This is a genomic window from Agrobacterium sp. AGB01, assembly GCF_014851585.1.
GTDB lineage: Bacteria > Pseudomonadota > Alphaproteobacteria > Rhizobiales > Rhizobiaceae > Agrobacterium.
The window spans coordinates 1-56,316 of record NZ_JACVAB010000011.1 but is presented as its reverse complement, the minus strand read 5'-3'; the positions used below and the strand labels follow the sequence as shown (position 1 = coordinate 56,316).

At 52.7% G+C, this 56,316-nt stretch carries 60 protein-coding genes and 7 pseudogenes (1 of these 67 only partly in view); 41 read left to right on the top strand and 26 right to left on the bottom strand.

Annotated features, from left to right (window positions below):
- The 3 genes from IB237_RS25865 to IB237_RS25855 form a co-directional block, all read right to left on the bottom strand.
- Positions 1-1,452, bottom strand: partial view of a TonB-dependent siderophore receptor gene (locus tag IB237_RS25865; RefSeq protein WP_192491625.1) — the 5' portion only. The gene continues 996 nt to the left of window position 1, outside the view; the window shows 1,452 of its 2,448 coding nt (coding positions 1-1,452); the start codon lies at positions 1,450-1,452; its stop codon lies beyond the left edge, outside the window.
- 165 nt (positions 1,453-1,617) lie between these two features.
- The gene (locus IB237_RS25860; RefSeq protein ID WP_192491624.1) at positions 1,618-2,616 is read right to left on the bottom strand and encodes a FecR family protein; all 999 of its coding nucleotides are present in this window, start codon (positions 2,614-2,616) and stop codon (positions 1,618-1,620) included.
- A gap of 90 nt (positions 2,617-2,706) precedes the next feature.
- Positions 2,707-3,198 carry an RNA polymerase sigma factor gene (locus IB237_RS25855; RefSeq protein WP_192491623.1) on the bottom strand — a complete coding sequence of 164 codons (492 nt, stop codon included), beginning with the start codon at positions 3,196-3,198 and terminating at the stop codon, positions 2,707-2,709.
- 576 nt (positions 3,199-3,774) lie between these two features.
- Here IB237_RS25855 and IB237_RS25850 point away from each other — a divergent pair.
- Genes IB237_RS25850 through IB237_RS25840 form a run of 3 tightly spaced genes read left to right on the top strand, consistent with a single transcriptional unit; the run spans position 3,775 to position 5,435 of the window.
- Positions 3,775-4,683, top strand: coding sequence for a nucleotidyltransferase and HEPN domain-containing protein (locus IB237_RS25850; RefSeq protein WP_192491622.1), 909 nt, complete (start codon positions 3,775-3,777; stop codon positions 4,681-4,683).
- Positions 4,684-4,700: 17 nt separating this feature from the next.
- A complete protein-coding gene (locus tag IB237_RS26480; RefSeq protein ID WP_192491621.1) occupies positions 4,701-4,946 on the top strand; it encodes a DUF3833 family protein in 246 nt (81 codons plus the stop codon).
- A 33-nt stretch (positions 4,947-4,979) separates the two neighbouring features.
- On the top strand, positions 4,980-5,435 hold the full coding sequence (locus tag IB237_RS25840; RefSeq protein WP_192491620.1) for a nuclear transport factor 2 family protein: 456 nt from the start codon (positions 4,980-4,982) through the stop codon (positions 5,433-5,435).
- A 66-nt stretch (positions 5,436-5,501) separates the two neighbouring features.
- Here the strand turns inward: IB237_RS25840 and IB237_RS26475 are convergent, their stop codons facing one another.
- The gene (locus IB237_RS26475; RefSeq protein ID WP_256435735.1) at positions 5,502-5,636 is read right to left on the bottom strand and encodes a hypothetical protein; all 135 of its coding nucleotides are present in this window, start codon (positions 5,634-5,636) and stop codon (positions 5,502-5,504) included.
- Positions 5,629-6,225: pseudogene (locus IB237_RS25835) on the bottom strand (flagellin); the annotation flags it as partial. The gene IB237_RS26475 and the pseudogene IB237_RS25835, both read right to left, overlap by 8 nt.
- Positions 6,226-6,690: 465 nt before the next feature.
- Between IB237_RS25835 and IB237_RS25830 the strand changes: the two are divergent.
- Positions 6,691-6,969 carry a hypothetical protein gene (locus IB237_RS25830; RefSeq protein WP_192491619.1) on the top strand — a complete coding sequence of 93 codons (279 nt, stop codon included), beginning with the start codon at positions 6,691-6,693 and terminating at the stop codon, positions 6,967-6,969.
- Between the two features lie 209 nt (positions 6,970-7,178).
- Positions 7,179-7,637 carry an NUDIX hydrolase gene (locus IB237_RS26625; RefSeq protein ID WP_192491618.1) on the top strand — a complete coding sequence of 153 codons (459 nt, stop codon included), beginning with the start codon at positions 7,179-7,181 and terminating at the stop codon, positions 7,635-7,637.
- A gap of 309 nt (positions 7,638-7,946) precedes the next feature.
- Here IB237_RS26625 and IB237_RS25820 read toward each other — a convergent pair whose 3' ends face one another.
- From IB237_RS25820 to IB237_RS25800, 5 genes and pseudogenes are all read right to left on the bottom strand, one after another.
- Positions 7,947-8,651: a Crp/Fnr family transcriptional regulator gene (locus IB237_RS25820; protein ID WP_192491617.1), complete on the bottom strand. Its 705-nt coding sequence runs from the start codon at positions 8,649-8,651 to the stop codon at positions 7,947-7,949.
- A gap of 230 nt (positions 8,652-8,881) precedes the next feature.
- Positions 8,882-9,670 carry a hypothetical protein gene (locus IB237_RS25815; protein ID WP_192491616.1) on the bottom strand — a complete coding sequence of 263 codons (789 nt, stop codon included), beginning with the start codon at positions 9,668-9,670 and terminating at the stop codon, positions 8,882-8,884.
- Positions 9,667-10,986: a hypothetical protein gene (locus IB237_RS25810; RefSeq protein WP_192491615.1), complete on the bottom strand. Its 1,320-nt coding sequence runs from the start codon at positions 10,984-10,986 to the stop codon at positions 9,667-9,669. The genes IB237_RS25815 and IB237_RS25810 overlap by 4 nt, the downstream gene beginning before the upstream one ends.
- Before the next feature lie 332 nt (positions 10,987-11,318).
- A complete protein-coding gene (locus IB237_RS25805; protein WP_192491614.1) occupies positions 11,319-11,801 on the bottom strand; it encodes an RES family NAD+ phosphorylase in 483 nt (160 codons plus the stop codon).
- A gap of 8 nt (positions 11,802-11,809) precedes the next feature.
- Positions 11,810-12,159 (bottom strand): annotated as a pseudogene (locus IB237_RS25800) (MbcA/ParS/Xre antitoxin family protein).
- Positions 12,160-12,549: 390 nt separating this feature from the next.
- On the opposite strand from IB237_RS25800, the gene IB237_RS25795 reads away from it, so the two are divergent.
- From IB237_RS25795 to IB237_RS25760, 10 genes and pseudogenes are all read left to right on the top strand, one after another.
- Positions 12,550-12,849 (top strand): type II toxin-antitoxin system VapB family antitoxin, encoded by a 300-nt coding sequence (locus IB237_RS25795; protein ID WP_246788324.1) that lies wholly within the window; start codon positions 12,550-12,552, stop codon positions 12,847-12,849.
- Complete coding sequence (locus IB237_RS25790) at positions 12,849-13,286, top strand: type II toxin-antitoxin system VapC family toxin (protein WP_192491613.1); 438 nt, start codon at positions 12,849-12,851, stop codon at positions 13,284-13,286. Before IB237_RS25795 ends, IB237_RS25790 begins: the two co-directional genes overlap by 1 nt.
- A 117-nt stretch (positions 13,287-13,403) precedes the next feature.
- A complete protein-coding gene (locus IB237_RS25785) occupies positions 13,404-13,700 on the top strand; it encodes a DUF982 domain-containing protein (RefSeq protein ID WP_192491580.1) in 297 nt (98 codons plus the stop codon).
- Positions 13,701-13,868: 168 nt separating this feature from the next.
- On the top strand, positions 13,869-14,492 hold the full coding sequence (locus IB237_RS25780; protein ID WP_371815414.1) for an SOS response-associated peptidase: 624 nt from the start codon (positions 13,869-13,871) through the stop codon (positions 14,490-14,492).
- An 8-nt stretch (positions 14,493-14,500) separates the two neighbouring features.
- Positions 14,501-14,887 (top strand): DUF6884 domain-containing protein, encoded by a 387-nt coding sequence (locus IB237_RS26620; RefSeq protein WP_371815413.1) that lies wholly within the window; start codon positions 14,501-14,503, stop codon positions 14,885-14,887.
- 254 nt (positions 14,888-15,141) lie between these two features.
- Positions 15,142-16,005, top strand: coding sequence for an SDR family oxidoreductase (locus IB237_RS25775; RefSeq protein ID WP_192491612.1), 864 nt, complete (start codon positions 15,142-15,144; stop codon positions 16,003-16,005).
- Between the two features lie 346 nt (positions 16,006-16,351).
- Positions 16,352-16,546 (top strand): annotated as a pseudogene (locus IB237_RS26375) (hypothetical protein); the annotation flags it as partial.
- Between the two features lie 28 nt (positions 16,547-16,574).
- Positions 16,575-16,973, top strand: a complete 399-nt coding sequence (locus IB237_RS25770; RefSeq protein WP_192491611.1) for a hypothetical protein — start codon at positions 16,575-16,577, stop codon at positions 16,971-16,973.
- A gap of 293 nt (positions 16,974-17,266) precedes the next feature.
- Entirely contained in the window at positions 17,267-17,767 is a 501-nt protein-coding gene (locus IB237_RS25765; protein WP_192491610.1) for a ferritin-like domain-containing protein, read from the top strand.
- Between the two features lie 52 nt (positions 17,768-17,819).
- Positions 17,820-17,996 (top strand): hypothetical protein, encoded by a 177-nt coding sequence (locus IB237_RS25760; protein ID WP_192489480.1) that lies wholly within the window; start codon positions 17,820-17,822, stop codon positions 17,994-17,996.
- 143 nt (positions 17,997-18,139) lie between these two features.
- On the opposite strand, the gene IB237_RS25755 is transcribed toward IB237_RS25760, so the two are convergent.
- Together IB237_RS25755 and IB237_RS25750 are read right to left on the bottom strand one after the other, a co-directional pair.
- Positions 18,140-18,436, bottom strand: coding sequence for a DUF982 domain-containing protein (locus IB237_RS25755; RefSeq protein ID WP_192491609.1), 297 nt, complete (start codon positions 18,434-18,436; stop codon positions 18,140-18,142).
- Positions 18,437-18,503: 67 nt separating this feature from the next.
- The gene (locus tag IB237_RS25750; RefSeq protein WP_192491608.1) at positions 18,504-18,977 is read right to left on the bottom strand and encodes an Hsp20 family protein; all 474 of its coding nucleotides are present in this window, start codon (positions 18,975-18,977) and stop codon (positions 18,504-18,506) included.
- A gap of 397 nt (positions 18,978-19,374) precedes the next feature.
- Here IB237_RS25750 and IB237_RS25745 point away from each other — a divergent pair.
- Positions 19,375-19,608 (top strand): annotated as a pseudogene (locus IB237_RS25745) (SOS response-associated peptidase); the annotation flags it as partial.
- Between the two features lie 91 nt (positions 19,609-19,699).
- Here the strand turns inward: IB237_RS25745 and IB237_RS25740 are convergent.
- From IB237_RS25740 to IB237_RS25730, 3 genes are read right to left on the bottom strand one after another with little or no spacing between them, the layout of a single operon-like run.
- Complete coding sequence (locus IB237_RS25740; protein WP_246788321.1) at positions 19,700-19,846, bottom strand: hypothetical protein; 147 nt, start codon at positions 19,844-19,846, stop codon at positions 19,700-19,702.
- On the bottom strand, positions 19,833-20,714 hold the full coding sequence (gene xth / locus IB237_RS25735) for an exodeoxyribonuclease III (protein ID WP_192491606.1): 882 nt from the start codon (positions 20,712-20,714) through the stop codon (positions 19,833-19,835). The genes IB237_RS25740 and xth overlap by 14 nt, the downstream gene beginning before the upstream one ends.
- Before the next feature lie 7 nt (positions 20,715-20,721).
- On the bottom strand, positions 20,722-20,898 hold the full coding sequence (locus IB237_RS25730) for a hypothetical protein (RefSeq protein ID WP_192491605.1): 177 nt from the start codon (positions 20,896-20,898) through the stop codon (positions 20,722-20,724).
- 224 nt (positions 20,899-21,122) lie between these two features.
- Between IB237_RS25730 and IB237_RS25725 the strand changes: the two genes are divergently transcribed.
- The gene (locus IB237_RS25725; protein ID WP_371815412.1) at positions 21,123-21,443 is read left to right on the top strand and encodes a hypothetical protein; all 321 of its coding nucleotides are present in this window, start codon (positions 21,123-21,125) and stop codon (positions 21,441-21,443) included.
- Between the two features lie 48 nt (positions 21,444-21,491).
- On the opposite strand, the gene IB237_RS25720 is transcribed toward IB237_RS25725, so the two are convergent.
- On the bottom strand, positions 21,492-22,364 hold the full coding sequence (locus tag IB237_RS25720) for a hypothetical protein (RefSeq protein WP_192491604.1): 873 nt from the start codon (positions 22,362-22,364) through the stop codon (positions 21,492-21,494).
- Between the two features lie 156 nt (positions 22,365-22,520).
- On the opposite strand from IB237_RS25720, the gene IB237_RS25715 reads away from it, so the two are divergent.
- From IB237_RS25715 to IB237_RS25700, 4 genes are all read left to right on the top strand, one after another.
- Positions 22,521-22,838, top strand: a complete 318-nt coding sequence (locus IB237_RS25715; RefSeq protein WP_371815416.1) for a DUF3140 domain-containing protein — start codon at positions 22,521-22,523, stop codon at positions 22,836-22,838.
- A 266-nt stretch (positions 22,839-23,104) separates the two neighbouring features.
- Positions 23,105-23,512 (top strand): hypothetical protein, encoded by a 408-nt coding sequence (locus IB237_RS25710; protein WP_192491602.1) that lies wholly within the window; start codon positions 23,105-23,107, stop codon positions 23,510-23,512.
- 551 nt (positions 23,513-24,063) lie between these two features.
- Positions 24,064-24,891, top strand: coding sequence for an ammonia-dependent NAD(+) synthetase (nadE, locus tag IB237_RS25705; RefSeq protein ID WP_192491601.1), 828 nt, complete (start codon positions 24,064-24,066; stop codon positions 24,889-24,891).
- A 31-nt stretch (positions 24,892-24,922) separates the two neighbouring features.
- Positions 24,923-25,501, top strand: a complete 579-nt coding sequence (locus IB237_RS25700) for a cysteine hydrolase family protein (RefSeq protein WP_192491600.1) — start codon at positions 24,923-24,925, stop codon at positions 25,499-25,501.
- Between the two features lie 458 nt (positions 25,502-25,959).
- On the opposite strand, the gene IB237_RS25695 is transcribed toward IB237_RS25700, so the two are convergent.
- From IB237_RS25695 to IB237_RS25685, 3 genes are all read right to left on the bottom strand, one after another.
- Positions 25,960-27,123, bottom strand: a complete 1,164-nt coding sequence (locus IB237_RS25695; RefSeq protein ID WP_192491599.1) for a zinc-dependent alcohol dehydrogenase — start codon at positions 27,121-27,123, stop codon at positions 25,960-25,962.
- A gap of 136 nt (positions 27,124-27,259) precedes the next feature.
- Complete coding sequence (gene catE / locus IB237_RS25690) at positions 27,260-29,413, bottom strand: catalase C (protein WP_192491598.1); 2,154 nt, start codon at positions 29,411-29,413, stop codon at positions 27,260-27,262.
- A gap of 265 nt (positions 29,414-29,678) precedes the next feature.
- A complete protein-coding gene (locus IB237_RS25685) occupies positions 29,679-30,128 on the bottom strand; it encodes a DUF2383 domain-containing protein (RefSeq protein ID WP_192491597.1) in 450 nt (149 codons plus the stop codon).
- Between the two features lie 177 nt (positions 30,129-30,305).
- On the opposite strand from IB237_RS25685, the gene IB237_RS26615 reads away from it, so the two are divergent.
- The 8 genes from IB237_RS26615 (at position 30,306) to IB237_RS25650 (ending at position 38,830) form a co-directional block, all read left to right on the top strand.
- Positions 30,306-30,632, top strand: coding sequence for an MOSC domain-containing protein (locus tag IB237_RS26615; RefSeq protein ID WP_371815415.1), 327 nt, complete (start codon positions 30,306-30,308; stop codon positions 30,630-30,632).
- Positions 30,633-31,114: 482 nt separating this feature from the next.
- A complete protein-coding gene (locus IB237_RS25680; protein ID WP_192491596.1) occupies positions 31,115-31,858 on the top strand; it encodes a helix-turn-helix transcriptional regulator in 744 nt (247 codons plus the stop codon).
- A 101-nt stretch (positions 31,859-31,959) separates the two neighbouring features.
- A complete protein-coding gene (locus tag IB237_RS25675) occupies positions 31,960-34,095 on the top strand; it encodes a TonB-dependent siderophore receptor (RefSeq protein ID WP_192491595.1) in 2,136 nt (711 codons plus the stop codon).
- A 52-nt stretch (positions 34,096-34,147) separates the two neighbouring features.
- A complete protein-coding gene (locus IB237_RS25670; RefSeq protein WP_192491594.1) occupies positions 34,148-35,242 on the top strand; it encodes an ABC transporter substrate-binding protein in 1,095 nt (364 codons plus the stop codon).
- The gene (locus IB237_RS25665) at positions 35,239-36,318 is read left to right on the top strand and encodes an iron ABC transporter permease (RefSeq protein WP_192491593.1); all 1,080 of its coding nucleotides are present in this window, start codon (positions 35,239-35,241) and stop codon (positions 36,316-36,318) included. Before IB237_RS25670 ends, IB237_RS25665 begins: the two co-directional genes overlap by 4 nt.
- Positions 36,315-37,124: an ABC transporter ATP-binding protein gene (locus IB237_RS25660; RefSeq protein ID WP_192491592.1), complete on the top strand. Its 810-nt coding sequence runs from the start codon at positions 36,315-36,317 to the stop codon at positions 37,122-37,124. Before IB237_RS25665 ends, IB237_RS25660 begins: the two co-directional genes overlap by 4 nt.
- Positions 37,121-38,176, top strand: a complete 1,056-nt coding sequence (locus IB237_RS25655; protein ID WP_192491591.1) for a siderophore-interacting protein — start codon at positions 37,121-37,123, stop codon at positions 38,174-38,176. The genes IB237_RS25660 and IB237_RS25655 overlap by 4 nt, the downstream gene beginning before the upstream one ends.
- A 237-nt stretch (positions 38,177-38,413) precedes the next feature.
- Positions 38,414-38,830 carry a PQQ-binding-like beta-propeller repeat protein gene (locus IB237_RS25650; RefSeq protein WP_192491590.1) on the top strand — a complete coding sequence of 139 codons (417 nt, stop codon included), beginning with the start codon at positions 38,414-38,416 and terminating at the stop codon, positions 38,828-38,830.
- Positions 38,831-39,001: 171 nt separating this feature from the next.
- On the opposite strand, the gene IB237_RS25645 is transcribed toward IB237_RS25650, so the two are convergent.
- The gene (locus tag IB237_RS25645) at positions 39,002-42,523 is read right to left on the bottom strand and encodes a PAS domain-containing protein (RefSeq protein WP_192491589.1); all 3,522 of its coding nucleotides are present in this window, start codon (positions 42,521-42,523) and stop codon (positions 39,002-39,004) included.
- A 78-nt stretch (positions 42,524-42,601) separates the two neighbouring features.
- Positions 42,602-42,802 (bottom strand): hypothetical protein, encoded by a 201-nt coding sequence (locus IB237_RS25640; RefSeq protein ID WP_192491588.1) that lies wholly within the window; start codon positions 42,800-42,802, stop codon positions 42,602-42,604.
- A gap of 122 nt (positions 42,803-42,924) precedes the next feature.
- Here IB237_RS25640 and IB237_RS25635 point away from each other — a divergent pair, with 122 nt between their 5' ends.
- The 3 genes from IB237_RS25635 (at position 42,925) to IB237_RS25625 (ending at position 47,129) form a co-directional block, all read left to right on the top strand.
- Entirely contained in the window at positions 42,925-43,584 is a 660-nt protein-coding gene (locus IB237_RS25635; RefSeq protein WP_192491587.1) for a class I SAM-dependent methyltransferase, read from the top strand.
- Between the two features lie 1,699 nt (positions 43,585-45,283).
- On the top strand, positions 45,284-45,769 hold the full coding sequence (locus IB237_RS25630; RefSeq protein ID WP_192491586.1) for a histidine phosphatase family protein: 486 nt from the start codon (positions 45,284-45,286) through the stop codon (positions 45,767-45,769).
- Positions 45,770-46,316: 547 nt separating this feature from the next.
- Positions 46,317-47,129 (top strand): S9 family peptidase, encoded by an 813-nt coding sequence (locus IB237_RS25625; RefSeq protein ID WP_192491585.1) that lies wholly within the window; start codon positions 46,317-46,319, stop codon positions 47,127-47,129.
- Positions 47,130-47,258: 129 nt separating this feature from the next.
- Here the strand turns inward: IB237_RS25625 and IB237_RS25620 are convergent.
- Positions 47,259-47,625 (bottom strand): annotated as a pseudogene (locus IB237_RS25620) (VOC family protein).
- Positions 47,626-48,230: 605 nt separating this feature from the next.
- Between IB237_RS25620 and IB237_RS25615 the strand changes: the two are divergent.
- From IB237_RS25615 to IB237_RS25585, 7 genes are all read left to right on the top strand, one after another.
- A complete protein-coding gene (locus IB237_RS25615; RefSeq protein WP_192491584.1) occupies positions 48,231-48,428 on the top strand; it encodes a hypothetical protein in 198 nt (65 codons plus the stop codon).
- Complete coding sequence (locus IB237_RS25610; RefSeq protein WP_210324103.1) at positions 48,418-48,759, top strand: theronine dehydrogenase; 342 nt, start codon at positions 48,418-48,420, stop codon at positions 48,757-48,759. Before IB237_RS25615 ends, IB237_RS25610 begins: the two co-directional genes overlap by 11 nt.
- An 87-nt stretch (positions 48,760-48,846) precedes the next feature.
- Positions 48,847-49,617, top strand: a complete 771-nt coding sequence (locus IB237_RS26370; RefSeq protein ID WP_192491583.1) for an N-6 DNA methylase — start codon at positions 48,847-48,849, stop codon at positions 49,615-49,617.
- A 98-nt stretch (positions 49,618-49,715) separates the two neighbouring features.
- A complete protein-coding gene (locus IB237_RS25600) occupies positions 49,716-49,970 on the top strand; it encodes a type II toxin-antitoxin system VapB family antitoxin (protein WP_192491582.1) in 255 nt (84 codons plus the stop codon).
- A complete protein-coding gene (locus IB237_RS25595; RefSeq protein WP_192491581.1) occupies positions 49,970-50,407 on the top strand; it encodes a type II toxin-antitoxin system VapC family toxin in 438 nt (145 codons plus the stop codon). Before IB237_RS25600 ends, IB237_RS25595 begins: the two co-directional genes overlap by 1 nt.
- Positions 50,408-50,506: 99 nt before the next feature.
- Positions 50,507-50,803: a DUF982 domain-containing protein gene (locus IB237_RS25590; RefSeq protein WP_192491580.1), complete on the top strand. Its 297-nt coding sequence runs from the start codon at positions 50,507-50,509 to the stop codon at positions 50,801-50,803.
- 106 nt (positions 50,804-50,909) lie between these two features.
- Entirely contained in the window at positions 50,910-51,593 is a 684-nt protein-coding gene (locus IB237_RS25585; RefSeq protein ID WP_192491579.1) for an SOS response-associated peptidase, read from the top strand.
- A 253-nt stretch (positions 51,594-51,846) separates the two neighbouring features.
- On the opposite strand, the gene IB237_RS25580 is transcribed toward IB237_RS25585, so the two are convergent.
- On the bottom strand, positions 51,847-52,299 hold the full coding sequence (locus IB237_RS25580) for a BA14K family protein (protein WP_192491578.1): 453 nt from the start codon (positions 52,297-52,299) through the stop codon (positions 51,847-51,849).
- Between the two features lie 346 nt (positions 52,300-52,645).
- Here IB237_RS25580 and IB237_RS25575 point away from each other — a divergent pair.
- Positions 52,646-53,438 (top strand): annotated as a pseudogene (locus IB237_RS25575) (lysophospholipid acyltransferase family protein).
- Here IB237_RS25575 and IB237_RS25570 read toward each other — a convergent pair.
- On the bottom strand, positions 53,419-54,036 hold the full coding sequence (locus IB237_RS25570; RefSeq protein WP_192491577.1) for a hypothetical protein: 618 nt from the start codon (positions 54,034-54,036) through the stop codon (positions 53,419-53,421). The pseudogene IB237_RS25575 and the gene IB237_RS25570 overlap by 20 nt on opposite strands.
- Before the next feature lie 254 nt (positions 54,037-54,290).
- A complete protein-coding gene (locus IB237_RS25565; RefSeq protein ID WP_192491576.1) occupies positions 54,291-54,860 on the bottom strand; it encodes a recombinase family protein in 570 nt (189 codons plus the stop codon).
- A 295-nt stretch (positions 54,861-55,155) separates the two neighbouring features.
- On the opposite strand from IB237_RS25565, the gene IB237_RS25560 reads away from it, so the two are divergent.
- Complete coding sequence (locus IB237_RS25560; protein ID WP_192491575.1) at positions 55,156-55,770, top strand: hypothetical protein; 615 nt, start codon at positions 55,156-55,158, stop codon at positions 55,768-55,770.
- A 223-nt stretch (positions 55,771-55,993) separates the two neighbouring features.
- On the opposite strand, the pseudogene IB237_RS25555 reads toward IB237_RS25560, so the two are convergent.
- Positions 55,994-56,316: pseudogene (locus tag IB237_RS25555) on the bottom strand (autotransporter domain-containing protein); the annotation flags it as partial.

Sequence of the window (56,316 nt, the reverse complement as noted above, 5' to 3'; positions counted from 1 at the left end):
GCCAACAATCGCCTTGTGCTCGACAGGTCCTGTTTCAAAACGCGCCTGAAGGTTAGTATCGGTGGCAAAGACGGAGTTTTTGGAGGCATAATCGTACGCACTGCGGTTGAGCTGCGTATAATCGGTTACGCCGCCGCTTGTGACATAGCCGTTGCTGAAGAACGTCCTGTAGGAATCGTCAACGTAAATATACCTTGCGTTATGATGGACGGAGAAAACATCGTCAAATTCATGGTCGAATTGATAACCGATAACCGCCTGGCTGCGTTCATAGCGGTTATAATCCGGCTCACCCGTGAAAAAGTCCCTGTCAATCTTGCCAAGCGGGCTAGAAACAACCGTTCCCTCGTAAGGAAGTGGACGATAGTCGGGCCGACCTTTGTCTTTTTGAAAATGTGTGATGATCGCTAGTTCGGTACCGTCTTGCGGCTTCCAGCTGAACGATGGCGCGATCATCAGCCGCTTTTCGTTTGTGTAGTCTATGTTTGTATCCGTGCGGGTAGCGACACCTGTCAAGCGATAGAAATACTGATCGCTGTCTGCGACAGGGCCGGAAACATCGAATGCGCTGTGGGCTCTCCCGTCGGTCCCTGTTCCTACGACGACTTCTCTGAGAGGTGTGCTCGTTGGCCGTTTGCTGACCATATTAACAATTCCACCTGGATAGTTCTGGCCATAGAGCACTGACGAGGGGCCCCTCATCACCTCCACACGCTCGAGCAGATAGGGATCGATTTGCGGAGAGCCGCCACTGTCGCCCGTATATGGAAGATAGGTACCGTCAAGATAGAGCGGTGCCGGCGCAAAGCCGCGGACCGACATGTTGTCGAATGACCGGATGGAGCTATCAGAGCCACCGACGCCAACGCCGGGACTATATCTGACTGCGTCCTTTACAGATTCTGTCCCACGGTCGCGTATCTCCGTCGCGGAGATGACGCTGATGGACTGCGGAACTTCGATGAGGGGTGTATCTGTCTTGGTACCTGTGGCAGACCGTGTGGCAACAAGGCCATCAACGGGACCGAACGCACTTTCTCCCTCGACGCTGATAGTTTGCAGGGCTGTAGAGCCATCAACTGAAACTGCCGTTGCGTCTTCGCTCACCGCTGCAGGATCATACACCTGAACTGTCGCCGCATTGCTGAAGCGGTAGCCAAGCCCTGTTCCGGACAGCAGCGTCTTGAGCGCCTGTTCGGCAGTCAGCGAGCCCCGCACAGGATTGGCAGACGCGGTGATCGGCCGCTCCTCACGAAATACGACGGAAAGCCCCGTGATGCGACCGATCTCGTTGACCGCCTGGGTGACCGGTTTTTGTGAAATATTGAAACTGAACTGGCGTTGTGTTGCTTGCTGTTGTGCCTGTGCGACGCTGATCGAGCCCGCGCCTGCAGCCGTCATCAACGCAGCCGCCACTACAAAGCGGACCGCGTGTTTTCCCTGCCCCGTCATGATCTTATGCCCTTCTCACTACGAATACTGTCGGGCACGGTTGAAACACAAACATGGTTTTCCGTGCTCCCTACTACGTTCACGTATGAGGAGGCCGATCACTGAACCTTAAAAAAACACTTTTTTTGCAAAAATATTATAAGCATCTGAGAATGCTCATGAAAATTATGGTCCAATCACCGTCATGCGGCCGAACAGCGTATTCATGCGGAAACCGACGCTGGCTTGCAGCGACGAAAGAGCAGCATCCGTGTTCGCCAATGAAAAGCTTCCCGTCACCCGTTCGTCGCCAAGCGTGGACGAGGCGATCACGATGCGACCGTTGCGATATCGCTGAACTTCTCGCACGACATCCGCAAGGCGAGCACGGTAAAACGTGTAGCGCCCCACTCTCCAGGCAAGCGCATCTTCAAGGTCAACATTCTGGACGGCCCCTACGCCGGTCGAACTGAAGTGGACCTGCTGCCCCGGTGCCAGGATTGTCTGCGCCGCGGCCTCATTGGTGCGGACAGAAACCTTGCCATGCTCAAGCGTCACGACGCCACCCTCGTCTACAATGCGCACGTCAAAACCTGTTCCCAAGACACGAACCTCACCATTGCCTGCCTCGACAACAAATGGGGTTTGGGATGGTTTCACATCAAAAAAGGCCCCGCCGCGCAAAAGGCTGACGCGTCGTTCGGTCGAGGAGTGATTTTCCACCAAGGCGCTATCGGCATCGAGAAGAACCACTGAACCGTCAGCAAGTGTAATACGCTGGCGCTCGGCCCGTGCCGTGACGTAGTCCGCAGAGAAATCCTCTAGTAGACCAGGACGCTCCAGCCAAATGACACCACCCAGGAGGAATGCGAAACATACGCTCACTCCAGAAAGGCGGCGCAAAGTCTTCTTGTCGCGTTTGTTCTGATCAATGATCTGGAGGTAGCCGGCTAACTCATCGGATTGCTGTTGAGCTAGCTTTTCTCCGGGTTTTTCGCTCGCATGCCAGGCCGTTTCGACAACTTGGTAGGCATCAAAATGCTCCGGGTCCGCGTCGAGCCACGCTTCGAACTCTTTGTGCTTTGACACACTTGGTGCCTGTAGCAAAACGACAAACCAACGTTTCGCCTCGTCGCGTATCTGCAAACTCGAACGATGTGGTGGAGGCTGGTTTGTTGAAGTCATTTCTATTCTGTTCATTTGACAGGATGGAGCCGCGCCGGATTATTCAGAACCGCCTTACTACGTTTTCCGATAAAGCGGAAATCGCTCTTACTACATGGCCTCGACGCACGCAGCCACAGCGTGCGCCATATGCTTTGCTACGGCACGCTGAGAGATACCCATTGCAACCGCTATTTCTGAGAAAGTTTTCCCGTGTACACGATTGAGAAGAAAAATGTGCCTCGTTCGTTTGGGAAGCGATGCAAGGACATTATCAATGCTCTTGATTTCCTGTCTGGCGGAAACGATTTCATGGGGTGAAACGGGATCTGGCGCATATTGCTCAGGAAGCATTCCCACAAAGAATTCACGACGTGAACGCTCCGACCGATTATGGTCGATTGCCGCGTTCCTAGCACATCGGGACAGATAGGCGGCCTCATCGCCCCTTCGATCCGTAGCCCGCTCCCATAGGCGTAAGAAGATATCATGGACAAGATCACAAGCGGTTGCCCGGCATCCGACTCGCCTGCAAATCTGACGTTCCAGCCTGTCATGTTCGGCCACATAGAGTGCGGTGATCTCTTCCGTCTTGACGCTCATAGGAACACGAAGCTTGCCTTAGTTGCTTTAGTCGGTCGGTTAGAAGCCTGCTTACGGAACACGATTTGCTTACGCAAGAACGACTTGTGACAGTCGAAGGACCGCAAAAATCAAACAAGATAAGATTACTCATATTTTACAGGCTCTCAGCATGTGCTTGTCCGGAAGTTGAAAACCAGATTTAATCCGATTTTGCGTTTTTAGATTTTAAGCGTTGCACAATGGCAACATCGTCGCAGTGGTACGTTACGAACTTGCGCAATCTTTCCGATCACTAAAGCCAAAGCACAACCATTCAGTCCTGTCATCCCGAGGAGTAGATCGAAAGCAATTAATGGGTAGTCAATAATTGCAGACTGTCCCAACAATCGTTTGGGCGGAATCCACACGATCTTGAAGCTCCATGGTTCAGTCCCAACCTCCGACCCCGGCAACATTCCTATCCGCCACTCGCTGTTTGCTTCAGCTCCGCACTCGCACCGAAGGTTCTCCTGACAACCACTACAAGATTGTGGAGTGGCAATGGCCCACCGATCGCGGTTAAGGTGGCGGTTCAGCAGAATCGATGGTGGGGCCATGAAATCGGATATCGGACATCTTCCGCAGAAAAAGCAGGTCGAACTGGAAAAGATCGTACGCATCATCCATGAAGAGTTTGCCGGCGTGGTCGAGCGTTCGAAGTCGGATGCGAAAAAAGACGGGCGGATTTACAAGATCATCCTGTTTGGTTCCTATGCCCGCGGTACCTTTGTCGACGAACCGCATACCTCGAAAGGCTATCGTTCGGATTTCGATATTCTTGTGATCGTCAGCAACAAGGAACTGGCCGACCCGAAATACTGGGACAAGGCCACCGACCGGCTGATGTGGGATAAGGAAATCGAAACGCCTGTTGGTCTGATCGTGCATGGTGCCCGCGAGATCAGCAATTTCCTGCATGACGGGCAGTACTTCTTTGTCGATCTCGCCCGTGAAGGCATCATTCTCTACGAGTTCGATGACCGACCACTGGCAGAGCCAAAGCCGCTCAGCCCAGCGGATGCGCTCAGGGTAGCCGAGGAGCATTTTAACGAGGGAATTGCTGCTGCAAGCTCGTTTCTCGACACGTCGAAATATCTGGCACAAAAGAGGCGGCTAAAGCACGCAGTTTTCGAACTGCACCAAGCAGTCGAGACAGCCTATTCCTGCTACCTCCTGACGCTGACCAACTACTCCCCACCCTCACACAATCTGAAATTCCTACGCGGGCTTTCCGAGGATCGTGACCGGCGGCTGGTCGATATCTGGCCGCGTGAGCAGCAGCGCTTTACCGCATGGTACAACATTCTCAACGAAGCCTACGTCAAGGCGCGCTACTCAAAACAGTTCGAGATCAGCGAAGAGGCACTTGCCTGGCTTCAGGAGCGAACGGCTGAACTTCATACCCTGATTGAAACACTCTGTAGGGAGCATATCGAGAAGCTGCGGCAGCAATTGAAGTCCTGACGTCGCGGATACTGCCAGTGCGCCACGGTTCACTTTATGGCATCACAGGGTCGGCCTGTAGATCTGAAGGCCGACAATGCGGAAATGCCTTTCGATGGAAATATCACCGCGATGTGCCCATGGCAGATGGTTCGAAGACCAATTTTGGTTTTGATTACTGGTTTTTCCTTCAAGATGAAGATCACATGAGTGTGCATGCCTCATTGACGAAACTGGGTATCGAGGTCGCGGCGTTGAATGCGTTTTATGAACGAGTAAACTGACGTTCAGTTCAATGGACATAGGGAGGAACCAACATGTCTGACGCCAACGATGTTCTCAAGATTATCAAGGATCAGGACGCAGCACATGCCCGTGGCGACGCCAGGGCCATTGTTACTCCAGTTTCTGAACACGTTGTCTTATTCGATCTGCCTCCTCCGCTCCAAATGGTCGGGACCGCAGACGACGGGATCGCCGGTCTCGAGGAATGGTTCGATACCTGGGAAAACGGCGTATCCGTCGAACTTCAAAACCCGACAGTCATCGTAGAAGGTGATTTGGCTGTCGTGTTCGGCCTTAGCCAAATGAAGGGCGTCAAGAAAGGCGAAGGACCAGTTGATGCCTGGAACAGAAGGACAGTTGTTCTGAGCCGGCGCGACGGCCAGTGGAAGATCATTCACGAGCACAGTAGTTATCCCATGGCAATGGATGGCAGTCGGCGTGCTATGACAGAGCTCAGACCGGTTGAGCCAGCAGCTAAAGATAAATAATCCATTAACGTCGAATGAACGCGTGAGAGATATCTCACGCGTTCTCATTTCGCAATTCGCGGCTGGTTAGTCGCGCAGAAGCGCCGCCTGAAGGATCGTCATATTGGCATTGCCGATGGGCAGTCTGCTTGCAAACAGTGCTTCACGAGCCGCAGTAGCGCTCGAAAATACTTCACTCGCATTCTGGGTCAGTTCACGCACATCCAGACCAGAGCTTTTTTGCAGAGTTTACAAGACTGTCCGTCTGGTCTTTAAACGCCGTGGTCATGGTAACACTGTTGCTGGCTTGGCCTGCAGAAACGCCATCGCGCGCGCCGTTCAGAGCCGTCAGCATACCGGCATAGTCTTCAGCGGTTGTCGATGCAGAAACGCTGATGTCGCGCGAACCGGCGGCACCCACCAAGCTGTAGGAGGCGCCATTTCCGCCGTCATAGGACTTGGACAATGCGTCGCTGCTGGTGCTACCAGAAATACTTTTCAACTCGCCTTTCAGGCTGGAGAGTTCCTGGTCGATTGCATCGCGGTCGGTAGCGGTTGTTGCGCTGTCGCCAGCCTGTTGTACCAGCGTAGACATTTTTGTGAGTACGAGCTGGGCGTTGCTGAGATTGGCATCCTCGGTCTGCGCCTTGGCGATCACCTGGCTCGCAGCAGCTTCAGCAGAATTACCGGCCTTTGCTGGTGAGACTGGTAGCTGTGCCATTTCGTTAATGCGTAGGCCCGTCGAAAGGCGCTCAAACGAGATTCTCAGGCTATTATTCGTGCTGGCAAGATTTCGCTGTGCAGTGAGGGAAGCTGCGTTGGTTTAGAGTCTAAGCATGTTGTTCTCTCTAAAAGAATAGATGAAGTATAGGGTTTAGAAAGTGGCTTCATGCCGGGTAGTCCACGCTCGTCATTCGCGTGCTGTTGAGAGCAATATGCCCACCATCAGTTGAAATGGGTTGTAGTAATTGCGTATAATTTTATCGCAATCTACTTTTATGGAGCGATTTGTAAGTTACGCACAATATTTCTTCAGGACTTGTAGTTTCTTCCTTATTGCATACCTATCGTTTGCAAAAAACAGGATTAGAGCCTTCCACTGTTGCTTGTAGCCATGTGGTCCTCTGGCTCAAACTCCTGAGAAAATCCTGTTGCTCCCATGCCGGTGTTCATGACGTCTACGTCAAACCGCTTGTTTTAAAACTCATGTCGTCCGTTGCCATAGCGCTGTAGATGCACGTATAAGTCGTGGCGAACTATCACGTGGAAATGGACGATGGAAACTCGGATTTGGGCTTATCAGATCATTCCTGGCACTGACGAGTTGTTGTTCTATGCGGCGACTGAGGAGCTATGCCGAAGTGAAGCACGAAAACAACGTGCCGATATCAGGTCAATCGTTTCCGGACATGTTGGGCCATTGGCGCCGATGGCCCTCTATCAAGTTGTCCTGCGCGAGATGACGGTTCCTGAGATTATCGGCGTTCTGAACGGAGAAATCTCATTATCTGACGCCAGCACCCTAAGTCGCAGCGTAGTGGGGCACATTGATTAGCTGGTTGGTTGGCGCCAGCCGAAGCACTGGTTCGAAACATCCGATCCATAATTCGATCCCAAACAAACGCACGAGAAATGTCGGTCGTTAGATTTCGGAGTCTTTCACAAGCCAAGGCATTGGCCTGACATTAACTCATTGGTCAGCAACGACACTTACACTTTGTATTTTAGAGAATTGGCGCATACCCTTCGATTCGGGAGAAAGCCATGAACTTTCGCAGGCACATTGATCGACTCTTAGGTCATAGCTTGAAAGCACACGGTAGACCGTGTCAGCAGGCAGCAGCAGCATGTTGCCGGTTTTCACCACATGGCGAGCTTGAATTACTTCTGGTGACAAGCCGAGACACTGGCCGGTGGATTTTACCCAAAGGAAATATAGAGCGGAAGGAAGCACCATATCTCGCCGCGCAACGCGAAGCTTTCGAAGAATCCGGAGTTCAGGGGAAGGTACGAAAGAGGCCGATCGGATTTTATTCGTACCTTAAAGACGGAGACAGGGAACTACAGGTTTCTGTTCATTTGCTCAGAGTGACTAAGGACTCCGCAAAGTTCAAGGAAACTGAACAGCGACAGAAGGCGTGGTTTAGGCCATCGGTTGCGGCACCACTTGTCGATGAGCCCCAGCTTCGGCAGTTGCTATCATCCCTCAATGCACTTGAGTGACTTGCGTCTCAGGACAAGAGACTTTCCAAAAAGCTCTCTGTTAAATACGCCTCAGTTATCGCGGCCCCGTTGCCAGTGGGCTATAAAAGCCCGGTCAGTCAACGAGACTGAGAATTCTCAAGTCGATGCATACTTGACTGTTGACTGCTTAAACGTTTCACCTGGCAACTGGTGATAGAATGTTCGAGCTTGGTTCGCGCATTGTTCAGAGCGCTTTAGTTTAGTGTAATATAAGCGCTGACGCCTCGATGTTTCCTTGGCAGCTAATCGCCCAGATTTTCGTCAAATGGCATGATTGCACTTCCGACACTAATCGCCCGAAGCCTTTTTCAAGAGTGAAAGGCTGTTGACTGCAACGGTTCTTCCGTTGTCGAGTTGAATGATGCCACTTGCTCTCAACTTCGTCATGTTGCGGCTCACAGTCTCAACCGTCAGTCCCAGAAAGTCAGCAATTTCAGCTCGAGTGAGGGGAAGGTCACATTTATAACCACCGCCTGAGGTGGAACTCGCCTTCGTGACAAACATCAGAATAAGACTCGCGACCTTTTCAAAGGCTGTTTTGCGTCCGACTGACAACATCCAATGCCTGGCCTGATCAAGCTCATCCAACGTTTGTTTGTACATCGCATCTTCTACCTTGGGATTACGGCCCAAGATGTCATTAAGCAATGCATTCGGAATGGCACATAATTCGCTGTCGGTGGCAGCTTGAGCTGTCACTTGACTGATCCTAGCGGGCAATAGTGCAGACGAAAACTGCAGCCCAACAATTTGTTGGCGACCATCTGATAGTCCCTTCGACAGGTGGACCACGCCCTTCACAATGTTCTTGGCTCGTACGTTGTCGCCCTCAAAGAAGATCGGAGTGCCTGCCTTGAACGTTCGCCGGATTGTTCTCCGCCCGACCTCGCTCAATTCTTCAACGGACATGACTGCGCAAATTCCGGAATATCTGATATGACATGCGAGACATTTTGCAGCTATCTCGACGGGCTCGGTTGCTATCTTGGTCATAACGCTCTCCATCAATTGTTTGGTCGACGGATCACACACAATATGGATCAGAATTGTCAATTGTCAGAAATGATCAACGGAGTCTAAGGGGGTCGTGCGCTAGCAGAAAAACACGCCACAAATCGATGGCGGTCATCGTCTAACAAGCTAACGGCTGATGTGCCATGTTTGATGAAAACAGTCCCGGTATTGCATCTCGCCCACCGTGTTTGGACAAGTCCGGTAAAGCGTCATCCAGCGTTTGGTTCACTTGCAGCGATTGCGTCGGTCGTCAGGCGGTATTCCGCCATCTCAGCGGGGGTGAGATAATAGAGCTGGTTCGGCGGGGTTTCGAGCGCGTGGATCCACAAACCAGCACCGATATCCATTTCCTCAAGATGTCGCGCTATACGCGCCGTGGCTGCCTGAGCACTAGACATCGCCTGCTCCGGCGACGGGCGCTCGATGTTACCATTGAACACCTGATGCACGCCCACTATGGCATCCCTCTCTGCCGATCTTGTCACGCCACCAGCAAAGACTATTGGACATGAGGAGGCGCAGAGCGCCTTCTCTATAACCTTTGTGGCGATATTCTTCTCCCGTATCAGCTTGGACATCGCAATAGCGTCTTCCACCGCACCTCCTGGTGAGTTCAAAGATACCGATCTGATATACTCTCCACGAGCCTCGATCTCATTGGCAAAACGGCCAGCAGCACCGGGGTCGATGGTGCCCTCGGCAAGAAGCACGCCGCCTGAGACTAGATTAAACGTCATCGGCTTGCGCAAGACTTCCTCGGGGCTAGAGGGTTGGACAAGTGGTGCGCCTTGGGCACCTGGCGCGGTCGTCGGCGGGAGAAGGGTTGGTAGGTCCGGCATTGTATCAAAAGCGGGTCGCGCCGCTTCGGCTGTGTTGATCTCCCGGATGTCGACCACCAAAAAGGCCAATGATGCCGCGAGCAGGACGTAGAAGGCACCGCGCATCAATACACCATCATCGATGCTGAGTACGGCCTTGAGCGCAGATGCTGGTTTCATGTCGCCGGACCTTTACGCGGCGTTTTGTTGACGCCGAGACTGGTGATGTTGTTAACCTCCGTATCTTCCGCGCTACCTTCAGTTTCCGCAATAGCTTCCTCTGTTGCCTTCACTTCACTAGCCGACATGGATCCGGCCGCGATGGCTTTCTGCATTTCCATTGTCTGCATCATCTCAGACACCGTAATACGTTCGGCAAGCGGCATCGTCTCATCCTGTCTACGAATTGCGCCATTTACCACCGCCAGAATGAACACCATGACCCCCGGTAACAGATCGATGGAAATGGCCCCTGCCCATGCGGGAATGAAATCCGAGGCATACCGCAGAACGGCTTCCGCCGATGAGAGCGGCACGAAACGCCGATCGGCCACGGGAGCACGCGAAAGGATCTCGTCGGCGGCTTCCGACAGCACCTTGGATTGAGCCGCAACAGAGGTTCGGATCGTCTCCATCACACGGTCCTGACGGCTGATCAGATCCTGTACGCCACCGTCTGGAATCGGAGCGATGAAGCCAAGGGAAAGGTCGTCGGCTGCCCGGCGGATGGAGGGCGCAATCGAAGTTTGGCCCAGCGAAGCGATGACACCGGTGAGGGCCACGACTTCTGATGAGAATTTGTCGGCCCGTGGTTCGACGACGCCCGGAGCAGAGACCAGACCACGCATCGTCTCGAGCCGTTTTTGCCCTTCATTAAACAGAGTGGTCACCTGCTCACGCGATGCATTGATCCCGTTTTCCAGCTCGTTCATTTGCGACGACATTTGTGACAGAAGCGAAACGACGCTGCCAGAGCCTGTGGTCCCGGTCAGTGCGCCCGACTGCCGTTCGGATTCAGCAAGCTGGGAGAAGCGCTCCTTGGCGCGTTGGATGTCCGGCAACAGGCTCTGAGCTGCAAGCGCATTCTGATGCGCTTGGTCCAGATCTCCGGTGTAGTCCTCAACCGTTTCCGCAAGGTGCTGTTCAAGCGCCGCCGATCCTGCGAGAGCAGCGGCGTTCAACCAGCTTGACATAGCCAAAATCATGACGCAGCCCATAGCCATCACCGCAAGCATAGCTGTGCGGCTCGAACGGCCGGTGATGTGCGGATAGAAACGTGCCATGTACGACCAAAAGGCATAGATGCCGACGGATACGGAGGCGGAATAGATGATGGCGGCGAAGAATACCGCCGTCGGCGAACCGTCCAGAAGACTACGAACACCCAGATAAGTGTACACGCCCGAAGCAAGTGCGAGAACGGCGAGTGCGAAGCGTGTCATCGTTTCGACCGCCTCCAGGCTTTCCTGCAAGCGATGCGATGCGCCAAGCGCCATGGCCAATCTCCGGAAAAGGAATGTATTCCTTATACACTGACTTAAAATTCGGCGAATTCAAGGCTGCTGAAATATGAGCCTTTTCTCGTCCGCCAAGTCGCAAATTTTCGGCGCTTATTGCGCGTCAAAGCGCCTCTTAAGACAAGCTGCCAGTCCAGATGGCTCTGTAATTCCCTCATCACCGACTCTCTGCCAGCCGTCTGCTACGGTAATTTTCGACATTGTCAGCCTTTTTTAGGGTTAACAAAATCGGCTTTACACTTAGATTTCAGCTCAAATCTTATCCACCAAAGATCGGAGGCTACAGCTAGTTTAGCCAGCGCACGGGTATCCTATTTCGATAGTCGGTTGTCGTCGTCGACGAGTACAAGGCGGCAGGGAGCCAAACTTCCCCATTTCCAAAGGACGAAATTAAGGTCCTCATTAGTCGACGCTGGTGCAAAGCTCTTAACAATAAGCCCATAATAGCCACTTGCAGCAAGTTGGCGTGCAAAAGATTGCGTCCGTAATTCACCCGATAGCTTCATCTGATCACGCCAAGTTGGATCGGTTAGCGCTTCAGCATCCATCCCGTGCGACCGAAGGGCAGTTTGGTCTCGGCAGTCACATACGTTTTCAATATCTGCTTCGTAGGAGGCCAATGTTGTCGGTTGCAGCGAACCGACCTGATTGGCCTCTTTGAGTGCCGTCATAATTGTCAGTGACGTGTAGAAGGCCGGAGTTCCTCCTGCATTGAATCGACCGCCATAAAGTTCGGCGCCACGTCCGGACAAAGGCGCACGCGCATAGATCGGATTAAGCGCACGATAATTCATTCGCACAGCTACGCGTGAATGCCGGCGTCCACCGCGTCGATGTAATCCAGAACTTCCTCTGCGCGACCGCTACGGACCAGCTGCATTGCCGTTTGGCCCGAAAACCCGAAAGCGGCTCTGAGCGATACCAGGCATAGGCCATCAGCGCTGAACCGAAGGGAGACTCGACCTTGTTAACGACCTCCATCATCTCACGTAGGCGTCGTTGGGTTTTGTCAGAGCTAATACGGTCCTTGCGTTGGATTGCATCTTTGCCGAGGCCTGCACAGCGACCAATTTCTTCGCTCGTCGTTCGCAGCATGTGAGCTATCTTACCTGGGGCAAATAATCCATTATCTGAATATTGGGCGAGGTCCACGGTGAGGCTCCATTCAAGAATGCCGCGTATATAGACAGTATATAGCGTCAATAAAATCGTGGCTTTAAAGATTTCTATTATTTTTGGCGCGGGAGAAACTGGGCTTTTGCCAAATTTGATTACGGACAAGCGCGTCGCCGTCACAACTTCTAAAGTTGTTATATTTTGCAATGCAGGCATGTTGGTTCCACATTATATGCAACGTTAGTAGGAAATCCACACTCCGTTACGTCAAAATCGCCGGTCAAATCGAACAGATAAAAGCGTTTTTATCGTCTGACGCAGCGCCAGTGCCTACCCCGGTTTTGGATTTGGAAGAGCTACCAAAGCGTGATTATACGGTTGAAATAATGGGACAAATCCGGCTGTTTTAGGCTTGTTAGTTGCCGAATGGATATCCTTATGATACAAGAAAGGATATCCAATGTTAGAGGTTTTGAGATGGGACAACTCTACATCAAAGACGAAGCCGTTTATGAACTGGCAGTAGCGGTTATGAAGGCTACGAATGCAAAGAGCAAAACCGATGCTGTTCGCCACGCACTGCAGGACGCATTGAAGCGTGCGCAGGAAACTGTGCCGTTGCGTGAGCGCGTTCGAGAACTGCAGGATGCTGTAGCGGCGCAACGCGGCCCAAACCCGAGGCCAATTGATTTGAAGAAAATCTCTGACGAATTGTGGGAAGATTAATGTATCTGGATGCCTCAGCAATAATCTCAATTTTGGCCAGTGAGGACGATGGCGGCTATCTTTTGGCTAAGATCGAGATGAGCAATAAGCCGATCATGTATTCGTCGCTTACGGCCTATGAAGCGGTTGTTAGTCTGGCACGGATTTACACTGAAGATCGGATCGGATCGAATAAACCAATTCCCAAAGATTTTTTGGACGATGCTCAGGACCAGGTCGAAAGGTTTCTGACACTGATCAATGCGCGCGATATTTCGATAAGCGGTACAACGCACCGTAAAGCCCTGGCTGCAAATCGCGAGTATGGAAAGGTTGTCGCAAGTCCGGCGCGGTTGAATTTGGGCGATTGCTTCGTTTACGCGATGGCAAAGGAATATCGTCTACCGCTGCTGTTCAAAGGTGACGATTTCACCAAGACGGATATTGAGCGGGCGTAGTTCGCTCGCTGGAGCCTATCTGGTCTAAAAAATGGGTCGTCTGGTCTTGAACGACGCTGTATCCACTCCAATATATTTTCCGCTTCTTGATCTGGTTGTTTAGATTGGAGGTATGAAATGGACAGCCAAGATGTTTTGTTTCGTGCACCCGTTCGCGTGCGCCTGCAATGCGGGCTGGAGCGAACATTTCTAAGTGTCTACGACGCGCTGGATTATCTTGAACATGAATGGCCTCTGCGCCGTGGCGAACGGTACAAAAAGGCCGTCGATAAATGCCGCGGAGCACTTTCATGGTTTGCACCAGTCGAGGTCGCACGAGAGGCGTTTATTGCTGCATGTCTTGAGGCTGGCATGCCGCTGGTAATGACCGCACCACCAAGTATGGGAAATGCCAATATCCGGGCAAGCGCCTGAGCAAAATTAGCCCCGCTGCCTGGCGGGGCTTCATTGTTTAGGGCAGCCCACAAATGCGCTACCGCTGTCCGGAACTGTGATCACCTGTTTGGATGGGATAACACTGATGTGCGGTCGCTTTACCAATGAAATGACTTGGAGCGAGATCCACGCTCTCTGTAGCTTTTTGTGGATAAAGGCCCGCCGCCCTCGAACATGCCGCCGCGCTATAATATCGCCCCCACCCAGAGCGTTCATTTCGCGCACAAGGACAGCGACGGTCATTTGATGGTCGATTATGGCCGCTGGTGGCTGGTGCCGTTCTTCGCCAAAGAGTTGCCGAAAGCGGCAATGTTCAATGCCAGGATCGAGACTGTTGATACGTCAGGCGCGTTTCGGGAGCCGTTCAAATCGGCACGCTGTCTCATTCCCGCGGACGGATATTTCGAGTGGACGACCAGCGCCGAGGACGGGAAGAAAGATCCTTGGCTGTTTCAGATGCCCGAGGCGAAAGGCTTTTCGCTCGCTGGACTGTGGGCGCATAATGACAAACTGAACGTGACGAGCTGCACGATCATCACCGCGCCGGCCACTCCGAAGATTTCAGCAATCCATGATCGTATGCCGGTCATCCTGGATCCGGCGACATACGATGAATGGCTTGATACGGATATCAAAGGCGATGATGCAAAGGCCTTGTTACGGAGCCAGCATTCTAATGATGAGCTAGAGTTTCATCGTGTCGGCCGAGGCGTGAACTCGTCGCGGTACGATGGAACAGATACGAAAATGCCCATCATAAATTCGCAGTGAGTAATGCCATGACCGTATCGTTGCATTTGGTTGCCTGTGTTAAAGCGAAGGCCACCACACCCTCCCGCGCGTGTCAGAGCTCTACCAGTCGGAATGGTTCAAGAAAGCCCGGGCGTGTGTCGAAGCTCGGCAAGCGCCCTTGGTACATTCTCTCCGCCCTGCATGGAATTGTCGATCCGGACGAGATTATCGCTCCCTATGAAAAGACACTCATATCTATGACGGCAAAACAACTTCGGGAATGGAGGCAGCGTGTAATCCAGCAATTGAATGAACGACAGCACAGCACCCACGCCCAAATAGTAGTCCTTGCTGGCCAGGCTTATCGTCAACCTATTCTAGGTTGGATGGGCAATCGAGCCGTCGTGCCCATGCAAGGGTTGGCAATCGGTTAGCAGTTGTCTTGGCTGAAGCGTAACGAATGACGGTTAGCTTTTGGGGCTCAATATTGCGCAGGAGGATGGGGCAGGAAGTCAGTCGCGAAAGAGCTGAAGTCCCGAAAGGCAGGATGACCGCCCTGTAGAGACCGTTTGGCTGCATTCTATGGCGCGAAGGCATGGCTGTATTCGCGGCCGCTGAAATCCACTTTCGGAACAGTAGGTGCTTAAAGGTAGTTAACCGCACTAACCCCTAAAAAAGGAGAGCCGTGATGGAAGATACACGATACCCTACCCCGCCATATCCAGAACAGCAGCAGGAGCCACCAGGCAAGACTAACAAGATGGAACCTGTTCCTGACCATGGTGAAAAGTCCTACACGGGCGACGGTAAGCTCACGGGCAAAGTCGCCCTCATCACGGGCGCTGATTCCGGGATCGGCAAGGCCGTCGCCATTGCTTTTGCCCGAGAAGGCGCCGATGTCGTTATTTCCTACCTCAACGAGGATGACGACGCCCGCGACACCGCGAAGTGGGTTGAGGAAGCGGGACGTAAAGCTATAATCGTTCCAGGCGATATTAAATCCGAGCGACATTGCGACGATATCGTGAAGCGCGCCGTCGATGAACTCGGTGGCATCGACATCCTTGTCAACAACGCTGCATTCCAACGCACCTATTCTGATATAGCTGACATCACCGCTGAAGAATGGGACGAAACGTTCCGCACCAACATCTACGCGCCGTTCTTCCTGTCGAAGGCCGCCGTTCCCCACATGAAGCCTGGTAGCTCAATTATCAACACAACCTCTATCCAGTCGCGGCAGCCGTCGCCTCAGCTACTGGCATATGCCTCCACCAAAGGCGCTATTTCAAACTTCACCGCGGGTCTTGCCGAGATGCTTGCGGAAAAAGGCATTCGCGTGAATGCGGTCGCACCTGGTCCTATTTGGACGCCGCTTATACCTTCCACTATGTCAGCCGAGAAGGCTGCCAAATTTGGAAAGAACACACTTATAGGGCGGGCCGGGCAGCCAGCAGAGTTGGTGGGGGCTTACGTTCTGCTCGCGTCTGAACTCGGAAGCTACATGACGGGAGCCGTCATTCCCGTGACAGGCGGAGAGATCATGATCTGACGAAATTGAGGCGGCTTCCAGACGACCGTTGGGCTCACAGCTCGGGTACAGTCGTTAATGCGTTGGAACCCAACCCTTCCGTTAGAGTTAGATTTTTGCCACGCTGCGGTGAACTCGTATGTGGCGCCCGTTGGAACCTTAACGCGTCTCTCAAAAGAGACGCGCTTTTTTGTGAGGGCCCGAAAACGTGAGGTATATATTTGCCCGCACCTATCGACCAGCCTAAAAACTTAGACAACCCTCTGCGCTTCAATATGAGCTGGCGCGACAGATGCCCGTTCAGAGGGCTCCTTGGTCTGGCGGGCGAAAACCCCAGGCACGGGACGCTTTAACTTGAGCACCCGCCTTCGAACTCGCTGATTATGTTCAGCTTCAAGGTGCGTTGCTTGGCAAAGTTTTGCTGAGGATCAGTCTCAGACGTGAAATCCCGGAGGCAATGAAACCGCTAGCAAAGTCACGATTTGCGCTTCGCAGAATGAACCACTTACATTGGCAACCAACCGCCACGAGGTCTGACCCCGGAACTCGCGAGCTCTGTTAGGAGTTTCAGTTCGAAATGGAGGTGTGCGATGGAGCAATTACCGAATTCGAACGAACCTAGCAGAACTGAGAACTCGTTTAGTGAGGTCGACAAGCGGCCGTACGGATCTCAGAGCCCGACAGAAATCGAGAAATCCGACATTGATGACGAGACCCCGTTGGTTGATCAGGCCCTGGCAAGCGTTCGAGATCGTGATGTCTCCTTTGCGGAAGAGGAACTGGCGGCACTCAGGGAAGAGTATTTCAGTCTTCAAAATCGGATGAAAACAGCAGGACTTGAACTTAAGACCAAGGCGGTCGATGAAGTGGTGGATGTGGTGGCGCAGGCGCGGGTAGCCATTCGTCGCAAACCTCTACTTACAGTTCTGACATGTAGCGCAGTAACTCTCTTAGTTGGCCTCGCTTACGGACAAACCCAACGACGGTGACGGGCGGGAGGTACGCCGAGTCTGGTGGGCCGTCGTCTATACTACAACTGCGGTGTCAGTTCCTCAAACACATCTGATGGAAAGCGGTGCAGGACAACATTTCAATATAGCCCTGACACGGTTGTTCCTCTTTAACTTCCAGCTTCAACTTATGGCCAGTAACGTATTCGCCAAAACCGAAAAATCAATCAGGAACCCAGTGGTTCGAACACTGCGCAGGAATACTGGCCACTCCCGGAACCCTTTGTCGTTGCCAAGAGTTCAATTATTTCCATTCACTAAAGAGGTTAGAGATGGCTACGACAAAAACATTGGACGATCTGTTTCTCGATACACTCAAGGACATTTACTACGCTGAAAAGCAAATCTTGAAGACTCTTCCAAAAATGGCGAGAGCTGCGCAGTCCGAGGAAGGCAAAGCCGGTTTCCTACAGCACCGAGATGAGACGCAAGGTCAAATTGAGCGGCTGGAACAAGTGTTCGAGTTGCTTGGCAAAGCCGCGCGCGGGAAAACCTGCGAAGCTATCCAAGGCATCATCGCTGAGGGTGAGGAAATTATCGACGACTTTAAGGACAGTCCCGCCTTGGACGCAGGCTTGATTTCGTCGGCGCAGGCAGTCGAGCACTACGAGATTGCTCGTTATGGCACTTTGATCGAATGGGCAAAACAGCTCGGTCTTACTGATGCGGTTCCCCTGTTGCAGCAAAACCTGCAAGAGGAAGAAGCGACTGACAAAAAACTGACCCACCTCGCTAAAGCTTCGGCAAATGCCAAGGGCCCAAAAAAAGCTTGAGACCAAAATATGGGTCGCTCCAAAGGCGGCCCATTTTCCAAGGGAGAAACCGATGAGCAAGCGCGAATTTATCGACACAGGAACGGACAAGCGTTACGTTCGCCGAGATGACAATGGCCAGTTTAAGGAATCGGTCGATGTCGGCAAATCTCTTTCAGCCGACAAGCGTCATGCTGCTAAACATGAAGCAAAGCCAGGCGAAGGTGACAAGGGCGACCATAAGTCGTGACCACCGCTGCGACCTTTAACGTCGTCATCAGCGGCGGACGACGGGAGTTCTCTCCCGCAAACAATCATAGACGTGTCTTATGTAACACGAGCAGACAGAGATAGCGCTGTGAAAGGCAGGCGGTGGTTTGGTGAGGGCACGGATTACCGCGCATGGGGATTGCAGCCGCCACGGCGTTTCGTTGCACCAAGGGACACTTCGGGAGCAATTAGATCGTGCTTTTCGGCAAACGCCTTGTACAGTCCGCGAGCCGTCTCTGCTTCGATCTGGCCACAGACGGCTGCCTTACACGCCTTCAAGGCAACGGAGTGCGTTATATCTCTAAATTGGGGCGGCCATTCACTTAGGTGTCGGTATGCATCTAGGGCGCCTTTTATCTCTGTAGGAAATCCTAGACCCACAAGAATGTTAACGGGTTGTCGGAACATATCGGGTTTCATCACTCTCTCCTTCCCAACCCCGATGTAGAGGCGTCACCATGGTGACGCCCCGTATTTCAACCAAGACTTATGCAGCCTTCTGCGCTTCGATCTGGACCGGCGGAAGAGACGCCAGTTCAGACACCTTCGTGATTTCGATCTTTCGTGGTTTCAATGCCTCGGGGATCTCACGAACGAGCTCGATCAACAGGAGGCCGTTGCTAAGTTCCGCGCCGTTCACTCTCACGTGGTCGGCGAGCTCGAACCGGTGTTCGAACGGACGCCCGGCAATACCGCGGTGGATATAACCTTCCGAGGATTCTTCCTGCTTTTTACCCTTGACTGTGAGTAGGTTGGATTGGAACGTCATGTCGAGATCATCCTCGGCAAACCCAGCCACCGCTATCGCGATCCGGTAGGTATCGTCGCCAGTCTTGATAATATCATAAGGCGGCCAATCGCTGATCGACCGGGCGCGCTGTGCATTTTCGAGCAGATTGAACACTCTGTCGAAGCCGACGCTAGAGCGGAAGAGTGGTGCGAAGTCGTAAGATGTTGCCATAGCCATATCCTCCTGAAAGCAACATGGTTACAGGGTGCCAAATCCTGGCTCCCAGCGAAGCCAGCCCTCATTGAGCGGCTGGCGACAATCGATTTGGTTTTGCAGATTTTTCATTTCAAGATTGGTAACAAAAAAAATTGCATCACTTTTGAGAAGACCAAACGGTCGAAGGCAGGCGAACCTGATCGGGCGTTGAGGCTTGATGGACGAAGTCTCCGGCGACATCCTTCAATAATGAAGCCAAGTCGACTTCCTGTTGATAATGGCCACCTATGGCACCTCTAGCCTGCTGGCCGACGATTGCCAAAAGAGGCTGATGGTCGGCCCGAGCGAAAGTACGGCGCGTACTTCATGGTGCGGATGAGGGTAAGCTCATGCCGAATGGTTTTGAGCACATTTCCTGACGACAGATCCGAACGAACTTGTGCGGCCCATCCATGAAAAGGCTATGCCGGTGCTGCTGCTCACCAAAGAGGAAACAGACATCTGGATGCATGCGGTGTGGAATGAGGCGAAAGCTTTGGCGTGTTCACTGCCGGACGATGGTCTCATTATCGCGTCACGTGAGCCTTACGGTTCGACCATCGTCAACAAGTCAGGTGAACCTGTCGAACAAAAGAGTTTGTTTTAGGCGATAAAACCGACCCGTCTACGCCCGGGAAATATGTGAGAACGAGATGGCGCTCACGTGAGGCAAGCTTATAGAATACAAGGAATAGCCCTTACTCCTGATCCGCTCCTGGCCAGTCATTTGCCGGCTCGTCGACCTCAGCGACGTTGTCATCTGCTGGATCTGGATCCTTGTCGTAGGCTTTGCTGAGTTCGCGCAGTTGCTGTTGAGCAAGCGCAATAACGTCAGCCGGCTTCATCCCGTTTACGACGTATGCGTCGATCAACTCCTCGAGCTTGAGTTTGAGGTCCGCTTTTAACAGATCGGTCATAGCCGCTTCCTTTGTTCAACGGTGCGTCTTCAATTTCAATCCAAACTGGCGCGTGATCGCTGGCATGCTCCCAACCTCTGACGTGGCGGTCAACTTCAGCCTTAACCAGTCTTTCCGCAGTGGTTGGATCAAGAAGTAAATGATCAATCCGCAGGCCAGCGTTTCGGGCATATGCATCTCGAAAATAGTGCCAGAACGTGTAGATCGTCTCATTGGGATGGAGGGCTCGTAGAGCGTCAGTCCATCCCTCATTCAAAAGTAGTTCGTAAGCCTTACGCACCTCGGTGCGGAATAGTGCATCGTTCTTCCATCGCTCTGGTTTGTAAACGTCCCGCTCGGTGGGCACGACATTGTAATCGCCCGCTAGCACGACAGGGATTTCCAGTTCCAGCAACTCCTCTGCGTAGTCCTGCAACCGCTTGAACCATCTCAGCTTATAGTCGAACTTTGGCCCCGGGTATGGATTGCCGTTCGGAAGGTAAAGATTACCGACCAATACACCATCAACGACCGCCTCGATGTAGCGAGACTGACTATCTTCGGCTTCGCCAGGCAGACCTCTGCGAGTTAGCAACGGCTCCTGACCCTTAGCGAGTATAGCTACCCCGTTCCAGGATTTTTGTCCGTGCCATACCGCACCGTATCCAGCAGCTTCAATGGCAAGTAGAGGAAACCGCGTGTCCTGTGCTTTCAGTTCCTGAAGACAAACCACGTTGGGAGATGCCTCTTCCAGCCATCGAAGCAAAAGGTCAAGTCGACCGCCTATTCCGTTTACATTGAACGTCGCGATCTTCATTCATGAATCAACGCTTGTGGTCGCCCTTGTCACCCTGGCCCGGCTTGGCGTCATTTTTTGCATCGTGACGCTTGTCAGCCGAAAGTGACCGTCCAACATCGACGGTTTTCTTAAACTTGCCATCTTCGTCACGACGCACATATCGTTTGTCATTTTCGGTATCGATCAGCTCTCTCTTTGTCATCACTTTTCCTCCAGATGATCTGAAGGATTGAACTCCGAAGCACGGCGATGGTTGCGTTGATGCTTTCTGGCAAACACTGGGCATTAGGTTAATTTGGTTCACCTCGGGCGATCCTATGCAGGAAACCCTTACCGAGCTCATTAAGACCAAGAAGATCGTTCAAATCAAAAACCAATACGCGTAAGGCTAAGTCCACCGCAGAGTCCAGCAATGTCATCAACATTATGGACGCTCTGAAGAAGTCGCTGGAGAAAGAACTCGAAGCCAAAAGGCGAGTTAAAATGCATCTCACTGAGACCTACATAGAGCATTTGGATAACTACTGGAAAATTGAGTTCATCGGCGACGACGGCGATGTCGCAACCGTGCAAGTCGCTGGCGATGATGACCTTGATGAAGTCGACGTGGTTGATCGTGCTCGTGGAATAATGGTGCAGTTGACCGCGTTCGGTACGCGGGGTGGCGGCAAAAGCGTCGATAAGTACGATGCTGCCAGTAATGGCAATTTCGACGCCGATGAACCCAATTTGGGAACACAGCACTGACTTAAACCAAACTTCCAATTCCGAAACTGCATCATCGGCCCAGACCCTCTAATCTGGTTTTTCGACGACTTCAGAAATTCGCCGTTCACGGGATTTCGCGGCGCGTCGCGCCTTTCGCAATTCTTCAAGTGTGGGCTGCCACCAGCCTCGATCTTTCTCCTCTTGCCGCATCTCGGATTTCGCCGGCCATGTGTGCACGAGTTCCTCAAGCGTTGGCAGCCGCCAAAGGGCCCACACATGTTCGTCGTCTGCATGGGGATACTGTTCCAGAACTTCTGACAGATCGACGATCTCACCGGTAACATCAATTATCACCACAACGCCGAATGCTTGTGTCGCCACAGGCCGATGGAGCGGAGGAAGATCGTCGCTGGGTACCGGCAGTCGACGCTTACGCCGCTCCGTCGTGCGACGCTTGGCCCTAGCCTCCTCCTCGGTGCCCTTTCGTGCCTCAGCACGTTTTCGACGCTCATCGGGCTCTGCTCTCTTTGCAGCCTCTTCGATCGCTTCCCAACGATGTTGGAGATCGTCGTAAGACGCATATGGTACGTGCCATGCTTTATCGCCAGCGTTCCATCTGGCGAAAGGTATCTGGCGCAATTCCTCCACAACAGTCCTCGAAAACGGCGTACGTACGCGGAAGCCGATATCAATTACGTCGAGATAGGAGGAGAGGATTGGTTCAAAAGCATACGCGTCGCGACCACGCTCCTGTTCGTGCGGTGAACGACGGTCTGCCTCGGATGCCAGCCAGCGATCAAAGCGTCGTCGAGCGGTCGTCCCTTTGACCTTCCAGGCTTGAAGTTGATCATCCCATCGTGCGGTTGGAAACGTCTCTCGGAATCTGACGACCGTCATGTGGTCGAAAGGGAAAGACACAATTTCGATCGTTGGCTTATCTTCTTCCTGTTTCTCAGTCATCGCGCCTCCTTTCCAACAACGCGCAACGACCCAAGACGTTTCAAACGAGGATAGACCGGCGAAGAAAAGCTGTGTGGAACACTCGCCGGCCCCCGCGGATTAGCTTGCCAAGCACACAAGGAGGATCAGACGGCCCAAAAACAAGACCTCGAGCGGATTTGGAACGATTTTCAGGATGCTGTGAACATGACGCCAGCTTCTCTTGATACGTGGCTCAATACCGACGACAGCCGGGAGAGCGGGTGGAAAGATGGCGGTGATGAAACAATTGGTCATCATTCAGGTCGCCGCATCGTGGAGATAAAACGTAAGAAGAAAGATGAACTGACTCAGCACGACTACGAACACATGCGCAAAGTCATCAGATTTGTTCATCGTCACCTCAAACAAGGCGGACCGAAAGACGACAAGGAACATTCGCCTTGGCGACACTCCCTCATGAACTGGGGACATGATCCGTTAAAGAACAACTGAAGCTGATGAACCAGAATGCTTCGCATCCGGTTTGTTTGTTTACAACAGCAGGAGAATTTCGATGAACGACAACGTCAACAATGCCGGTTCCTATCCCGAAATGCAGGTACTACGAGCAACCTGACCGCTTTGTTTGATAGCCAAGGCGATGCCGATAAGGTCATCGACCGACTGAAGGAAGCTGGAATCACCGAGGTGCGACTACTTCCCGGATACGAATCCAGCGAGAACGCCACCGTCATGGCTGATCAAACTTTTGGGCGAATTTGGAGGATTGGTTCTTTCCGGATGACGACAGAGCAACCTATGCGGAAGGATTGACGCGTGGCGGTTTCCTCGTCTCCTTTAGTGTCGAAAGAGAACACTACGAAACCGCCCACGCTATCCTGGACGATGAGGGCACGATCAACCTAGACGATCGAGCTGATGTGTGGAGTAGCGAAGGCTGGGATGCCAACATCTCGATTTCGGAATTCAAGCAGCTGAAAAGTGACCCAGCTTCAACTATCGCTAACGCCGACCGCATCCAACAAACGGAAGACGCGACGGACGATGCGTTTGCCGCAGATCCAACAGACACAAACCCAGGCGTTGGTAGTTCTCACGCACCGCGGGAACACGCTCTGGCAGGGTCCGTTCGTACGATCTGGATTCTGAGCTTCCCGACAGCCTGAAAGACCATATCCTGCCCCCAGGTCATCAAGTTACGGTAGACGAAGCAAACGATAAAGCCAACCGTGACATGCGTCAGTCGCAGGATCTGGACGGCCGTCGTCAGGATCAAATCCTTAACAGAGATCGATAACAACAAGCCGGGCGCCAAGCATCGTTCATTTCTTGGAATACTCAATCGGAATGCCAAACCATTTGTTGTTTACCGATAAGCCGCCTAGGAGATTCATGATCGAGTTCAGAAAGGGTGCTTGTCCTTAAAGCGAGCTTCTCGCCCCCATACCCACTGGGCGGTGCGCAACCCAGTCATTCACTGTAAACCTCCGATCAATTTTGGGAACAAACTTTCCATCACGAGGTTCGGATCATGCCAGGATACCTTTCACCCGTATACTTGGATCTCGATGGTAAATTGGCACGTCTCCAGTGGAGACATTCCCTTTTTACACGTAGGTCAGTCTCTATAGACCTACATCGGAGGTAGGGTGAGAGCTCCTGCAATTGATCAGATGGGAGAAATCCTCCCGCCATAGCACTACCGGAGCAAAAGCACATGAAGGACGAGCAAAACAACATCATCAGTGCGCTCGGGGTTGCAATGACATTTGATGTATCACTCGAAATCGAGCGCCGACTAAATTTTTTAAAAGATTACGTCCGGTCCTCTGGATCAAAAGCCTTGGTCCTTGGCATCAGCGGCGGAGTCGATTCATTGACCGCCGGACTTATGTCACAACGAGCCATTCGTTCCATGCGTGAGAGCGGATACGACGCTCAATTTTTTGCGGTGCGGCTCCCGTACGGCACGCAAGCAGACGAGCAGGATGCCCAAAAATGCTTATCCGTGATCAACCCCGACAGGATAGTGACAATTGATATCAAAGCCGCCACTGACGCAATGATGGAGGCTGTAAACGTTGATGCCAAAGATCTGCTTTCAGGACCACGTCATCACTTTCATCTCGGCAACATCAAAGCCAGACAACGCATGATCGCCCAATACGCACTGGCAGGGTCCAGCAAGGGACTTGTTATTGGTACGGACCATGCCGCGGAGGCGTTGATGGGGTTTTACACGAAATTCGGCGATGGGGCCGCTGACGTTCTTCCGCTTTCTGGACTTAATAAACGGCGTGTACGCAGTGTCGCTCAAAAGCTGGGAGCGCCCGATGATCTTGTGTTTAAGACCCCAACCGCCGACCTTGAGAGCGACGCCCCCTTAAAGCCGGACGAAGACGTCTATGGTGTAACCTATGACGAGATCGATGATTTCCTTGAAGGAAAGACAGTATCTCCTTCAGCACATCACAAGATCACAGCAGCCTATCGCGCATCAGCTCACAAGCGTGCCTTGCCCGTGGTGCCAATTGAGATCGCGTGAATATGAAGTACGAGCGCACTCTGGAGAAAAAATGAACCATTGGGTCCATCTATGCATCGATATGCAACGGATATTTGCCGAGGATACCCCTTGGCATGTCCCTTGGATGAGCCGCGTATCGGGCGAGATCATTGAGCTCTCAGAACGCTATCCAGAGCGAACCATATTCACGCGCTTCATTACGCCGGAGCGAGCAAACGATATGCCTGGAATGTGGAAGGCCTATTATCAGAAATGGCACGAGATGACACGCGCAGAACTTGCCACCGAGCTGTTGGACATAGTGCCGGGTCTCGCCCATCTTGTACCTCCAGCCCGCATATTTGATAAATTGACCTACTCTCCCTGGACGAGCGGACACCTTCATCAACAGCTCCACGCAGAAGGTGTAGACACCGTTGTCATCACGGGAGGCGAAACCGATGTCTGCGTTCTCGCGGCTGCGATCGGAGGGATCGAGCTTGGTTACAAGGTGATCGTTTTAAAGGACGCAGTTTGCAGCGGGGCAGATGAAACGCACGATGCGGCCATCGAATTACTAAGCGGACGTTTCTCGGCACAGGTGGATATCTCGAAGACTGCAGATTTTATAGCTCAACTTCGTTCGTGAGGTGGGCCTGAACCACTCAATTCGAAGATCTCGAACGAGGTCCTCCGAACTGCTTTCACCGTTGCGAAAGCGTTTCAGAATAACTCCGCAGTTCGACAAAAGCTCGTCGGGATTACGATTGTTTCCGCGGCACCAAATAATCCATAAGCCGGTAACGAGTTCTAAAGCATCACTGTCAAGTGATACCACTTGGTCACGAAAAACGGCCCTCATAAAAACTCCCCTCGCCACTGTAGACTGTCCGGGCGATATTTAACCGAGCCTACTAATGCGCGGCTTGCCGGACATGTCGACAGACCAACGCTAGAAAGTGCAAAGTTGCGCAGCGCAATGAAACAACGAATTGCGCTGCTTGGGGGCGACGGGCGAGGTGTCGCAATTATTGCCGCCATACGAAGCAGAATGGGTTCAAGGCCGGAGTGCCCCTTCGTATGCGACTGGAGCGCTGTTCTACTTGATCACCCGTTAGGACGGATCACGACTTTTACGCAGCCATCGGCTTTGTCCTGAAACTTCTTATATGCGTCTGGTCCCTCTTCAAGTCCGATACGGTGCGTAATTATAAAGGACGGATCGATTTTTCCATCCACGATCATTTTCATCAAGGGCTCTAGGTATCGCTGGACATGGGTCTGTCCCGTCTTGAGTGTCAGACCCTTGCCGACAAATGCGCCTAGTGGTGTCGGCACAGCTGGACCGATAAAGACCCCTGGCAGAGACACGGTACCACCGGGGCGGCAAGCCATTATTGCCTGCTGCAACGCATAAGGCCTTTCTGTGGACGTCAATTTCGATTGCAACGTTTCCATCACGCCGCCAGCGCCATGGCTTTCGAGCCCCACAGCTTCAATGACTGCATCAGGTCCCTGTCCTTGTGTCATGTCGAGAATGCGCTGCTGGAGATCTTCGTCGGCGTAGTCCAAAGTCTCGGCGCCCGCCGCCTCAGCTAGCGCTAGACGTTCGGGAACGGTATCGATCGCGATGACGCGACCTGCACCAAGCAGGAACGCTGATTGGATGGCAAACAAGCCGACAGGCCCACAACCAAAGACGGCCACAGTCTGTCCGGGTTCGATATTGCAGTTCTCGGCCGCCATGTATCCAGTGGGGAAAATGTCCGAGAGAAACAAGACTTGCTCATCACTCAATCCAGCAGGGACTTTGATTGGACCAACGTCAGCATAGGGCACACGCAAGTACTGCGCCTGACCACCGGGAAAACGGCCATAGAGGTCTGAATAACCGAACAGGCCTGCGGTAGGATAGCCGATCTGCTTGGCCTGCTTTGCGGCCGCGGGATTGGATCGTTCGCACAGCGAAAACAGCTGCCACTTACACATCCGGCATTCACCGCATGAAATCGTGAATGGTACCACGACCCGATCGCCTACCTTCAGTTTGGAGTTGCCGCGACCGACCTCAACAACTTCACCCATTGTCTCGTGACCCATGACATCGCCGGCATGCATTCCTGGAACAAACCCGCCATACAGATGGAGATCGGAGCCACAAATCGCACAACTGGTGACCTTGATAATAGCGTCTCGATCGTCCTGGATTGTCGGATCGTCGACAGATTCACAACGAATGTCACCGCTTCCATGCCAAGTTAGAGCTTTCAATTCTAGTTCCTCCTAAGTTAGGTTATGCGTCTTCACTCCAGAGAGAGCGACGCCTTGAAGCGCAGGGTGGCAACTACCGTTTTTCGGGGCCGCAACAGTTCGCGTCGACACATCCCCAAACGGTGCAGATAGACCTCTAGTTTTCTCGAACAGGAACCGACGCTTTGCCCAATTTCAGCGAAGGTTCACGACCCCAGACCCGCAGTTTCCCCAGCTCGGTCATAAAAGCTGCAAGACCGTCTTCTCCGGGCAAGGACATAACTCCCTCATCTAGCTTGTCGGCGATGCCGGCCTTTTCCAGCAACGGTATCGCTGAGGGATCGTAGCCAATAAACTTGCAGTGCTGGAAAGCGTCCGCGACGAAGTCCCGCGCGGTCGCCTCATCAACAAGATCATCGATTGCGGCATCTGCCGTCAGCAGCGCCACGGCGTCAAAGAGGACGGATGGACCCCCATCGATCATATGATGGGCTTCAATGAACGTTCCTCTCGAGGAAGTCACACCTCCCACCTTGGGCGCCACAAGCTCACATGTTGCTTTTTCAGATGTGACAGCTTCCATCAGACCCTGCAGCAATACTTCATCGACACCATCGGTAATCAGGATACCGAGTTTGCGGCCCTCAAAGCGACCAGGGCCACGCTCAAGGATACTGAGCGCAGGCGATGGCTCAAGATCTTGCCTTGTCGCTACCGCAGCGTCAGCAGCCTTAGGCATGGTTTGCAGTCCAAGCTTTTGAAAGACAGTTGCAGCGAGAGTTTCATCGATATTGCGCAGATGCGAGATCATCCTCTCGCGGATAGGAGGTGTCTCTACCTTGCTGAGCTCGAATGTCAAAGCTGCAGCGATGTGCCGTTGCTCAGGAGGTGTCTGGCTAATGTAGAATTGACGGGCCTGGCTGTAATGGTCGGCGAAGCTCTCTGGTCGCGATCTGCTTTTCGTGCCGTGCTCCTCCGCAGCAAAGTGCTGAAAGCCCCAATCCGGGCTTTCACGCGGTCCCTCACCGAACGAGTTTGGTTGATAGTTGGCCCGACCGGTCGGATTACGCATCGCCATATGGCCGTCCTGCTGAAAATGCGCGAAAGGACACTTTGGGGCGTTGATGGGTAAATGCGTAAAATTTGGTCCGCCCAGTCGTTTCAGCTGTGTATCGAGATAGGAAAAATTCCTGCCCTGCAGCAGTGGATCGTTACTGAAATCAATTCCGGGCGGAACGTTCTGAGTCATGAACGCAACCTGTTCGGTTTCGGCAAAAAAATTGTCCGGCATACGGTCCAGGACCAACCGACCGACGGGTTGCGGTTTGAGGACCTCCTCAGGGATGATCTTTGTTGGGTCAAGAATGTCGAAGTCGAAACTATCGGCGAATTCCTGGTCAAACAGTTGCAACTGTAATTCCCATTCCGGGTAGTGTCCCGACTGGATTGCATTCCAAAGATCACGTCGGTGGAAATCAGGATCAGCACCATTTATTTTAACCGCCTCATTCCACGCCACCGACTGAAGTCCCAGTTTCGGCTTCCAGTGAAACTTCACGAAGGTTGAGTTTCCTTTCGCGTTGACAAGGCGAAAGGTGTGGACTCCGAACCCTTCCATAAATCTCAAAGACCGTGGAATGGTTCGGTCGGACATGATCCACATGACCATGTTCATGCTTTCCGGCGTAAGGCTAATAAAATCCCAAAATGTATCATGAGCAGTCTGCGCCTGCGGGAATGCACGATCTGGTTCCTGCTTCGCGGCGTGGATTAAATCTGGAAACTTGATTGCGTCCTGGATGAAGAAGACGGGTATGTTGTTGCCGACCAGATCCCAGTTGCCCTCATTCGTATAGAGTTTCACCGCAAATCCACGAACATCGCGTGCAAGGTCCGCGCTGCCCTTATTGCCGGCAACCGTCGAAAATCTAACGAAGGCCGGAGTTTTTTCGCCGGCGCGCTGGAAAACGTCAGCTTTCGTGTAGGCCGCTAAAGAGTCGTATGTCTCGAAATATCCGTGCGCTCCGTAGCCTCGGGCGTGTACAACTCGCTCCGGGATACGCTCATGGTCGAAATGAAACATTTTCTCGCGAAAATGAAAGTCATCGACAACGAGGGGTCCCCGCGCTCCGACCCGCAAAGAGTTTTGGTCATCATACACAGGCGCTCCCTGCGCGGTTGTGAGGACAGCCGCATCATCGGCTGCGATCTGGTGCAGTTCGCCCCCCGTTCCGCGGTCAGTTTTGACGTCGTGGATATTGGCAACAGACCGTTTGTCGGACGATGACGTCAAATTGGATTTCTTGGCCATGTTCGTTCCTCAAAGACAAAGTGATGATGATCGGTGTTTTGCTCATTCAAAAACGGGTCATCAGACCCGCAAGGCCATTCACAGGAATGGATAGGTCCATACGAATTCACGTGCGTGGGTCACCGAACCCCGCTCGGCGGCAACGGTTCCGTGTTAGGAAGGATTTATTGGTTGCCAAAACATCATCCCGCGCGCGGCGCATATAGCAACGGCTCGGTGGCGAAGGACTGCATGCCAGTCCTTCGCTGGAGCGTAAGGCGCACGCCTAAAGCGTCCGCGCAGTTGTCTCCATCCACGACCGATGCTTATCTTCGTCTTGGTAAGCCTGAAGAAAGAACGCTTTTGTAGCGGGAATGGCATCCTCGTGGCGGGCTGCGCGCTCATAGGCGGTCACTGTATCGTCTTCGTTTGTTTTCATCGCTTTGAGGATCGCAGTGTCGCCCATCATGTCGGCAATGGCAATTTTGCCTGTGGTCAGCAACTGTTTCATGTCGCCCTCAGTTGGCGGTTCGACACCAAGCTCCAAAGCCATGTCTGTAAGGACTTGAACGTGCAGGAGATGCTCTTCCTTGAAGAGAGAGACCTGATGGGCAAGATCTTTTCTCTCCAGTCTTTCGATGCAGGAATCATACGCTGCAATTGCATCATGCTCCAGATAGAGCAGCTGTTTGACAAGATCTTTGATATCGGACTGCGTTCCAACTAACGTGACCATTTCAACCTCCTGTTTTCGAGACCGGAAAACGGAAGCGAGTTGTCGCGGTTCCCTAAGTTCGGACCACGGTCAATTACCGTACACTTGGTAACGCGAGGTGTGTGACGTCAGAACAGGCAGAGTGACGTAGCCTCTGTCATGTTTCCTTGAACTCAATCAGATTGTCCGACAACGTACATAGGTTGCGCGCGTGGGACAGGCGGAGCAGCATTCCGTTACTCCCTGCCTCTACTTGGAGCGCCGGGATTTCCCGAATCAGAATGGCTTGACGCTGTATTGTATATCGGTGGCACGACAGTGAAAGTTTTCGAACTGACCGAACGATGCGCAAAGACATTCATATCCCCGCCTGGAATTGATAAAGATCCCGAAATACTGAGGAATATTGTCAGGCGAAACCGCCGTACACTTGGTGTGTATTGTCAAGTCGAAGCTCCTGGCAAGCTGGAAGCCGGGTCACACGTCGTCATACTCCCCGGATTTAAATCGCGTTTTTTGATGTAAATGGTGTCCACAGGCTGTCGTCCTCGTAGACCTGTTCAAACAATGGGACGCATTTGATGGCGTATCGCACAAGCTCAAACGGCCTCTGTGCCGGTGAGGATCGTCAGCACCCCACTATCTTTCGAGATAGTCTACCAGTTCTTCGGCTGACCCTGAGGGAAACGCTTCTTCTAGATAGTCAAGGAAAGCAGATAGTGGTTACGAGCGGATGCGCAGTATTTGTCACGAAGTTCAGCAACCGGTTGAATCTAAACTATCCACCTCGCCAATAACAAAGTTCAAGGCACAAAATAATTGATTTAATTACTCAGGTTTAATATGTGTTTCATATGGACATTTCCCCGCCTCCATCGCAGCTCGTTACGACCCATCTTCAGGGTCAGCTACTCGTGGAGACGAGCACCAAGATCTTTTCGGAGCCATTGCGTGTCTCATCGCCTATACGTGATGGGCTCAGGATAATTGTCGTTCTTCAGGGCAAGATGCAGCTGACGGCAGGTGACGCACCTCTTCTCGATATTCGTAGCCCTACAACCTTCGCGGTGCTGAGTGACGGTGAAAACAGGCGCGAACAGATTTTCTCGCGCGACATGCCCTTCAGAGTGGTACTGCTGCAGATTGATAAGAAACTAGTTGAAACCGAATATCAGCGTGATGCTGCGACTTTGCTTTGTGGCATGCGACAGACGGACTGCCGCAATCTCCTGCTGCGAGCACGAGGAGCGGACACCGCCATTCGAGCTCTGGGCACTCAATTACTAGGAGACCAAGAAGGTCATAGTGGATTTTATCGCTGTGCAAAGGCGCTTGAATTGGCCTCATTGGTTTTTGAAGGATTTGCAGGCGCCGACGACGAGACGTTTTCCGCTTTCCTGACACGTTCAGACCAGGATCGAGTACGTGCTGCACGCGATATCCTCGTCGAAAGGGCGCCGGATCCTCCTGATCTGGCGTCTGTGGCGCGACAATGCGGTATAAACCTGTCCAAACTCAACCGTGGCTTCAAGGCTATCTACGGCATGGCACCTTACAGGTATGTGCAGGAACATCGACTGAACCGGGCTTACAAGATGTTATCGGGAGGACACCTGAACGTAAGCCAGGTTGCGTCCGAAGTAGGCTATACGCCTGCCCATTTTTCGACCCTGTTCCGACGGCGCTTTGGCATGGCGCCTCACTCATTGGTACCGCATTCCAGCAGCGATGGAAAAAACGAGTTCTTGTGACAGAATCGCGAAAGTATTTCTCAGTATCGCGAAAGTGGACCTGATTGCTCATCATTACACGTCCACGCTAAAACGCCACCACCAAGCCGTGGGGTAAAGTGATGACATTTTCTGTAAATATCGACCGCATCAAGGGCCTGAAACTCGCTCTCAGCGCTGGCGTGGCGTTGCTTCCGTTAACAGTTGCTCAAGCTCAGCAAGCAAACACGCAACTGGCTCCGATTGTCGTACAAACGGAAAACGAAAACGCAAAGGGTCCGGTTACCGGCATCGTTGCAAAGAAGAGCGCGACAGCAACGAAAACTGACCGAGCGATAGCAGAAACACCGCAATCCATCACGGTCACGTCATCGGAACAGATCCGCCAACAGGCCGCGACAACCACCAGTGAAGCGTTACGTTACGCACCAGCAACGAATGCCGAAATCTTTGGTGCTGACCCTCGCGCAGATTGGATCCGCATGCGTGGTTTCGTTGTACCTGAACTCCTTGATGGCACGCGCATGCCTCGTGCGACGTATGCCTGGCCTCGAATTGATCCTTATATGGTGGAACGCATTGAGGCCTTGCGTGGCCCGTCTGCCGCACTCTACGGCCAGACCCCACCCGGTGGCTTGGTGAATTTTGTTAGCAAAAAACCAACTGATGAAACGTTACGCGAAGTCCAGTTCACATTGGGCGATCCGTGGCGCAAACAAGTCGCTTTTGACTTTGGTGGACCCATTGATGACGAAGGCCAGTTTCTCTACCGACTAACCGGAATGGGACGAGCCTCGGAGACACAGGTTGATCACGTTGATAATGATCGGTTGTTCATTGCGCCTGCATTGACATGGAAGCCAGATGAGGACACGTCATTGACGGTTCTCGGCCATCACATTCGTGACGATGGCGGCTCGCTGCAATTCCTACCATCGGTAGGATCACTCTACGAGTCGTCACTTGGCAAATATTCGCGCAGCGTTTTTCTGGGCGAACCCGATTACGACGACTTCCAGCGCCGCCAAAGCGCAATTGGCTACATCTACGAACACACTTTCGACAACGGAATTACATTCAACTCCACGGCACGCCTTATGGAAGTGGACTACGACCTTCAGGTAGTCCGTGGTATTGGCCTGAGGGCTGGCAGCGAAAACCTTGTTAACCGCAGTGCCGTCCAGATCCACGACCTTGCCCAGACGTTTACAATGGACAATAGCCTATCCGGAAGCTTCGACACCGGCCCTGTCACGCATAATGTTCTTGGCGGTGTGGACATTTTGGTGCAGAGCGCCGACTACCAGTTCGGCTCACTGGCTTTGACGGCATATCCGCTCGACATATACAATCCTGTCTACGGTCAGGCGGTCATTGGCACCGCTCCGTACAGCACCAATTCGAAACAGCTCACGCGCCAGGCAGGTTTCTATCTTCAGGACGAAATGGCACTGGATAACTGGCGCCTGACTTTGACCGGTCGTTACGACGCTGCAGAAACCAGCACATTGAGTCGCCTGAACTCCACCAGAACCGTTAACAACGACCATTCTTTTACCGGGCGCGCGGGCTTGCTATATGCATTTGATAATGGCGTTTCGCCCTACATTAGCTACGGCACCTCCTTCGAACCAATCTCCGGAGTGAACACGAGCACTGGGGACGCCTATGATCCGTCAAAGGGCAAGCAGCTTGAAATCGGTGTAAAATATCAGCCAGCAGGAACAGACCACCTGTTCACTGTCGCCGGTTTTGATCTGCAGCAAAGTAACCTTGTTGTAACCAACTCCGGAGTGCAGCAGCAAATCGGCAAAGTTGACATGAAGGGCATCGAGGCGGAAGCCAAGATCGCTATGTGGGACGGTTGGGATGTCATCGCATCCTACACTTATATCGACTCTGAAGTCAGCGCCACGGGCAAGCGGGTAATCTATGTGCCAGATCATCAGGCAGCATTGTGGGTAAATCACAGATTTGCAGATGCACTGGAGGGACTGAGTGCAGGTGCGGGCATACGTTACACGGGAGCAAGCTTTGGTGATGCCAACAACCAGTTTGAAGCCCCATCCTATACACTATTCGATGTCGCCGCCCGCCTTGATCTCAGCGCGATCAATGAAAGTTTCAAAGGATCCGAAATTGCGCTCAATGTAGCCAATGTTTTCGACAAGGAGTATGTGTCCTCCTGTAACAATGCTGCCAACTGCTATTGGGGAACCGGAAGAACAATCCGCGCGACCCTGACCCACCGCTGGTAGGAGAGGACTGATAAGAACTCGCGTCGACATTACCCGCCGGAAATTGTTGGGCATGGCAGTTGGTGCAGCCGCACTGGCAGCAGGGCCAGCGTGTGCACAACCGACGGCACAGGTTTCACAATCGGTACCTGTGCTCTCGACCCCTCCCAAGCGCATCTTGCTCGGTGATGGCCATCTGTTGCTCGCCTTGTCCTTGGTTCATCCTTCGCCTGGCAATTTGGTCTGCGCTTGGCAAGGCGACCTTGTTCGTCACAGCAAAGAGATATTCTCGAGATATTCCGCCGCCTACCCGACGCTGTCCGATATTCCAGTGGTTGGCGAAGCAAGCCCCGACACATTTTCAGTTGAGGCTGCATTGGCGAGCCGACCGGATTTGGTAATCCTTGGGGGATGCTATGGTCCTGGGCCTGAAGATACACATGTGGTGGCGCGTCTGGAGGCTGCAGGCATCCCGACCCTGTTCGTCGATTTCTACGATGATCCATTGGGGAACACGGCCCGGAGCATGCGTCTTATTGGTTCGTTGTTTGGCGGCGCAGTGCAGGAAAAGGCCGAGCGGTATGCGCGCTGGCATGAATTGTCACTTGATGTAATCCGCAACAGATTAGCTGAGAAACAACCCAAACGGCCTGTTGTGATGTTGCAGGCCAATGCCGGAGCCCCTGGCTGGGATTGCTGCTGGATGCCTGGCGGTGTTGGCCTTGGTGGCTTCATCGAATTGGCGGGTGGCGACAATCTCGGTGCCTCACTGGCAAATGATCGCCCATGGATACAGGCTCGCCGCGAATTTGTATTCGCTGCTGACCCGGATTATGTGTTCGTCACCGGTGGGAGCCATCTTATTGGACGCGGGGGACTGGTACTTGGACCGGGTATATCGTCCGAGAGCGCGGTAGCCAGCTTGGTTGAAGTTGCAAACACGGCAGATACGGCGCCGCTCACCGCCTTCAGGGAGAAACGCTTGACCGGCCTTTGGCATCTGCTTCATGCGACGCCGTTCAATGTTGTCGCGGCACAAGCCATAGCCAAGCGTCTCAATCCCGAACTCTTCAAAGACATTGATCCTACTGAGAGTATGGCAATGATCAACCGCGATTTTCTGTCTGTCCCGTTGGATGGTACCTATTCTGTAGATTTGAACTCATGAACAATTCCGGCTCCGCCAGCGCATCTCTCACTCAACGGAAGAACAGCCTCATCGCATTACAGCGTGCAGTCGCCGCTCGGCGCCTGGTCGTGTTGGGATGTCTGTTCGCGCTTACATTGCTGTTGCTATTTGCCGATATTGTTACAGGGCCATCAGGTCTACCATTTCGGGACGTTGTTTCCGGCCTGTGGGACAGCACTTCCCTGGATAGAATTGATAGCGTCATCCTCTATGATGTACGATTACCTGCCTCATTGATGGCGCTTCTCGTCGGCGTCGCATTATCGACCGCAGGGGTTGAAATGCAAACGGTGCTCGACAATCCCTTGGCCTCCCCTTTCACCCTGGGGGTATCTTCGGCAGCTGCTCTTGGGGCGGCTGTTGCAATTGTATTGGGTAGCAGTTTCACCCTAGTGTCCGGGGGTTGGTTTGTCTCGTCCAGTGCGTTTGTTTTTGCCATCGGTTCCGTTGCCTTGCTGCAGCTGCTGACTACACTTCGTGGCGGGGGCAACGACGGTCTAGTGCTGTTTGGCATCGCGCTCGTGTTTTCATTCAACGCGGCGCTCTCCCTGCTGCAATTTTATGCTTCGGCCCAATCCGTCCAACAGGTTGTTTTCTGGATGATGGGTAACCTGCAGCGCGCAGAATGGGCAGGGATAACGATTTTGGCCGTTGTTGTCGTCGTGCTGCTGCCCTTGTCCTGGATGTCATCGCCACAACTCACAGCACTCCATCTGGGCGAAGAGCGCGCAATGTCTTTTGGTGTTGACGTTAAAAGGTTGCGTTTCTTTTCGCTCGTAAGGGTCAGTCTGTTGACTGCAACCGCGGTTGCTTTTGTCGGCACAATCGGTTTCATCGGCTTGGTCGGACCGCATATCGCCAGGATGATAATTGGCGAGGATCATCGCTACCTTATACCTGCAAGCGCCTTATCCGGCGCTATATTGCTTCTTGGTGCATCGATCGCTGCGAAAATGCTTGTGCCAAATGCCAATCTGCCCGTGGGGATTGTCGCAGCACTGGTTGGCGTTCCGGTTTTCATTGCGCTCATTGTGCGACAGGGCAAATCCACATGAGTGATGCGATGGGTCTCTGCCTTGCAGACATATATGCAGGTTACCGCAGCCGGCAGATTCTTAAAGGCGTTACGATTCCTGAAATTCACCCCGGCCAAATACTTGCGCTAACAGGACCGAATGCCGCTGGAAAGTCGACACTGCTGAAGGCAATTGCGGGATTTTTGCCGGTGCGGGGGAAGATCACCCTCGGCACAACAGACATCGCGGCACTTAAACCCCATCAGCGGGCTGGCAAGATTTCATACATGCCGCAAAGCTTGCCGAAGGGCGTTCGGCTTAACGTTTTCGAGAGTGTCATGAGCGCTCTGCGTGTGGCGAACAAATACGCCACCTTGAACAATCGAGCATCCCTGGAGACACAGGCTGCCGCAATCATTGAAAAGTTGAATCTCGGATCAATCGCACTCTCAAACATTGACACCCTGTCTGGTGGACAGCGGCAGATGACAGCGCTCGCACAGGCTCTGGTTGGGTCACCTTCGGTTTTACTCCTCGACGAACCGACCAGTGCTTTGGATCTAAGGCACCAAGACGAGTTTATGCGCACCATCCGCCACGTTGCCGCATCGGGCACGATTGTCATCGTCGTCCTACACGAACTGGCAATGGCTGCAAAAATAGCAGATCGTGTCGCTGTATTGGATAAAGGACGCATCGTTGTTGAAGGGGCGCCACAAACAGCGTTTCGACCCGCAATACTTGCCGATGTCTGGGGCATCGAAGCGGACGTGTCCATCAATTTACGTGGTGCGCTGCATATCGATGTCCTTGGGCCGGCGCGCAATCAGGAGAAATTTCAGTGACGGCACTACAAACGACCAGCAGTGTCCGATGTCCTGATGCTGCGGCACTAGCTCAGGTCCTCGTCGGGCATCTGGTAGGCCATGGCGCGACCGTATCAACTGCATCACACAATGAGTGGCGACTGACTTGCCGTGAGGGAACGGCGCAATTTGTAGCGCGCTCCAACGTTCTGAATATTACAGCCTATGCGCACGACGCAGAGCAGCTGGCAGAGGTGCAATATCTGCTCACAAGCCATGTTGGGGAATTCAACGTCGAGACCCCGGCGGAAATTCTGTGGAACGGGGATGGAGATGCAGTGTCTACTCTCCCAAATCTCAGAAAGATCAAAGTGGAAGCGGTACGTGACCTTTCCCCCCGCATCCGGCGAATTACATTTTCGACGCCGAACTTGAGACGTTTCGACACGCTTGATGCCCTGCATGTTAAACTGTTGCTGCCGCGGAAAGACACGAATTTGTACTTCCCCAACCTCAACGCGTTCGGAACAGTCGAGTGGGGTGAACCGCATGAGCGCGCAGTTATCCGCAAATATACGATTCGCGACATCCGTCCGGAGCAGAATGTGTTTGATATCTATTTTGTCATCCACGCACATGGAGGACCGGGCAGTCGGTTTGCCGTAAACGCGTCAATCGGCGATGTTATCGGCATGATGGGTCCAGGAGGCGGAAGTGCCAGACCATCTCAATGGAACCTGCTTGTCGGCGATGAAACAGCGCTACCAGCCATCAGCAGACTCATCTCGGCGCTGCCTCGGGATGCGCGCGGCGTTGCAGTCATCGAGATCGATAGCGATGAGGATCGTCAAGAACTGGCAGCTCCATCGGCGATGGACATCAGATGGATAAGCCGAAAATCAGGAACCGCATGGCTTATCAATGATATCGAGGCAATCGATGCTCCAATGCAAGGATCAGTATTCGCCTGGGCAGGAACTGAATTTGATTTATTCAGGAAAATTCGGTCGTCCTGGCGCTCAGGCGGCCGTTTCACCAAAGCCGACCAGCTCGCCGTCTCGTATTGGCGGCATGGCTATGCGCAAAGCTGAAACTGGTTTCACACTTTAAGTCGTAATTGGTATTTCGCGATCAGTTTCCCGGTTACAGCAGCGGCTCGGATTGGGGCGGCGTCGCCGTGGATCCGGTCAACAACATTATGATCGCCAATTATAACAATATGCCCAATTACAATCAATCCTGACGCCGGCTCCGGTTCGCACGGTAGCATCAATCCGCAAGCCCTTACGCCCTATGGAATTCGTGTGAATGCAGGTTGGCGGGTGCCGTTGACAGGTCTTCTTTGCAAAAAGCCCCCCTATGGCGGTTTGACAGCGATCGACCTCAACACCCGAAAAGTTCTGTGGGATCGTCCATTCGGTTCCGCTCGCAAAAATGGGCCATTTGGTATCCCTTCGATGTTGCCAGTGGATATCGGAACACCAAATAATGGGGGTGGGGTTGTCACTGCATCAGGATTGTTTTTCATCGCTGCCGCGACGGATGACATACTGCGTGCCGTGGATATCCGCACGGGTAAAGAGGTTTGGCAGGAAAAGCTTCCGGCTGATGGCCAGGCAACGCCGATGATCTACGAAGCCAACGGCCTACAAATAGTGGTTATCAACGCGGGTGGTCACGATTTCATGGAAACACCGATAAGGGACTATTTCATAGCCTACGCATTACCTGCCGCAAGTAACTGAGTAAGGTTTGCTGTCCTCCGCATGCGCTGGAGGGCAGCAAACCCTGCAGACCGTTCGTGCTGTCGCCAGCACTTATGATTGCATGATGAGCTTAGATCACCTGACCACTAGTCGTTGCACTGCGAATGCGTCCAGACGTGTGGTTGCTCAGCCGGAATTGATATATCACCTCTAGCTGACAGCATCCAAGGCCTCTGCAAGCTCTTCCATCCCGTGGGGTTTAGGAAGAAGTGCTGTTCTTTTTCCATCATCCCAGCTGGGTTTGCGGTTCATGCCAGTGGAGAAGACGATTCCAATATCAGGCCAGCGTTCACGCACCACGCGGGAGAATTCCTCTCCCGACATACCCGGCAATCCTAAATCCGTTACAACAATGTCGATGTCGGCTGTTTCCAATATATCCAGTGCCTCTTCAGCAGAGCCAGCTTCGAAAACCTCGCAGCCGAGATCAGAAAGCATATCTGCATCCGACATGCGGATAAGCGCCTCGTCTTCGACAAGCAGAATTCGCCGTTGCACTTTTCCTGGGGTGTGTTCAGGGGCTGGTGCGTCAGTTCCAGTCCCTGAGATCGCTACCGCAATCTGACGTTCATTGTTGAGGACATGGCGGATTTTTCGTGCCAACGCCTCGCGGGTGTAGGGTTTGGACAGCAACTGAACGCCGACGTCCAACCGTCCGCCGTGCACGATAGAGTTCTCGGTGTAGCCCGAGGTGAAAAGGACGGCGATTTGCGGGAACCGCTCTTTTGCTTTGCGAGCTAACTCCGCACTTTTAAGTGTACCCGGCATGACGACATCGGTGAACAGCATATCAATAGGAATACCGCTCTCAAGAATCGTCAGGGCGGAAGTGGCATCAGGCGCTTTCAATACCCGGTACCCAAGTTCCTGCAGCATTTCGACGACGGTTGCGCGCACACCTTCGTCATCCTCCGCCACCAGAATGGTTTCTGCCCCGCCTTCCACCGGCCCCTCAAGCGGAGCGATCTCCAAATCTTCCTGTTGTGTAGAGCGCGGCAGATACATCTTGAGCGTTGTTCCGTAGCCGACCTCGCTGTAGATTTTGACATGGCCGCCCGTCTGCTTGACAAAGCCGTACACCATCGACAGGCCCAGACCGGAGCCTTTACCCTCAGGCTTTGTCGAAAAGAAAGGTTCAAATACTTTTTCGATGACGTCGGGCGCCATACCGCTACCCGTATCACTTACCGACAAGACCACATAATGGCCCGTTTGCACGTCGTCATAAAGGCGCGAATAGGCATCGTCGATGTACGCATTGCCAACTTCGATCGTGAGTTTGCCAAACCCGTCCATCGCATCTCGTGCATTGATTGCCAAGTTAAGGATCGCATTCTCGATCTGCATGGGATCCACCAAGGTGTTCCAGAGCCCTGCCGACACGATAGTCTCGACCTCAACACCCTCACCTATCGTCCTTCGCAGCATTTCATCCATGCTACGAACGAGGCGACCGATGTTGAGAACGCGCGGATCAAGAGCTTGCCTTCTACCAAAGGCGAGCAATTGAGCGGCAAGTTTGGATCCCTTGTCGACACCAGCAAGAGCATTGGAGATACGCCGTTGCGCCTTTTCGTTTCCAGCAATATCTTTGGCAAGTAATTGAAGGTTTCCAGCAACGACCTGAAGCAGATTATTGAAATCGTGCGCGACGCCGCCAGTGAGATTGCCAATCGCCTCCATCTTCTGGGCATGTTGTAGCGCCGCTTCCGTGTTCTTGAGAGCGACAGCGGCTTCTCTTTCTTCCGTCACATCCCGGCCTGCCGCATGGATATATCCGTCCTCTGGAACCGCGGTCCAAGAAATCACGCGATATTTCCCGTCTCTCCTGCGATAGCGGTTTTCGAACGAAAAGGTCGTAGCACCTTCACTGAGCTTGCCGACTTCAGCAATAGTGGCGTCTTTATCATCAGGATGAACAAGGTCCAGGAAACAGAGTCCAATCAAATCCTGATCACTCCAGCCAAAAACTCGTTGCCACGCGGGATTGGCGGCGGTGATGAACGCGTTAAAATCCGCAACAAGAATGAGGTCAGTTGATAGGCGCCACATTCGATCACGGTCAGCGGTTCGTTCCGCTATCCGCCGTTCGAGACTGGAATTGAGATCACGCAGCAGGCTTTCGGTCATACGCCTCGATGTGATATCCTGACAGACGACGGCTACCTGCCGCTTTTCTGCCGGCTCGAGGCGGAAAGCGCCTACGTCAAGAATCTTTTGAGTCTCGTCAAATTTCAGCTCCAACCGTTTCGGTCTGCCGGTGTCAAGCACCTCGCGATAGAAGCTGATCCACTTGTCTGCTTCATCAGGAAAGAGCTCACGTACGCGTTTGCCCTCTATACCCGATACACCCGCTTGTCTTTGATAAGCCTCGTTATATTTAAGGTGAACATAGTCACTTGATGGCCCACTTGACCCATCGATAAACTCAATTATGCAGAGGCCCTCATCAAGGGCCGCAAACAGACTGCGATATCGCAACTCGCTTTCGCGGAGCGCGGTTTCTGCATCCTGTATACGTGTCAAATCCAGCATTGCCCCGATCATTCGGACGGGATCACCGTACTCGTCTCGAATAATGTGTCCACGATCATAGACCTGTGCATAGGAACCATCGAACCTGCGGAAGCGATATTCACCCGTCCAGTCCTCGCCGTCGCCGTCTATAACCGCGTGGATGGAATGATCGATTGCCGCCCGATCATCGGGATGGATATGCTCGATCCACCACTCGCTATTAGGCTTAACGGCTTCCAAGGGATGACCATATGCTGCCGTGAGAGCGTCGTTCCACAAAACGAAATTCGTCTTGAAATCCCAATCCCAGATCGCATCATTCGTTGCGCGGCTCGCCAACCGGTAGCGCTCTTCCGTCTCTCTATGGAGCTGCTCTTTCTCACGAGATTGCGTGACATCGCGCACCGTGCCGATGAAGCGAACAGCTTTGCCCTGATCAAAGAAGGTTCGCCCTTTTGCTGCAATCCACCGGACCCGACCGTCGACCATGCTAACCGTCCGATAGGTAACATCGTAGTCGCCGTCACCGTCAACGCTAATCGCATCCTGAACGGCTTTATCGATCGCATCGCGATCGTCAGGGTGTAGGCCCTCTAGAAAGGTTTCATATGAGACTGTAGCATTCGGCGGAAGACCGAAGAGCTCGCGGCATCTATCGTCCCACTCCAGTACATTATTTATGAGATCGAAATCGAATGTTCCAACGCCTGTAGCTTCGAGCGCGAGCGCCAGTTTCTCTTGCGTTTTTTTAAGGGCATCCTCGGAAAATTTCTGGGCGGTAATATCCCTCGCAATACCTATGAAACGGACAGGTTTGCCATCCTGGTCACGCTGAAACTCTCCCTTTCGCGCAATCCATCTGATTTCCCCACTGTTTCCTCTGCGGATACGGTACTCGACCTCAGTTGCCGCATCACCGTCTTTGCGACTGGACGAGTGAGAGACCAATTTCTCGTCGTCCTTTATCACGACAGCCTCAAAATCAACTGCTGGTCGAGTGTCAATGTGATCGAGACCATACAGGCTGGAGAACTCAGGCGTCGCTGCAACTATATCGGTGTCGATATCTACTACAAATGTCCCAATCCCACCTGCGGCTTGTGCCGAACGCAATTTGGCAATGATCTCACGATACTTCTCTTCTGACGTGTTCACGCAATCCCCCGACCGCAATCGTCAAACCGACTGGAACTCAACCCATGAAAACACCTTTGCCGACAAAAGGTTCCGTGCTCATGGGTCGTAATTAATATCCCAGTCTTTGCTTGGCTTTTCGGTTCCAGTCGGCAACTTGTTGACCGTTGCGTCATCTGAGCCTGTGATAACGCGTGGCTTGGCACTGGCAACGCCGTTATTTTTGGATGACTTTATACCACGGGCAAACTGTGGTTTGCTGTCCTGATGGATCTGTTCAATGCTATCTTTTTTGGTCATGAGGTCCTCCTTCCGAAGCCCCCTAACCCCGGTAATGGGAACTTGTTCCGGCTTTCTTTGGAACCCGAACTGAATTGCACTGTTCGGACCATCTCAGGCGCTTTTTATTCGAGGAGATAGGGATGAGCATACACACTGTCCGTCAAGATAACCCCCGCCGCGAGCAGCAGCAGAAGGCCTACAGGTTCTGGGCACCGATGTACGACGAGGTGTATGGTTATTTCCTCAAATCTGCCCAACGTGAACTCGCCAGCCGCGCAGGCTCAATTAAAGGACATGTGTTGGAAATTGGCGTGGGAACAGGACTTGTTCTGCCGTTATATCCAAGAGAGTGCCAGATCACTGGGATTGATATCTCTGAGGAAATGCTGGTGCGAGCCCGATCTAAAATCCGTGAGCATAGGTTATCTCACGTCAAGGAACTTCACGCGATGGACGCATGCAACATGTCGTTTGAGGACGCGTCTTTCGATACGATTTCTCTTCCGTTTGTCATAACCCTTATTCCAAATACGGAAGGTCTGTTGGATGAGTGTGCACGGGTGCTGAAACCCAAGGGGCAAATCGTTATTGTCAGCAAGATCAACAAGACGGAAGGCACGATGCGACGCCTGCAACGCGCAGTTTCTCCCATCGCTAAAAGTTGCGGGCTGAGCTCAGCCTTTGATTCCGCATCGGTCGAGGCTTGGGTTGCGAATAACCCATCTTTCAAACTGGTAGAAAATACGACCCTGCCTCCGATTGGATTTTTCAGGTTGATGCATCTGCGCCGTTCCGGATGAACACGGGTTGATAACATTTATTGGTGGCACGGTACGGTTGCGTACGGCAACCATGCGCACGCAAAGGCATTCCTTATTGACGTGAGGAAGCCAAGATGACCCGTTCAAGATTAATTGGCACTGCGCTAACGACTTCAAGCGAAAACGACTACAAGCTAATCAAAAACCAGATCGCGGAACTTACTCCTGTCCTTCGACTACCCCGTCGTTGCTGACTGCCCAGGCTGTGTTGTAATTTGATATAATCGAGAATTGCGAGCGCTGTGCCGTAACAACGTACAGCATAGATGTCACCATTCAGGTCTACAGATTGTCCGACAATAACCGAACCATCGCCGCTGATACCAAGCGCGTCTGTATTCCTACCGAAACCGGGAAGCTGAACTATGCTCCCCCGGCCCAGCGGAAGGCTTGCTGCGGGCTACCAAGTGTCAGCCCAATGATGACTGACCCATCCCTGTTTGTCGCTCTAGCGACAGTTCCTACAGAGCCCAAGTTTTGCGTCCCGTCTGGGGAGGACCATCGGAAGCCGGAGCCCGAATAACCAACAGCAACACTTCCATCTCCGCTTACCATTGCGAAATATGAGTTGCTGAAGACGTCATAATAATTTGTCTCCGCTGCCACGGCGGTATTTTGTCCGAATAACAGACCGCACAATACAATAACTGCGACGGCTGTTCCGCCCAAACCAACGCGGCCATAACCTGATAAAGACGGACGTATATGGCCGTCGTTTCGATTAACGCACGTCGTGCCTTACCCCTGTAAACCTAGCGCTCCCCGAGCCCACGAAAATCAGACACTACTTTCTGACGAAATCACCTTTGTCTGCAAACTTTTTCACAGGGAAATACATTCGAATTCGTCAAATTAACACACGTAATACGCTAAAGTCGGGGTCCCCCCGTTGTGCGACCATTATGCTGTTTTTTCGGTGCTCTTATTCTCTTTCTTGGATATCGCCAAAGCGATTAGTTAGTATGTTGATCGCTTCGTGAAGAAGGCGTTATCGGCCTCATATTGTGCAGCTCGTCGGTCAATGGCGTCGTTCCCGCTACCTGGGACTACGCCAGTTACCCGAACGTCAAGAAGCTTCCAATTCCATCTTGCGATTTGATTTCCACATAGGCCCTCTGGCCAAACTTCTGCAACTTCTGATCCATCGTGGTACCCGATCGAACGGTCGCTTTCTGGCGGCAACAGCCAACGTAAGCGCGAATTCTTCATATCAGTTCCTAAAAGTATTTCTCAAAATCAATATCTAACATCACTAAGGTTGGAGGTTGGGTCAAGGGCAAGGGCTCGTCGCTTCCGAATAACGCGGCCAGCCTGCACGGCTGAATTAAACACAGCGCGTCGCACGCGACAGGTCGCGGTGCGGCGCACATTCTTCTGTTTGTCTGGTTTCCTCAAATCGGCAGGATCGAAACTCAGACGACCCGTTTCCTCCGCCGTCGCGCGATCGAAGCCAGCAGGGGCAAGATCAAGGCCATCAACGAAGGCTTCGATGAAGCGATCCGAATTATCCGGTCCGACATAATCGTCCACTGATTCAGGTAGAAGGAGTAGTTGTGAGCGCTCTGTTCCTGATAGATGTGCCATGGAAAAAATATATCATGGCAGGCTAGCTTGGGGATCTCCGCTGAGGTTTTTAGACCGTCTGCAGGGTTTTCGCCTGACAGCCAAGAGGTACACTGTGACCGAGCTTCAATCGTTCGTTTTCATTCGCCATGGGGAGACAGACTGGAATCGAGCGGGTTTGTTTCAGGGTCGAAGCGATATTCCTTTGAACGAAACCGGTCGAGAACAAGCCCGTGCGGCCTCGCGCCAGATGAAGAAATTGCTTGTTTCGCGGGTGTTCGTCAGACCACCACAACGGGCAATAGAGACCGCGATGTTGGCGTTTCCTACTAGTTCTGACCTCATTGAGATTGAGGACGCCCTGATAGAGGGTGACTTCGGGAGTTTGGACGGGAAGCCAATCAAGGAGACCATGCTTGAGCACGGAATCAGTCGTAAGGAGCAGCTTGCAGAAATCCTTCCAGCAAACGGGGAATCCTGGGCTTCAGTGCTCGCTCGTGGCGAAGCGCTTTTGGATCGGCTGACAACACCTCAAGAGGTCGGCTCGACCATTGTTCTGGTTGGGCATGATGCAGTGCTTCAAGGAATATCGAAACATTAACTGGATGTTGGTTCGATAGCAAACAAGGTCAACCTTACCATTTCATTAGGCACTCCGCCGGTTGGGAAGTTGCTATGGGCGATAGGTGACATCCGGGTGATCGTCCCACAGCATAATTGTCGCGAAGAGCCTGCAGAACGTCTGAAAACTCAGACAGAATTCAGCGACTTAGATTTATAACAGAAATTTCCTCCAGCGAGTTTTCAGACGGTCTGCCTGATTTTTTCGACTGCCAATGACCGTTTTGGGCGCCCGAAGCCGCATGACGGGAACAGTCTCCGCAAGGCCGAGATGGAGGTGTATTTAGGACTGACGGCTTTCGTCAGGAGAACGGTTAAGGCGACATTCCAAACGAAGCTTTATTGACTCTTGAACCTTCAAGATAAATGTTTCTCATATGACTGAGAAGGCGTTTGTTCAGAGTAAATTCGCTCGGCCTTCGGGCGGCGCAGTTGTGCTGGGCAATAGTTAGTGGCTCACCAATTCCCCCGCCAAGTTGCGAGGACCTCTTGCCTGTTCCTCGCACCGATTAACGAGGATTATTCTCATGGCCGTCGAGAAAACGATTCAATTCCATTCAGGCATGCATAGGATCGTTGGAACGGCTTGTTATGCGGAACAGCCTAACAGCTCGACTTTTTTGCTCCTCCACGGTTTCGGAGGCACCCGCAATGAGCTTGCGATCCCCTCTGTCGGTATCGGGATATTCGAATACGTGGCGGCCAGGCTGGCTAATCTCGGCCACTCTTCGCTTCGAATAGACTTCCGGGGCTGGGGGGAAAGTGATGGCTCCATTCAGGAAACAAGCTATTCCACGCAGATTGATGACTGTTTGGCTGCGATGGATTTCATCGCGACCCAACCCAGTCTCGGCAATGGCCAAGTCATTCTACTCGGCTGGAGCCAAGGCGGGCTGGTCGCAGCAGCTGCTGCTGGTCGAACCAATCGCCCATCAGGTTTGGCACTTTGGGCTGCGGTGGGAGAACCCGAAGTGTGTTTCTCTCGTTTGTTCGGCCAAAAAGCTTACCTCCAAGGGCTAAACAGCGAGGAGCCGACCACACTGACCTTGCCTTGGAGAGCGTGTGTGACGCTGGGACACCCATTCTTCGCGGAGGTATCACGTTTTGATCCCATTGCAGAGCTGTCCAATTACACAGGACCTGCATTTATTGCAGAGGGCATGCTTGACGACGCCATACCGCAGGGGACAGCAAAAAAGTTCTCCGCAGCTCACCGAGGCAGGAACACCGTTGGGAAGGTTGCAATGGATCACGCTTTCAACACTACCTCTGGCGTGGAAACCTTAACCACACTTATTGACGCCACCGTCGACTATTTCAGGCCACAAATAAAACGATAATTCCGCATTTGCGCTTGGCGCCCATTTTTTCAGCCGGTGGGCTAAAGGCCAACGCTCATTCGTCAATCTTCGGGCTGACGGTAGCCGAGTATTGACGACAGTTTTCCTAAAACAGAGGTCTGGGGCCTACTATATCTGATAGGATTTGATCCGCCACGGTGGATCAATGCGGTTACTTCCTGCTAGGTAAAGTAGAATACGATTTCCGCCAGGATCAAAAAGCTCAGCTTCTCGCCAAAGGCGGGGTCGAGAACGCGATTCCTGCAGCGATTAGGCTGTGATATTTTTCATCTAAATCATCGCATTCGAAGTAGACGGTGGTTCCAGCGCCTATATCGTCGCCCTTGTGTAACGAAAATGTGCTGTTTCCGTCAGGGCAGACAAAGCGTACATAGTCAGGCCGTGCATCCACCACTGGCACTAAGCCGAGAGCGCAATAGAATGTCCACCCCTCATCAAGGTCCGGCATTGTCACGGTGACTTGGTTAAGGTTCATCCCACTTTCCTCTTCAAGAGCCATGGAGCAGCAGCGAAAAGTTTACGGAATTTTGCGTTCACTTCAATGACCCCAATCGGCGCAAAGTAGCCGAAACCGTGCTCGACAAGGGTCGGCTTTGTTCAGACTTATCCTGCACATCCGAACAGTCATTGGGGAACGGAGCCGATTAGCCCATCTATGCTATGCTGTTTTTCTCGAATGCTCTCTATTGTTATTCTTGGATCACGCCAAGGCGTTTGATCCAAGGCCCTGTCATTGCGTGACTTAGAGTGGTTTGCCAGAAACGGCTGAAGGCCAAGAGACAGCGCCCGCACGCGATAAATCGCGGGTGCGGCGCATATTCTCCTGTTTGTCTGGTTTCCCCCTGCAATCGGATCGGCCCTGTGATCACGGGGCAAGCGCGCACGGCGCTGTCATTGCGGCAAAAAAACGGCTTTCACCCTTTGGGCGAACCTTCCGTTTTTTATTGCCTCCATGACCCCTATGACGCCGGACCAATCTGCCAGTGGGCTGGCTTCGCCCTCCCCCCTTTGCCCGGGAATACATACGTATTCCCAATCAAATTTGAGAGGGAGCGCCAACGGGGAAAATAGGAGTTTGCTGTGAGCCCTGAGCCTTCTTTGAAATATGTCGTGGTCGAACATGCGGGTTATCAGGATGAAACGGATGTGTTCAGCCATACCGACTTCAACGTTGCAGCGAAGTGGCTGACGGATCGCTATACCGATTTTGAGGTCAAGAACATGCACATCGACATTGCATGCGATCTGCCCAATGGCGACCGTACTTATGAAATCTAGCCCAACACCAGAAATGGTGCGCTATTCGCTGGCTTGGAGAAACCCCCATACACAGCCTCCGGGACCACGTGTTTTGCATGCGGTACTCGTTACGCGTGGTGAAAAGTGCCCTCAAGAAATCCTTGATCTGTGGTCGCCGGGTTGTGGTTATGCCGTAACGTGGGAACTGGTGACGCAGCGGCCTATCCGGCGCTGGAGCAAGAAAGCGAGAGCAAGGGTTCGTCGCAAGAACCTCGAACGGCGCATGACGACCAAGTTTCCACTGTTCGCAACGGTGTTCATCGCGCAGGAGCTGGAGAAGCGCCCGCAATATTACGAAGGCGATTATTAGCCCCGCCTATTACCCCGCCATCAATGACAATCGATCCCGCCTGAACTCGTAAAGGTCCAGGCGCGCGTTTTTCCTACGGGTATTTCTGTGTCCAACCCTCATGTGTCCACCATCGTCAAGCTGTTCGAAAAGTGCCGGTACAAGCACGATCTTAACAATGTGTTTTCTGACTGGTGCCAGTGCGCGGCAATCGCATTGAGCAATGCGGTCGATCTGCGCAAGCGCTATGAGCGCGAGAAACAATATCTGGAAGTGGTGCGCCGGTACGATCCCGCAATGCTGCAGGTTTTCTCCGAGATCCTGGGCGCGGTCGTGATGGCGCTGGAAGAAAAGCCAACCGATATCCTGGGGCAAGTGTTTCATGCGCTGGAGTTGCACAACACCGCACGCGGACAGTTTTTCACGCCCTACGCCATTTGTGAAATGATGGCAAAAATCAATATCGGTTCGGGCGATGATGTTGCGGCCGAGCTGAAGCGTCGAGGCTATATCCGTGCGCAAGAATCGGCCTGCGGTTCAGGTGCGATGGTCATTGCACTTGCAGAGGCCATGAAAGATGTCGGCCATAATTGCCAGCAATGTTTGCATGTGCCCGCAATGGATATTGATCGCCGTGCGGTTCACATGGCATATATTCAGTTTGCACTCCTCCATATTCCCGCTGTGATCCTCGAAGGCAACACGCTTTCGCTTGAGTTTCGCGATGAATGGAAAACCCCGGCGCATTTCTTAGGCGATTGGGACGCGAAGTTTAAAATCGCGGATCAAATCGAACAGATGAAAGCGTTTTTATCGTCTGCCAGTGCCTACCCCGGTTTTGGATTTGGAAGACCGACCAAAGCGGCATTATGCGGTTGAAAAAACAGGGCAAATCCGGCTGTTTTAGCAATATAAATATAGTATATACGGATATACCGTGATATATATCCGTATATACAAAATCAGGAGTAATTGGGATGGCCCAACTCTATATCAAAGATGACAGCGTGAACGATCTGGCCGTTGAAGTCATGAAAGTCACAAAAGCTCCGAACAAGACAGAAGCCGTGCGCCGTGCACTTCAACATGAACTTGATCGAGCAAAAGAGACTGTGCCTTTGAGAGAACGGATTAAGGAAATTCAGGATCGGGTACGCGGCCGAATTGGCCCTAATCCAAAAACAGAGCCTTTCGATATGAAGGCGTTTTTAGATGAGCAGTGGGAAATCTAATGTACCTAGACGCATCCGCTATCGTAGCTATTCTGGCCGACGAAGAAGACGCGGGATATTACATCGGCAAGTTGGAAGACAGCAAACGTCAGATTTTCTGCTCACCCCTGACTATCTATGAGGCGGTAATTAGCTTGGCTCGCAACGAGGCGACCAAGACTGTCGGCGCGCAGTCCCCTATTCCCCACCAGTGTATCGATGACGCACAGGTCGACGTTGCCGCTTTGCTCGAAACCCTCAATGTCAAAGAAATGAGTATGAACCCTTCGATCCATGTCAAGTCGATCGCGGCGGCGAGGGAATATGGCAAAGTTGTTGCCAGCCCTGCCCGACTGAACATGGGCGATTGCTTCGTTTACGCGATGGCAAAGGAATATCGCCTACCGTTGCTGTTCAAAGGTGACGATTTCACCAAGACGGATATTGAGCGGGCGTAGTCTGGTTTAAAAAATGGGTCGTCTGGTCTTGAACGACCCTGTGTCCACTCCAATATATTTTCCGCTTCTTGATCTGGTTGTTTAGATTGGAGGTATGAAATGGACAGCCAAGATGTTTTGTTTCGTGCGCCCGTTCGCGTGCGCCTGCAATGCGGGCTGGAGCGAACATTTCTAAGTGTCTACGACGCGCTGGATTACCTTGAACATGAATGGCCTCTGCGCCGTGGCGAACGGTACAAAAAGGCCGTCGATAAATGCCGCGGAGCACTTTCATGGTTTGCACCAGTCGAGGTCGCACGAGAGGCGTTTATTGCTGCATGTCTTGAGGCTGGCATGCCGCTGGTAATGACCGCACCACCAAGTATGGGAAATGCCAATATCCGGGCAAGCGCCTGAGCAAAATTAGCCCCGCTGCATGGCGGGGCTTCATTGTTTCGGGCAGCCCACAAATGCGCTAAAGCTGTCCGGAACTGTGATCACCTGTTTGGATGGGATAACACTGATGTGCGGTCGCTTTACCAATGAAATGACCTGGAGCGAGATCCACGCGCTCTATAGCATTCTGGATAAAGGCCCGCCGCCCTCGAACATGCCGCCGCGCTATAATATCGCCCCCACCCAGAGCGTTCATTTCGCGCACAAGGACAGCGACGGTCATTTGATGGTCGACTATGGCCGCTGGTGGCTGGTGCCGTTCTTCGCAAAAGAGTTGCCGAAAGCGGCCATGTTCAATGCCAGGATCGAGACTGTTGATACGTCGGGCGCGTTTCGGGAGCCGTTCAAATCGAAACGTTGTCTCATTCCTGCAGACGGATATTTCGAGTGGACGACCAGCACCGAGGACGGGAAGAAAGATCCATGGCTGTTTCAGATGCCAGAGGCGAAAGGTTTTTCGTTTGCTGGCATCTGGGCGCATAATGACAAGCTCAATGTCACGAGCTGCACGATCATCACAGCGCCGGCCACGCCGAAGATTTCAGAAATCCATGATCGTATGCCGGTCATCCTGGATCCGGCGGCATACGATGAATGGCTTGATACGGATATCAAAGGCGACGACGCAAAGGCCCTGTTGCGAAGCCAACATCTCAATGACAATCTGGAATTCCATCGTGTCGGCCGAGACGTGAACTCATCCCGATACGATGGAACAGATACGAAAAAGCCGATCATTAATTCGCAGTGAGGTCATTGGTGAATTGGCGTGCCACAATTGAATATCTGACCAAAAATGGTCCCATTGATGTCGATTATTTCTTCAATGACATTAACGAGCTTCCAGACATTGTTGAGCGTGGACCACACTATCATTCGATAATCAAATGCACTGTTGTTCCCGTGATGACCGGCGCAAGGCTAACGATCGAAGCAGCTGCAGAGCTGTAGCCCGCAAGTGTAAGGAAAGGCAGCGCCGGGTTGCGGCGCCGCCTGATCCGTTATCAGCTGTACGGCGAGACGCACTGTCTGCGCGGACCACTGTTTGGCTGATACGTGTTGTCGTATGCCCGGTACGATCTCCAACGGTTTGCACACCAGCTGGTGTGACTATTACCATAAGATGGTTCGGCCTGACGTGTCGCTCCACCGATCACCGCACCAGCTGCAAATGCTGCCAACGGGAACCAGTAACCATTGTGCTGACGGTAGCCTGGTCGTCTATCGCGGTAGCCGCGATGCCCGTTGTACCACCCATACCGGTTGCTGTTGTTGTATCGGTCGCGACTATCCCAACGGTCTCGGTCGCGGTTTGACCAGCGGTCACGCGGGCCGCTGCGGTCCCGCGGCAGGATGCGAGGCATATCGACAATGTTGCCGTTACGATCACGGCCGAGTTGCTGCTGAACGTTGACTAGAGGCAGCTGTTCGCTTTGGCGGTGGTTGACAGTTGGCATCTGGAACGCCTGGACAGGCATAACGCTGCTCACGCACATGATAAGTGCAGTAGCAATGCTCGTTGATCGAAACCGCATGGGTATTCCTCCTAATAATCGTTATACGAATTTTGCCGAGGCTAAGCGTTTTCAAACGACGTTCGCAGGACAACGCTGAAATTTCGGTTACACCCAAACGAGTTGCGAGTATCTTTGTTCCGGATTTGGCCGTCCTGGATAGCGTCGCGCCCGAAAAGGTTTCTTGCCGGAAAGGCGTGTTTTCGTGTAGGCGTTCGCTAACCGCACCCCGAAATTCAAGGCTGGATGTTTACCGGACCGGCGCAATGCGGTCGGAGATTAATCGTTCATGCTTGGCCTGCGTTCCGCTCTATTCAACGTCCTGTTTTATGCAAATGATCATCAGAATGATCGTGCTTACGCCGATCTATTTCATTCTGCCGCGCAAGATTGCCTATGAAATTCCGAAGAACTGGGCGCGATCCAACCATTGGCTGATGAAGACCATTGTCGGCACGACTTTTGAAATCGAGGGGCTGGAAAACATCCCGACCACTGGCTGCATTTTTGCGCCCAAGCACCAGTCCTTCTGGGACACTTACGCGCTGCTACCCAACCTCAATGATCCGGTCTACATTCTGAAGCGTGAATTGATGTGGATTCCGCTGTTTGGCTGGTACGCCGCGAAGCAGCGCATGATTCCGGTAAACCGCGCCGCGCGTGGCAAAGTCATGTTGAAGGTCATGGAGCGCGCCAAGGAAGAAATGGCAAACGGTCGTGAGCTGATCATCTACCCGGAAGGCACCCGCCTACCGCCTGGTGCAGAGCCTCAGTATCGCTACGGAATTGCTCGCCTCTACCGTGACCTCAATGTTCCCGTCGTTCCCGTTGCCATGCATCCGGGTCTGTTCTGGCCGCGTCGTTCAACGATGCGTTATCCGGGACATTTCAAGGTGCGCGTTCTGCAGCCGATTGAACCGGGTCTCGATCCGGATGTGTTTTTCAAGAAGTTGGTAGAGGTCACCGAACAGGCAAGCGACGAGTTGCTGATCGAAACCGCGACCAACAATCCCAACCTCCCCTTGCCGCCAAGCGCCGTCAAACGGCTGGAAGAACTTAGGCTCAAAGATCGTTCGGATTAAGCACCCAAGTATCAATGTCGCAGTCAATCACACGCCAGTTTCGAGCGAGATCATCCATATCTTCGTGCCTGACGAGTGCTGCATCAAGCCCTTGGAATTGATCTCCGATGTACTTGGCTAGCCCGGCGCCGCTCTGATTTGCAAACCAAACTCCCACGAGATCACTGAGCTCCTTCAAGGTTTTCAGCGTGTCTCTGGCGTCTGATATATTGAATGCGTCTAGCTGTTTGCTATTACGGCTCTGCGAGTTCCCCGAGTGCGCTACGTGAGAGCTAACATGTTCGCCAATACGGTCGAGCAACGTTAGCTTCTGGTCAATTTGCTCGAATATCTCAGTTCGAATGATGTCTGTGTCGGTTCGGTTTAAGGGCGTAGTCCCGCTCAAAAAATCAAAGTGGTCGTGGCTAAGTTCTGAGTGCGACAATGCCATATCGCCCCATACCGCTTTACCATTTGCAGCCCTTAGCCGCATGTTTTGTTCCTCGCGGAGAATATCAAGATCGTAACGACACTCTCTCACAACCTCAACGAAAACACGGCGTGTTAACTTCGGTCGGCATTCCCGCACATCGTTTAAAACGGCACGCAGCGAGTACACTCCGCGGGGTCCATTAAGGGGTATTTGTCGAGCAGCCTTCTGGTTCCGAGCAGTAAATTTGACCAGTAGCCGCTCGCTATGAGATCGAACAACATTTGATTTGGCGGCGCTGCACCCGTAGACAGCTCGACTATCCTGAGTGCTGTTTTGAACGCTGCATATTTCCAGAGCAGGTCATCAATGGTTCGCAATATTCCTGTGGTCTCGTCGCTGAATGCTTCGCGCCACAACGCTACCTTCGTCTCAATTTTTCATCAGCTTGGACGCCCATCACTTATTCCCCTCGTCTTTAGGGCTCGATACACCGTCATGCGAGATACTTTCAGTTCTCTAGCAACGTCCGCTTTGGTGGCCCCGGCAGCTACTCTCAAGCGAATTTCGTTGTCGTTGATTTGCTTCTTTCGCCCCTTGTACACACCCGACGCCCTAGCGTTTTCGATGCCAGCTCGTTGCCTGTCCTTAATGAACTGCAGCTCCATGTCCGCCACCATACCTAAAATGGTGACCACCATTTTCCCCATTGAGCCAGTTGTTGAGATTTCCGGTTCGAGGACACGTAGTGATGCACCTCTTCCTTCCAGTTCATGGACCAGATTAAGAACGTCACGGGTAGAACGGCCAAGCCGATCAAGACGCACGACCACGAGTTCGTCGCCAGCGTGCAGAAAAGCCATGATCGTCTCAAGTTCATTGCGGCCCTTGCGGGTTGATCCGGAACCTGTTTCCGACCGGACGATCTCGCACCCGGCCTGCTTCAGCCGCTCATGTTGAATGGCAAGATCCTGGTCATGTGTACTTACGCGTGCGTAACCGATGCGAGCCATGGCAATTCCGTAGCATTAGGGTGGTTGTAAGCTTGTAACGTCACTTTCGTTCAAAAACCACCCTTATGTTACATATCCTGCGTGTAACATCCGAATGTAACTTTGGGGTATACCCTAATAATACTTTGTCTGGACTGCTCTTTGGCGAGACCCTGAGCAAAGGACATAGGACGACCAGCCTCAGCCAATGGCTCGGATATTGATTGGGTTTACCGCTTTCGGGGTCGAAAAGGCTGTAGACATACTGCACCTTGAGTGAAATGACATGGTCATAAGGGTGACTGGAATCTGCAAGATGAGTGTGATGAAGCAACTGAGGTGGGTTGGAGTGGCTTTATTAGCCCTCGGCTTTCCTGCAGCTGGAATATTGCCTGCTTGGGCGGGGTTCGAAAACGGCCCTGTTGAAGTTGGCCAAGTTCTCATATTGCTGGGCGGTGCAGCCATGGCGCTCTGGTTTGCAATAGATAATCACACAAAGCTTCGATGGTTCTGGCTTGCCGTCTCTATCGTTTGGGCGATCTTGGCATTTCGCGAGCTTAGCTGGGGCGGAGTTTTCATGCCTCCGTTGTCCAACGGCGATGAGGGACCGTTTTTCTCTTCGTCGCAGCTTTGGTACAATCCTTACATAATGCCTGCACTCATCGTCGTAGGCCTGATCTGCGCGGCATTTTCCATTAAGGGCAAGGGTATTTACGTTCTCAGGTTTCTGATTGTCACCTGGCGCTTTCCATTTGCCGACATTCTTCTGTTTATTGTCGCAATGATTGTCTCCGCTGGTGCCGAAGGACATATGGGTTTGAATTTCGGCGACTGGGGCCACATGCAGATACTGGAAGAAATGTCAGAGACTGCAGCTTATGTTTTCCTAATGTCTGCGCAGGCAAGAGTGAAGCTCGCTCTTAGGCGGTAAGGACTAACTCGTAAACCAAAGCGCTCAGACCGTTGGGCCACCGATCACTTCGGAACAAACTGCAATTGATAGAGTTCACCTACAGAGCGCGGGCCGTGTCAACCGGACGCGACAGGGATGGTGAACATCGCGGTTTTTCCGGTTTCTCGCGATGGCCAACGAAACGGCAGACGAGCGCCCCACCTGTCCGGCTTCGCACTCGACACTCACTTGAACTGAATGATCAGAACTTGACCTTCCATCCGGAGCGAACCCAGACGGTTGGGTCGTCGCCTTGGGTTGTCACGTTGACGTTGAGCGAGGCCGTGCCGCCAGCAACATCGACTTCCGCACCCAGACCACCGCGCAGCCAGAACTGGTTGGTGTCCTGCCCGTCGAAACTGAAAGCGGAAAGACCGGTGATGGTGCCGCTGGTGGCCGCTGTTTCGTTTTCAAAACGGTAGGCAGCTTCAGCGCGGGCCAGCAGGCGGATATCATTGTTCAATGCGTGAACGCCGTCGATACCGGCACGAACAACCGTGCTGTGGTCGCTGGTTGAATTGAAAC

Excerpts from the sequence above, each read along its gene's own strand:
- IB237_RS25765 (WP_192491610.1), top strand. The coding sequence starts at position 17,267 with ATGGCTACGACAAAAACATTGGACGATCTGTTTCTCGATACACTCAAG.
- IB237_RS25750 (WP_192491608.1), bottom strand. The coding sequence starts at position 18,977 with ATGGCAACATCTTACGACTTCGCACCACTCTTCCGCTCTAGCGTCGGC.
- IB237_RS25685 (WP_192491597.1), bottom strand. The coding sequence starts at position 30,128 with ATGGTCACGTTAGTTGGAACGCAGTCCGATATCAAAGATCTTGTCAAA.
- IB237_RS25830 (WP_192491619.1), top strand. The coding sequence starts at position 6,691 with ATGGAAACTCGGATTTGGGCTTATCAGATCATTCCTGGCACTGACGAG.
- IB237_RS25560 (WP_192491575.1), top strand. The coding sequence starts at position 55,156 with ATGAGTGTGATGAAGCAACTGAGGTGGGTTGGAGTGGCTTTATTAGCC.
- IB237_RS25595 (WP_192491581.1), top strand. The coding sequence starts at position 49,970 with ATGTACCTAGACGCATCCGCTATCGTAGCTATTCTGGCCGACGAAGAA.
- IB237_RS25840 (WP_192491620.1), top strand. The coding sequence starts at position 4,980 with ATGTCTGACGCCAACGATGTTCTCAAGATTATCAAGGATCAGGACGCA.
- xth (WP_192491606.1), bottom strand. The coding sequence starts at position 20,714 with ATGAAGATCGCGACGTTCAATGTAAACGGAATAGGCGGTCGACTTGAC.
- IB237_RS26620 (WP_371815413.1), top strand. The coding sequence starts at position 14,501 with ATGACCGTATCGTTGCATTTGGTTGCCTGTGTTAAAGCGAAGGCCACC.
- IB237_RS25600 (WP_192491582.1), top strand. The coding sequence starts at position 49,716 with ATGGCCCAACTCTATATCAAAGATGACAGCGTGAACGATCTGGCCGTT.
- IB237_RS25860 (WP_192491624.1), bottom strand. The coding sequence starts at position 2,616 with ATGACTTCAACAAACCAGCCTCCACCACATCGTTCGAGTTTGCAGATA.
- IB237_RS25820 (WP_192491617.1), bottom strand. The coding sequence starts at position 8,651 with ATGACCAAGATAGCAACCGAGCCCGTCGAGATAGCTGCAAAATGTCTC.
- IB237_RS25730 (WP_192491605.1), bottom strand. The coding sequence starts at position 20,898 with ATGACAAAGAGAGAGCTGATCGATACCGAAAATGACAAACGATATGTG.
- IB237_RS25785 (WP_192491580.1), top strand. The coding sequence starts at position 13,404 with ATGGACAGCCAAGATGTTTTGTTTCGTGCACCCGTTCGCGTGCGCCTG.
- IB237_RS25770 (WP_192491611.1), top strand. The coding sequence starts at position 16,575 with ATGGAGCAATTACCGAATTCGAACGAACCTAGCAGAACTGAGAACTCG.
- IB237_RS25675 (WP_192491595.1), top strand. The coding sequence starts at position 31,960 with ATGACATTTTCTGTAAATATCGACCGCATCAAGGGCCTGAAACTCGCT.
- IB237_RS25625 (WP_192491585.1), top strand. The coding sequence starts at position 46,317 with ATGGCCGTCGAGAAAACGATTCAATTCCATTCAGGCATGCATAGGATC.
- IB237_RS25790 (WP_192491613.1), top strand. The coding sequence starts at position 12,849 with ATGTATCTGGATGCCTCAGCAATAATCTCAATTTTGGCCAGTGAGGAC.
- IB237_RS25635 (WP_192491587.1), top strand. The coding sequence starts at position 42,925 with ATGAGCATACACACTGTCCGTCAAGATAACCCCCGCCGCGAGCAGCAG.
- IB237_RS25795 (WP_246788324.1), top strand. The coding sequence starts at position 12,550 with ATGGATATCCTTATGATACAAGAAAGGATATCCAATGTTAGAGGTTTT.
- IB237_RS25775 (WP_192491612.1), top strand. The coding sequence starts at position 15,142 with ATGGAAGATACACGATACCCTACCCCGCCATATCCAGAACAGCAGCAG.
- IB237_RS25760 (WP_192489480.1), top strand. The coding sequence starts at position 17,820 with ATGAGCAAGCGCGAATTTATCGACACAGGAACGGACAAGCGTTACGTT.
- IB237_RS25850 (WP_192491622.1), top strand. The coding sequence starts at position 3,775 with ATGAAATCGGATATCGGACATCTTCCGCAGAAAAAGCAGGTCGAACTG.
- IB237_RS25755 (WP_192491609.1), bottom strand. The coding sequence starts at position 18,436 with ATGAAACCCGATATGTTCCGACAACCCGTTAACATTCTTGTGGGTCTA.
- IB237_RS25610 (WP_210324103.1), top strand. The coding sequence starts at position 48,418 with ATGAAATCTAGCCCAACACCAGAAATGGTGCGCTATTCGCTGGCTTGG.
- IB237_RS25665 (WP_192491593.1), top strand. The coding sequence starts at position 35,239 with ATGAACAATTCCGGCTCCGCCAGCGCATCTCTCACTCAACGGAAGAAC.
- catE (WP_192491598.1), bottom strand. The coding sequence starts at position 29,413 with ATGGCCAAGAAATCCAATTTGACGTCATCGTCCGACAAACGGTCTGTT.
- IB237_RS25720 (WP_192491604.1), bottom strand. The coding sequence starts at position 22,364 with ATGACTGAGAAACAGGAAGAAGATAAGCCAACGATCGAAATTGTGTCT.
- IB237_RS25725 (WP_371815412.1), top strand. The coding sequence starts at position 21,123 with ATGGACGCTCTGAAGAAGTCGCTGGAGAAAGAACTCGAAGCCAAAAGG.
- IB237_RS25670 (WP_192491594.1), top strand. The coding sequence starts at position 34,148 with ATGGCAGTTGGTGCAGCCGCACTGGCAGCAGGGCCAGCGTGTGCACAA.
- IB237_RS26625 (WP_192491618.1), top strand. The coding sequence starts at position 7,179 with ATGAACTTTCGCAGGCACATTGATCGACTCTTAGGTCATAGCTTGAAA.
- IB237_RS25640 (WP_192491588.1), bottom strand. The coding sequence starts at position 42,802 with ATGACCAAAAAAGATAGCATTGAACAGATCCATCAGGACAGCAAACCA.
- IB237_RS25680 (WP_192491596.1), top strand. The coding sequence starts at position 31,115 with ATGCAGCTGACGGCAGGTGACGCACCTCTTCTCGATATTCGTAGCCCT.
- IB237_RS25815 (WP_192491616.1), bottom strand. The coding sequence starts at position 9,670 with ATGAAACCAGCATCTGCGCTCAAGGCCGTACTCAGCATCGATGATGGT.
- IB237_RS25855 (WP_192491623.1), bottom strand. The coding sequence starts at position 3,198 with ATGAGCGTCAAGACGGAAGAGATCACCGCACTCTATGTGGCCGAACAT.
- IB237_RS25700 (WP_192491600.1), top strand. The coding sequence starts at position 24,923 with ATGAACCATTGGGTCCATCTATGCATCGATATGCAACGGATATTTGCC.
- IB237_RS25565 (WP_192491576.1), bottom strand. The coding sequence starts at position 54,860 with ATGGCTCGCATCGGTTACGCACGCGTAAGTACACATGACCAGGATCTT.
- IB237_RS25580 (WP_192491578.1), bottom strand. The coding sequence starts at position 52,299 with ATGCCAACTGTCAACCACCGCCAAAGCGAACAGCTGCCTCTAGTCAAC.
- IB237_RS25590 (WP_192491580.1), top strand. The coding sequence starts at position 50,507 with ATGGACAGCCAAGATGTTTTGTTTCGTGCGCCCGTTCGCGTGCGCCTG.
- IB237_RS25740 (WP_246788321.1), bottom strand. The coding sequence starts at position 19,846 with ATGAAGCCGGCTGACGTTATTGCGCTTGCTCAACAGCAACTGCGCGAA.
- IB237_RS25810 (WP_192491615.1), bottom strand. The coding sequence starts at position 10,986 with ATGGCGCTTGGCGCATCGCATCGCTTGCAGGAAAGCCTGGAGGCGGTC.
- IB237_RS25660 (WP_192491592.1), top strand. The coding sequence starts at position 36,315 with ATGAGTGATGCGATGGGTCTCTGCCTTGCAGACATATATGCAGGTTAC.
- nadE (WP_192491601.1), top strand. The coding sequence starts at position 24,064 with ATGAAGGACGAGCAAAACAACATCATCAGTGCGCTCGGGGTTGCAATG.
- IB237_RS25585 (WP_192491579.1), top strand. The coding sequence starts at position 50,910 with ATGTGCGGTCGCTTTACCAATGAAATGACCTGGAGCGAGATCCACGCG.
- IB237_RS25805 (WP_192491614.1), bottom strand. The coding sequence starts at position 11,801 with ATGAATTATCGTGCGCTTAATCCGATCTATGCGCGTGCGCCTTTGTCC.